This window comes from Actibacterium sp. MT2.3-13A (genome assembly GCF_018139985.1).
Classification (GTDB): Bacteria; Pseudomonadota; Alphaproteobacteria; order Rhodobacterales; family Rhodobacteraceae; genus JAGSOU01.
This window is the reverse complement of sequence record NZ_JAGSOU010000001.1, coordinates 335,074-390,999: the sequence shown is the minus strand read 5'-3', so window position 1 is coordinate 390,999 and position 55,926 is coordinate 335,074. Positions and strand designations below refer to the sequence as shown.

General features: G+C 68.4%; 54 protein-coding genes (2 of these 54 cut by a window edge). 22 read left to right on the top strand and 32 right to left on the bottom strand.

The genetic code is table 11. The features are described from left to right. The 7 genes from KCI33_RS01925 to KCI33_RS01895 form a co-directional block, all read right to left on the bottom strand. Positions 1–464: the 5' portion of an ABC transporter ATP-binding protein gene (locus KCI33_RS01925; protein ID WP_212523054.1), read on the bottom strand. The gene continues 361 nt to the left of window position 1, outside the view; only the first 464 of its 825 coding nucleotides appear in the window; it begins with the start codon at positions 462–464; its stop codon lies off the left edge, out of view. Positions 465–577: 113 nt separating this feature from the next. Continuing rightward, complete coding sequence (locus tag KCI33_RS01920) at positions 578–1,861, bottom strand: ABC transporter substrate-binding protein (protein WP_212523053.1); 1,284 nt, start codon at positions 1,859–1,861, stop codon at positions 578–580. Between the two features lie 79 nt (positions 1,862–1,940). After that, the gene (locus KCI33_RS01915; protein WP_212523052.1) at positions 1,941–3,017 is read right to left on the bottom strand and encodes a branched-chain amino acid ABC transporter permease; all 1,077 of its coding nucleotides are present in this window, start codon (positions 3,015–3,017) and stop codon (positions 1,941–1,943) included. Positions 3,018–3,075: 58 nt separating this feature from the next. Then, positions 3,076–3,258, bottom strand: coding sequence for a hypothetical protein (locus KCI33_RS01910; protein ID WP_212523051.1), 183 nt, complete (start codon positions 3,256–3,258; stop codon positions 3,076–3,078). Positions 3,259–3,376: 118 nt separating this feature from the next. Then, positions 3,377–4,372: a branched-chain amino acid ABC transporter permease gene (locus tag KCI33_RS01905; protein ID WP_212523050.1), complete on the bottom strand. Its 996-nt coding sequence runs from the start codon at positions 4,370–4,372 to the stop codon at positions 3,377–3,379. A 101-nt stretch (positions 4,373–4,473) separates the two neighbouring features. After that, entirely contained in the window at positions 4,474–5,292 is an 819-nt protein-coding gene (locus KCI33_RS01900; protein WP_212523049.1) for an ABC transporter ATP-binding protein, read from the bottom strand. Then, positions 5,289–7,262: a long-chain fatty acid--CoA ligase gene (locus KCI33_RS01895; RefSeq protein ID WP_249138838.1), complete on the bottom strand. Its 1,974-nt coding sequence runs from the start codon at positions 7,260–7,262 to the stop codon at positions 5,289–5,291. Before KCI33_RS01895 ends, KCI33_RS01900 begins: the two co-directional genes overlap by 4 nt. 200 nt (positions 7,263–7,462) lie before the next feature. On the opposite strand from KCI33_RS01895, the gene KCI33_RS01890 reads away from it, so the two are divergent. Further along, a complete protein-coding gene (locus tag KCI33_RS01890; RefSeq protein ID WP_249138837.1) occupies positions 7,463–9,388 on the top strand; it encodes a PAS-domain containing protein in 1,926 nt (641 codons plus the stop codon). Further along, entirely contained in the window at positions 9,385–10,086 is a 702-nt protein-coding gene (locus tag KCI33_RS01885) for a response regulator transcription factor (protein ID WP_212523047.1), read from the top strand. The genes KCI33_RS01890 and KCI33_RS01885 overlap by 4 nt, the downstream gene beginning before the upstream one ends. A 4-nt stretch (positions 10,087–10,090) precedes the next feature. On the opposite strand, the gene KCI33_RS01880 is transcribed toward KCI33_RS01885, so the two are convergent. Then, positions 10,091–11,284: a hydantoinase/carbamoylase family amidase gene (locus tag KCI33_RS01880; protein WP_212523046.1), complete on the bottom strand. Its 1,194-nt coding sequence runs from the start codon at positions 11,282–11,284 to the stop codon at positions 10,091–10,093. 123 nt (positions 11,285–11,407) lie between these two features. Between KCI33_RS01880 and KCI33_RS01875 the strand changes: the two genes are divergently transcribed. Continuing rightward, positions 11,408–12,469, top strand: coding sequence for a saccharopine dehydrogenase (locus tag KCI33_RS01875; RefSeq protein ID WP_212523045.1), 1,062 nt, complete (start codon positions 11,408–11,410; stop codon positions 12,467–12,469). A gap of 2 nt (positions 12,470–12,471) precedes the next feature. Further along, on the top strand, positions 12,472–13,614 hold the full coding sequence (locus KCI33_RS01870) for a saccharopine dehydrogenase family protein (protein ID WP_212523044.1): 1,143 nt from the start codon (positions 12,472–12,474) through the stop codon (positions 13,612–13,614). A gap of 3 nt (positions 13,615–13,617) precedes the next feature. On the opposite strand, the gene KCI33_RS01865 is transcribed toward KCI33_RS01870, so the two are convergent. The 5 genes from KCI33_RS01865 to KCI33_RS01845 all read right to left on the bottom strand — a co-directional run bounded on the left by KCI33_RS01865 (position 13,618) and on the right by KCI33_RS01845 (position 17,341). Next, the gene (locus tag KCI33_RS01865; RefSeq protein WP_212523043.1) at positions 13,618–13,935 is read right to left on the bottom strand and encodes a DUF3775 domain-containing protein; all 318 of its coding nucleotides are present in this window, start codon (positions 13,933–13,935) and stop codon (positions 13,618–13,620) included. A 61-nt stretch (positions 13,936–13,996) separates the two neighbouring features. Further along, on the bottom strand, positions 13,997–14,728 hold the full coding sequence (locus KCI33_RS01860; RefSeq protein WP_212523042.1) for an SDR family NAD(P)-dependent oxidoreductase: 732 nt from the start codon (positions 14,726–14,728) through the stop codon (positions 13,997–13,999). Beyond that, positions 14,725–15,288: a DUF3833 domain-containing protein gene (locus tag KCI33_RS01855; protein ID WP_212523041.1), complete on the bottom strand. Its 564-nt coding sequence runs from the start codon at positions 15,286–15,288 to the stop codon at positions 14,725–14,727. The genes KCI33_RS01860 and KCI33_RS01855 overlap by 4 nt, the downstream gene beginning before the upstream one ends. Then, complete coding sequence (locus tag KCI33_RS01850; protein WP_212523040.1) at positions 15,285–16,049, bottom strand: DUF1365 domain-containing protein; 765 nt, start codon at positions 16,047–16,049, stop codon at positions 15,285–15,287. The genes KCI33_RS01855 and KCI33_RS01850 overlap by 4 nt, the downstream gene beginning before the upstream one ends. Then, a complete protein-coding gene (locus KCI33_RS01845) occupies positions 16,046–17,341 on the bottom strand; it encodes an FAD-dependent oxidoreductase (protein ID WP_212523039.1) in 1,296 nt (431 codons plus the stop codon). Before KCI33_RS01845 ends, KCI33_RS01850 begins: the two co-directional genes overlap by 4 nt. Positions 17,342–17,568: 227 nt before the next feature. On the opposite strand from KCI33_RS01845, the gene KCI33_RS01840 reads away from it, so the two are divergent. Together KCI33_RS01840 and KCI33_RS01835 are read left to right on the top strand one after the other, a co-directional pair. After that, positions 17,569–18,105 (top strand): sigma-70 family RNA polymerase sigma factor, encoded by a 537-nt coding sequence (locus tag KCI33_RS01840; protein ID WP_249138836.1) that lies wholly within the window; start codon positions 17,569–17,571, stop codon positions 18,103–18,105. A gap of 5 nt (positions 18,106–18,110) precedes the next feature. Further along, entirely contained in the window at positions 18,111–18,758 is a 648-nt protein-coding gene (locus KCI33_RS01835) for a ChrR family anti-sigma-E factor (protein ID WP_212523037.1), read from the top strand. A gap of 18 nt (positions 18,759–18,776) precedes the next feature. Here KCI33_RS01835 and rmuC read toward each other — a convergent pair whose 3' ends face one another. The 9 genes from rmuC to KCI33_RS01790 all read right to left on the bottom strand — a co-directional run bounded on the left by rmuC (position 18,777) and on the right by KCI33_RS01790 (position 30,372). After that, a complete protein-coding gene (gene rmuC / locus KCI33_RS01830; RefSeq protein WP_212523036.1) occupies positions 18,777–19,949 on the bottom strand; it encodes a DNA recombination protein RmuC in 1,173 nt (390 codons plus the stop codon). Next, entirely contained in the window at positions 19,946–21,790 is a 1,845-nt protein-coding gene (gene mutL, locus KCI33_RS01825; RefSeq protein ID WP_212523035.1) for a DNA mismatch repair endonuclease MutL, read from the bottom strand. The genes rmuC and mutL overlap by 4 nt, the downstream gene beginning before the upstream one ends. Positions 21,791–21,833: 43 nt before the next feature. Beyond that, positions 21,834–23,147 carry a pitrilysin family protein gene (locus KCI33_RS01820; protein WP_212523034.1) on the bottom strand — a complete coding sequence of 438 codons (1,314 nt, stop codon included), beginning with the start codon at positions 23,145–23,147 and terminating at the stop codon, positions 21,834–21,836. Then, the gene (locus KCI33_RS01815; protein WP_212523033.1) at positions 23,144–24,487 is read right to left on the bottom strand and encodes a pitrilysin family protein; all 1,344 of its coding nucleotides are present in this window, start codon (positions 24,485–24,487) and stop codon (positions 23,144–23,146) included. The genes KCI33_RS01820 and KCI33_RS01815 overlap by 4 nt, the downstream gene beginning before the upstream one ends. Positions 24,488–24,574: 87 nt before the next feature. Beyond that, positions 24,575–25,120 (bottom strand): DUF3035 domain-containing protein, encoded by a 546-nt coding sequence (locus tag KCI33_RS01810; RefSeq protein WP_212523032.1) that lies wholly within the window; start codon positions 25,118–25,120, stop codon positions 24,575–24,577. A 53-nt stretch (positions 25,121–25,173) separates the two neighbouring features. After that, positions 25,174–25,644: a signal peptidase II gene (lspA, locus tag KCI33_RS01805; RefSeq protein WP_212523031.1), complete on the bottom strand. Its 471-nt coding sequence runs from the start codon at positions 25,642–25,644 to the stop codon at positions 25,174–25,176. Positions 25,645–25,651: 7 nt separating this feature from the next. Continuing rightward, on the bottom strand, positions 25,652–27,241 hold the full coding sequence (gene purH, locus KCI33_RS01800; protein ID WP_212523030.1) for a bifunctional phosphoribosylaminoimidazolecarboxamide formyltransferase/IMP cyclohydrolase: 1,590 nt from the start codon (positions 27,239–27,241) through the stop codon (positions 25,652–25,654). A 21-nt stretch (positions 27,242–27,262) separates the two neighbouring features. Continuing rightward, entirely contained in the window at positions 27,263–29,023 is a 1,761-nt protein-coding gene (locus KCI33_RS01795) for a heparinase II/III family protein (protein WP_249138835.1), read from the bottom strand. A gap of 65 nt (positions 29,024–29,088) precedes the next feature. Beyond that, complete coding sequence (locus KCI33_RS01790; RefSeq protein ID WP_212523029.1) at positions 29,089–30,372, bottom strand: transcription antitermination factor NusB; 1,284 nt, start codon at positions 30,370–30,372, stop codon at positions 29,089–29,091. Between the two features lie 71 nt (positions 30,373–30,443). Here KCI33_RS01790 and KCI33_RS01785 point away from each other — a divergent pair, with 71 nt between their 5' ends. Beyond that, on the top strand, positions 30,444–30,623 hold the full coding sequence (locus KCI33_RS01785) for a DUF1674 domain-containing protein (RefSeq protein ID WP_212523028.1): 180 nt from the start codon (positions 30,444–30,446) through the stop codon (positions 30,621–30,623). A 36-nt stretch (positions 30,624–30,659) separates the two neighbouring features. Here the strand turns inward: KCI33_RS01785 and dapB are convergent, their stop codons facing one another. Beyond that, complete coding sequence (gene dapB, locus KCI33_RS01780) at positions 30,660–31,469, bottom strand: 4-hydroxy-tetrahydrodipicolinate reductase (RefSeq protein ID WP_212523027.1); 810 nt, start codon at positions 31,467–31,469, stop codon at positions 30,660–30,662. 84 nt (positions 31,470–31,553) lie between these two features. Here dapB and rbfA point away from each other — a divergent pair, with 84 nt between their 5' ends. From rbfA to yghX, 11 genes are all read left to right on the top strand, one after another. Next, a complete protein-coding gene (rbfA, locus tag KCI33_RS01775) occupies positions 31,554–31,982 on the top strand; it encodes a 30S ribosome-binding factor RbfA (protein ID WP_212523026.1) in 429 nt (142 codons plus the stop codon). Beyond that, entirely contained in the window at positions 31,969–32,712 is a 744-nt protein-coding gene (locus tag KCI33_RS01770) for a phosphodiester glycosidase family protein (RefSeq protein WP_212523025.1), read from the top strand. Before rbfA ends, KCI33_RS01770 begins: the two co-directional genes overlap by 14 nt. 58 nt (positions 32,713–32,770) lie before the next feature. Continuing rightward, positions 32,771–33,676, top strand: a complete 906-nt coding sequence (truB, locus tag KCI33_RS01765) for a tRNA pseudouridine(55) synthase TruB (protein ID WP_212523024.1) — start codon at positions 32,771–32,773, stop codon at positions 33,674–33,676. A gap of 157 nt (positions 33,677–33,833) precedes the next feature. After that, positions 33,834–34,721 (top strand): DUF2189 domain-containing protein, encoded by an 888-nt coding sequence (locus KCI33_RS01760; protein WP_212523023.1) that lies wholly within the window; start codon positions 33,834–33,836, stop codon positions 34,719–34,721. A gap of 31 nt (positions 34,722–34,752) precedes the next feature. Then, the gene (locus KCI33_RS01755) at positions 34,753–35,259 is read left to right on the top strand and encodes a DUF1643 domain-containing protein (RefSeq protein WP_212523022.1); all 507 of its coding nucleotides are present in this window, start codon (positions 34,753–34,755) and stop codon (positions 35,257–35,259) included. A 42-nt stretch (positions 35,260–35,301) separates the two neighbouring features. Next, a complete protein-coding gene (locus KCI33_RS01750; protein ID WP_212523021.1) occupies positions 35,302–36,198 on the top strand; it encodes an alpha/beta hydrolase in 897 nt (298 codons plus the stop codon). Positions 36,199–36,338: 140 nt separating this feature from the next. Then, positions 36,339–37,367 carry a calcium-binding protein gene (locus KCI33_RS01745; protein ID WP_212523020.1) on the top strand — a complete coding sequence of 343 codons (1,029 nt, stop codon included), beginning with the start codon at positions 36,339–36,341 and terminating at the stop codon, positions 37,365–37,367. Between the two features lie 50 nt (positions 37,368–37,417). Further along, positions 37,418–37,726, top strand: coding sequence for a DUF5665 domain-containing protein (locus tag KCI33_RS01740; protein WP_249138834.1), 309 nt, complete (start codon positions 37,418–37,420; stop codon positions 37,724–37,726). Positions 37,727–37,858: 132 nt separating this feature from the next. Continuing rightward, positions 37,859–38,128 carry a 30S ribosomal protein S15 gene (rpsO, locus tag KCI33_RS01735; RefSeq protein ID WP_212523019.1) on the top strand — a complete coding sequence of 90 codons (270 nt, stop codon included), beginning with the start codon at positions 37,859–37,861 and terminating at the stop codon, positions 38,126–38,128. Between the two features lie 202 nt (positions 38,129–38,330). Continuing rightward, positions 38,331–40,469: a polyribonucleotide nucleotidyltransferase gene (pnp, locus tag KCI33_RS01730; RefSeq protein ID WP_212523018.1), complete on the top strand. Its 2,139-nt coding sequence runs from the start codon at positions 38,331–38,333 to the stop codon at positions 40,467–40,469. Between the two features lie 137 nt (positions 40,470–40,606). Continuing rightward, positions 40,607–41,494: a YghX family hydrolase gene (gene yghX, locus KCI33_RS01725; RefSeq protein WP_212523017.1), complete on the top strand. Its 888-nt coding sequence runs from the start codon at positions 40,607–40,609 to the stop codon at positions 41,492–41,494. Positions 41,495–41,549: 55 nt separating this feature from the next. On the opposite strand, the gene KCI33_RS01720 is transcribed toward yghX, so the two are convergent. Next, positions 41,550–42,203 carry a peroxiredoxin gene (locus KCI33_RS01720; protein ID WP_212523016.1) on the bottom strand — a complete coding sequence of 218 codons (654 nt, stop codon included), beginning with the start codon at positions 42,201–42,203 and terminating at the stop codon, positions 41,550–41,552. A 130-nt stretch (positions 42,204–42,333) separates the two neighbouring features. On the opposite strand from KCI33_RS01720, the gene KCI33_RS01715 reads away from it, so the two are divergent. After that, positions 42,334–43,773, top strand: coding sequence for an aldehyde dehydrogenase family protein (locus KCI33_RS01715; protein ID WP_212523015.1), 1,440 nt, complete (start codon positions 42,334–42,336; stop codon positions 43,771–43,773). Positions 43,774–43,806: 33 nt separating this feature from the next. On the opposite strand, the gene KCI33_RS01710 is transcribed toward KCI33_RS01715, so the two are convergent. The 3 genes from KCI33_RS01710 to KCI33_RS01700 all read right to left on the bottom strand — a co-directional run bounded on the left by KCI33_RS01710 (position 43,807) and on the right by KCI33_RS01700 (position 46,207). Then, positions 43,807–44,454: an RluA family pseudouridine synthase gene (locus KCI33_RS01710; protein ID WP_212523014.1), complete on the bottom strand. Its 648-nt coding sequence runs from the start codon at positions 44,452–44,454 to the stop codon at positions 43,807–43,809. 39 nt (positions 44,455–44,493) lie between these two features. After that, a complete protein-coding gene (locus KCI33_RS01705) occupies positions 44,494–44,955 on the bottom strand; it encodes a GAF domain-containing protein (RefSeq protein ID WP_212523013.1) in 462 nt (153 codons plus the stop codon). A gap of 79 nt (positions 44,956–45,034) precedes the next feature. Beyond that, positions 45,035–46,207, bottom strand: coding sequence for an acetyl-CoA C-acyltransferase (locus tag KCI33_RS01700; RefSeq protein WP_212523012.1), 1,173 nt, complete (start codon positions 46,205–46,207; stop codon positions 45,035–45,037). Positions 46,208–46,560: 353 nt separating this feature from the next. Here KCI33_RS01700 and KCI33_RS01695 point away from each other — a divergent pair, with 353 nt between their 5' ends. Beyond that, complete coding sequence (locus tag KCI33_RS01695) at positions 46,561–48,141, top strand: gamma-glutamyltransferase family protein (RefSeq protein WP_212523083.1); 1,581 nt, start codon at positions 46,561–46,563, stop codon at positions 48,139–48,141. A 25-nt stretch (positions 48,142–48,166) separates the two neighbouring features. On the opposite strand, the gene hspQ is transcribed toward KCI33_RS01695, so the two are convergent. Next, on the bottom strand, positions 48,167–48,493 hold the full coding sequence (gene hspQ, locus KCI33_RS01690; protein ID WP_212523011.1) for a heat shock protein HspQ: 327 nt from the start codon (positions 48,491–48,493) through the stop codon (positions 48,167–48,169). Positions 48,494–48,577: 84 nt separating this feature from the next. Here hspQ and KCI33_RS01685 point away from each other — a divergent pair, with 84 nt between their 5' ends. Both KCI33_RS01685 and KCI33_RS01680 read left to right on the top strand, forming a co-directional pair. Continuing rightward, positions 48,578–49,459 (top strand): AEC family transporter, encoded by an 882-nt coding sequence (locus tag KCI33_RS01685; RefSeq protein WP_212523010.1) that lies wholly within the window; start codon positions 48,578–48,580, stop codon positions 49,457–49,459. Between the two features lie 75 nt (positions 49,460–49,534). After that, positions 49,535–50,110, top strand: coding sequence for a transglycosylase SLT domain-containing protein (locus KCI33_RS01680; protein ID WP_212523009.1), 576 nt, complete (start codon positions 49,535–49,537; stop codon positions 50,108–50,110). Positions 50,111–50,117: 7 nt separating this feature from the next. Here KCI33_RS01680 and KCI33_RS01675 read toward each other — a convergent pair whose 3' ends face one another. From KCI33_RS01675 to KCI33_RS01660, 4 genes are all read right to left on the bottom strand, one after another. Next, on the bottom strand, positions 50,118–50,726 hold the full coding sequence (locus KCI33_RS01675) for an outer membrane lipoprotein carrier protein LolA (protein WP_212523008.1): 609 nt from the start codon (positions 50,724–50,726) through the stop codon (positions 50,118–50,120). Positions 50,727–50,792: 66 nt separating this feature from the next. Then, complete coding sequence (locus KCI33_RS01670; protein ID WP_212523007.1) at positions 50,793–53,603, bottom strand: DNA translocase FtsK; 2,811 nt, start codon at positions 53,601–53,603, stop codon at positions 50,793–50,795. A gap of 13 nt (positions 53,604–53,616) precedes the next feature. Next, complete coding sequence (locus KCI33_RS01665) at positions 53,617–54,798, bottom strand: aminotransferase class I/II-fold pyridoxal phosphate-dependent enzyme (protein ID WP_212523006.1); 1,182 nt, start codon at positions 54,796–54,798, stop codon at positions 53,617–53,619. A gap of 130 nt (positions 54,799–54,928) precedes the next feature. After that, a protein-coding gene (locus KCI33_RS01660; protein ID WP_212523005.1) for an amidase family protein crosses the window boundary here: on the bottom strand, positions 54,929–55,926 show its 3' portion. Its footprint extends 334 nt past the window's final position; only the last 998 of its 1,332 coding nucleotides appear in the window; its start codon lies off the right edge, out of view; its stop codon occupies positions 54,929–54,931.

Sequence of the window (55,926 nt, the reverse complement as noted above, 5' to 3'; positions counted from 1 at the left end):
CCGCCCGAGGTATAGCCCGCCTGGCTCTTGCGCCGCTCCTTCAGCCGCGGGAAATAGGTGTAGACCATCTCCAGGTCGGCCTCGATGGCGGCCTTGCCATCGGTGCGCGTATAGGCGCCGGTCAGCAGGTTCTCCTCGACGGTCAGGTGCTCGAAGCAATGCCGCCCTTCCATCACCTGGATCACGCCGCGCTTCACCAGCTCGGAGGGCGCCTCGTCCTGCACCCGCTCGCCGCGATAGAGGATCGAGCCCTTGGTCACCTCGCCGCGCTCGCTGCGCAGCAGGTTGGAGATCGCCTTCAGCGTGGTCGTCTTGCCCGCGCCGTTGCCCCCCAGAAGCGCCGTGATCCCGCCCCGCGGCACACGCAGGCTCACGCCCTTCAGCACGAGGATCACATGGTTGTAGATCACCTCGATATTGTTGACCTCCAAGAGGGTCTCGTCCCGGGGTTCCGCATCAAACATGCCCTGTCACCTTCTCCTAGGCGTGGAGGGGCCGGCGCGCGCGCCCCCTTCTTCTTGGCAGAAATACTCATGGCTCCCCGGCCGCCGCCTGCGCCGCGGCCGGGGAAGGTGGCTCAGTTGCAGCCGGGGGTGATGCCGGCTTCCTTCGCGTAGGCCATCGAGTCCTCCTCGACGAGCGGCTGGATGACCTCCTGATCCGACTGCATGTAGTCGGTGATCAGCTTCCATTCGCCGGCCTTGGCATCCCACTGGGCCACGGCCGCATAGCCATCGCCGCCGTGGTTCTGGCAGCTCACCTTGAACTCGGGGCCGAAGCCGGGCAGGCCGAGTGCCTCCATCTTGGCATTGGTGATCTCGAGATTCTCCATGCCGGCCCGCAGCTGCTCGCGCGTGATCTGGCTGGTCCCCGCCATCTCCTGCGCGGTCTTGATCGCCTCGGCCGCCAGCATCGCGGCATACATGCCGCGGTTATAGAGCGCGGTGCCAAGCTGGTCGCCGGCGCCTGCCGCCTTGCCGGCATCGACCACATATTTCCGCAGATCGTCGTAAAGCGGGTAATCGTCGCCGAGGTTGTGGAAGGTCAGCGCCTTGTAGCCGTCGGCCGCCGCGCCCGCCGGTTTCACGTCATTCTCGGACCCCGACCACCAGATGCCGATGAAGTGATCCATCGGGTAACGGATGTTCACCGCTTCCTGGATCGCGACCTGGTTCATGACGCCCCAGCCCCACATGATGACGTAGTCGGGGCGCTCGCGGCGGATCTGCAGCCACTGGCTCTTCTGTTCCTGGCCGGGGTGGTCCACCGGCAGCAGGCTCAGCTGGTAGCCGTGCTTCTTGGCCAGCTCCTCCAGCGTGCGGATCGGCTCCTTACCGTAGGCGGAGTTGTGATAGACCAGCGCGATCTTCTTGCCGCTGATGTCGCCGCCCTCCTGGTCAAGGATATGCTTGATCGCGACCGAGGCGCCGTCCCAGTAGTTGGCCGGGTAGTTGAAGACCCAGCGGAACACCTCGCCGTTCTTGGCCGAGGTGCGGCCGTAGCCCAGCGTGTGCAGCGGAATGCCGTCCGCCGTCACCTTGGGGATCAGCTGATAGGTGATGCCGGTCGACAGCGGCTCATAGATCAGGGTGCTGTCGCTCTTGGTCGATTCGTAGCACTCAACACCCTTTTCGGTGTTGTAGCCGGTCTCGCATTCCGTGATCCGAACCAGTTCGCCGCCGATGCCGCCGTCACGTTCGTTCAGCAGCCGGAAATAGTCCTGATAGCCGTCGGCGAAGGGGATGCCGTTCGCCGCGTAGGGCCCCGTGCGGTAGCTGAGCGAGGGCACCACGAGCTCCGCGAGGGCGGGACCTGCCGCCATCACGGCGCTCAGCGCCAGGGTTGCCAGTGTCTTCTTCATCGGGTGTCTCCTCCCATGGTTTGTCCGATGTGCCGGGTTGGCCCGGTCGTTTGGTGAATGTTGAGGCCGCCGCCCGCCGCTAGTGCGGGAAGGGCCACAGCCTGAGTTTCTCCTTGCCGACGCGCCACAGCTGCGCCAACCCGTGCGGCTCGACGATCAGGAAGACCACGATCAGCGCACCGACGATCATCAGCTCGACATGCGCCGCCAGGTCGGTGGCCCAGCCGAGCCCCCCCACCAGCAGGTTCTTCAGGAACACCGGCAGCAGCACCAGGAAGGCCGCGCCCGCCAGCGAGCCGAAGATCGACCCCAGCCCGCCGATGATGATCATGAACAGCACCAGGAACGATTTCTGGATGCCGAAGGCCTCGCCCACCTCGACCGCGCCGAGATAGACCGAGAAGAACAGCGCCCCCGCGATGCCGACGAAGAAGGAGGACACGGCAAAGGCGGTCAGCTTCGCCTTCAGCGGGTTCACCCCGATGATCTCGGCGGCGATGTCCATGTCGCGGATCGCCATCCAGCTGCGCCCCACCGTGCCGCGCGTCAGGTTGCGCGCCACCCAGGCCACCGCGAACAGGAACACCAGGCAGATCATGTATTGCGCCCAGGCCTCGGTGTTGGGGCCGGTCACCGGCACGCCGAGGACGGTGCGCTCGGCCGCGTTGATCTGGCCAGAGGCCGAGTAGTTGTAGAACCACGGCACCTTGTTGAAGAGCCACACCAGGAAGAACTGCGCCGCCAGCGTCGCCACCGCCAGGTAGAAGCCCTTGATCCTCAGCGACGGCAAACCGAACAGCACGCCCACGCCGGCGGTGATCAGGCCCGCGCCCAGAACGTGAAAGACGATGTTGATGTCCGGGAAGGCGGTCATCAGCTTGTAGCAGGCATAGGCGCCCACCGCCATGAACCCGCCGGTGCCGAGCGAGACCTGCCCGCAATAGCCGGTCAGGATGTTCAGCCCGATCGCCGCAATGGCGTAGATCAGGAACGGCACGAGCACCGAGCTCGCCCAGTAGTCGTTGACGACAAGGGGGATCACCCCGAAGGCCACTGCCAGCACGACATAATAGCGCCAGCGGTCGAACTTGATCGGAAAGGTCTGGCTGTCGTCCGCATAGGACGTTTTGAAATCGCCGGCCTCACGGTAGAACATCAGCGCATCCCCTCTTGTTGCGGGCAGAAGCGCCCGGCAGGGGATGCGCCGATGTCGGTCAGCAGCCCCGTTTGATCCTGATCCAGGCGAAGCTGCCCATCGCGGCGCCCGCGGCCGCCAGCAGCACATCGGCCACCTGCAGCATCGGCGGCTCGGCGGCCGGCGCGCTCAGCGCCATCCAGCCGAAGACCAATGCGGCGGCCCACCCGATGGTGAACATGATCGAACAAGTTTTCATCATGGCCAGGATCCCTCCCCGATCCTTGCGCGGCCCCGATGGGCCGGGTTTGCTTTCCGGTCGCTCTGCCGGGGGCTCCCTTCCCCGCGGCAATGCGACGCATCCGATCAAACCCCATCATTCACACTCGCTCAATGATTTTTTCGCCGAACAGCCCCTGCGGGCGGAAGACCAGGAACAGCAGCGCCAGCACATAGGCGAACCAGTTCTCTGTCGCGCCTCCCACCATCGGGCCGATGGTAAACTCGAACAGCTTCTCGCCGACCCCGATGATCAGCCCGCCGACGATCGCCCCGGGGATCGAGGTGAAGCCGCCCAGCATCAGCACCGGCAGCGCCTTCAGCGCGATCAGGCTCAGCGAGAATTGCACCCCCGACTTCGCGCCCCACATGATGCCCGCGACCAGCGCCACGAAACCCGCGATCGACCAGACCAGCACCCAGATGAAGCGCAGGCTGATGCCCACCGACAGCGCCGCCTGATGGTCGTCGGCCACCGCGCGCAGCGCCCGGCCCTGTTTCGAATACTGGCTGAACAGCGTCAGTGAGATCACCAGCACCGCCGCGACCACCGCGGCCACCATGTCCAGCTTGTCGATGAAAAACCCGTAGAAGCCCTCGCCGCCCAGCCAGGCGGTGTTGTCCTCGACCCAGGCGCTCGCGCCCTGCGGCAGGCCGACATCCAGCGTCTTGATGTCCGAGCCCCACATGATGTCGCCGAAGCCTTCCATGAAATAGGCCAGGCCGATGGTCGCCATGAACAGGATGATCGGCTCCTGGTTGACCAGGTATTTCAGGATGAACCGCTCAATCACGATGGCCAGCAGCACCATCACCCCGATGGTCAGCACGATCGCCACGATGGCCGGCAGCTCCCACCCGAAATGGTGCACGTCGGTGCCGAAAACCGCGTTGATCAGGTGGGAAAAGGGGATCTGCCCCTGCTGCAGCCCCACCAGGGTCAGCGCCGCGAACAGTGCCAGCACGCCCTGGGCGTAGTTGAAGATGCCGGAGGCCTTGAAGATCAGCACGAAGCCCAGCGCCACCAGCGCATAGAGCACGCCGGCCATCAGGCCGTTGATCATCACCTCCATGGCATAGAGAATCTGGTCAGGCATGCGGGCCTCCCTCGTTGACGGTTGCGCGGGCGGCGGCTGCCGGTCCCATGCGGGTCATATGGAATTCATATGCGGGTGATATCGTCGGGATCCGTGTCAGATCAGTCATGGCTGACCCCCAGATAGGCGTCGATGACATCCTGGTTGTTGCGCACCTCGTCGGGCGTGCCATCACCAATCTTCTTGCCGTAATCCATCACCACCACCCGGTCGGAGAGGTCCATCACCACGCCCATGTCATGCTCGATCAGCGCGATGGTGGTGCCGAACTCGTCGTTCACGTCGAGGATGAAGCGCGACATGTCCTCCTTCTCCTCCACGTTCATGCCGGCCATCGGCTCGTCCAGCAGCAGCAGCTTGGGCTCGGCGGCCAGCGCCCGGCCCAGTTCCACCCGCTTCTGCAAGCCGTAGGGCAGGCGCCCGACGGGGGTCTTGCGGATGTGCTGGATTTCGAGGAAGTCGATGATCTTCTCGACCTTTTCGCGGTGCTCGTCCTCTTCGCGCTGGGCGCGGCCCCACCACAGCGCCTGCGCGGCCATGCCGGTCTTCATCATCGTCATGCGGCCGGTCATGATGTTGTCCAGCGTGCTCATCCCCTTGAACAGGGCGATGTTCTGGAAGGTGCGCGCGATGCCCTGCTGGGCGACCTGGTAGGGCTTCATCTGCGGGCGCCTCTCGCCGCGGAACCAGACCTCGCCCTCGGTGGGGATGTAGAAGCCCGAGATCACGTTCAGCATCGAGGATTTGCCGGCGCCGTTCGGCCCGATGATGGCGCGGATCTCGCCCTCGCGGATGTCGAAGCTGATGTCCTTGATCGCCACCACGCCGCCGAAGCGCAGGGTGATGTTCTTCATCTCCATCAGCGTGCCGCCGATCTTGCGGCCATCGGCGGTGGTGTAGCCTTGGCTCATGTCGTTCATTCCGCGGCCATCCTTCTGTGACGGGGCTCCTGCACGGCGGCGTCGCGCAGCTCCAGCGTCGCCTTGATCGACCCCTTGCGCCCGTCCTCGTAGGTCACCTCGGTCTCGGTCGAGATCCGGGTCGAACCGTCGTAGAGCGCGGCGATCAGATCGTGGAATTTCTCCTCGATGATCTTGCGGCGGACCTTGCGGGTGCGGGTCAGCTCGCCATCATCGGCGTCCAGCTCCTTGTGCAGCACCAGGAAGCGGTGGATCTGGCAGCCCGAGAGCATCTCGTCCTCGGCCACGGATCTGTTGACCTCCTCCACATGCTCCTGGATCGTGTCCAGCACGCGCGGGTGGCCGGCCAGCTCCTGGTAGGATGCATAGGCGATGTTGTTGCGCTCGGCCCAGTTGCCGACAGCGGTGAGGTCGATGTTGATGAAGGCGGTGCACATCTCGCGGCCGTTTCCGAAGACCACGGCCTCCAGGATGTCGGGATAGAATTTCAGCTTGTTCTCGACATATTTCGGCGCGAACAGGCTGCCATCGGCCATCTTGCCCACATCCTTGGCGCGGTCGATGATCCGCAGATGCCCGGTGTCGGGCTCGAAGAAGCCCGCGTCGCCAGTGGCCACCCAGCCCTCGGCATCCTTGGTCGAGGCGGTGCTCTCGGCGTTCTTATAATACTCGACGAACACGCCCGGCGAACGGTAGTAGACCTCGCCGTTCTCGCCGATCTTCACTTCGACGCCGGGGCTCGGCACGCCCACAGTGTCCGAGCGCACCTCGTGATCGGGCTGCTGGGTGATGAAAACGCTGGCCTCGGTCTGGCCGTAGAGCTGTTTGAGGTTGATCCCCAGCCCGCGGTAGAAATCGAAGATCTCGGGCCCGATCGCCTCGCCCGCGGTGTAGGCCACGCGGACGCGGCTGAGGCCCAGCGTGTTCTTAAGCGGGCCATAGACGAAAAGATTGCCCAGCGCGTAGCGGAGCTTGTCGATCGCGGCCACGGGCTTGCCGTCGAGGATCGCCGGGCCGACCTCCTGGGCGAGCTTCATGTAACGGTCGAACATCCGCTTCTTCAGCGGACTGGCATCCTCCATGCGGATCATGACGTTGGTCAGCATGGTCTCGAAGATGCGCGGGGGGGCGAAATAGTAGGTCGGGCCGATCTCGCGCAGATCGGTCATCATCGTCTCCGGCGATTCCGGGCAGTTCACGCAGAACCCGGTCCACATCGCTTGCCCGATCGAAAAGATGAAATCGCCCACCCAGGCCATCGGCAGATAGGCCAGCACCTCGTCGCTGTGTTTCAGGTGGTCGAACTCGGAGGAGTTCTTGGAGGTTTCGATGATGTTGCGGTTCGACAGCACCACGCCCTTGGGTTTGCCGGTGGTGCCCGAGGTGTAGAGCATCACGCAGGTGCTGTCATAGTCCAGCTCGGAAATCCGCCTGTCCAGCTCGCCGTCGAAGCGGGTATGGCCGGCGCGGCCCTCGGCCTGGACGTCGTGCAGCCAGTGCAGGTGCGAATGGTCGTATTTCCGCATCCCGCGCTTGTCGTTGTACATGACATGCTCGATCGAGTGCACCCGGTCCTGCACCTCGATCACCTTGTCGACCTGCTCCTGGTCGCCGCAGACGACGAAACGCGCGCCGCAATGCTCCAGCACATAGGCCATCTCTTCGGCGACCGCGTCCTGGTAGAGCGGGACGGGAATGGCGCCGCACATCTGCGCCGCGACCATCGCCCAGTAATGGGCGGGCCGGTTGCGGCCGATGATGGCGACGTAATCGCCACGCGCCATGCCCAGCGCGAGGAAGCCCTCGGCCATGGCGCGGATTTCCTCGGCGACCTCGATCCAGGTCCAGCTCTGCCAGATCCCGAATTCCTTTTCTCGGTAGGCGGGGCTTGCGCCGTGAACTCTCGCATTCCGCGCCAAGAGCGCGGGAATCGAGCACAGCTCGCCCGTGGGCGCTGTCTCTGATACCAAGTTTTCTCCTCCCTGCGTCGGTTTGCCCGACGACGCCGTTAGTTTTTTTCGATTCTGGCGCCCACATAGCGTGACCATTTCTCAGTGACGGTCAAATTTTTCCTGACTTTTTCTCAATCCTTACGAATCCTTACAGGGCCGGCAGCCTCTTTCCCGCCCGCCCCGCCGGTGCTAGCCCTTTGGGGGAGGGAGGATCGCGGATGCCATCGCCGGACAAAGACCGCGCCCGCATGACCGAGGCCGGGCTGAACCTGATCCAGCAGGCGCTGTCGATCTATGACAGCGATCTGCGGCTCGCGGTCTGCAACCGCCCCTTCCGTGACATGTTCAACCTACCGCAACACCTCGTCTCGCCCGGGGCGGGGTTCGAGGACACGATCCGATACCTGGTGAATTGCGGCGAATATGGCCCGGTGGAGGACGCCGAGGGTTTCGTCGCCGACCGCGTGCGCCAGGCCCGCGCCTTCGAGCCGCATTACATGGAGCGCACCCGCGCCAACGGCCGCACCATCTCGGTCGAGGGCAGCCCGCTGCCGCAGGGCGGCTGGGTCACCGTCTATACCGACATCACCGCGATCAAGCGGCAGGAGAGGCTGCTGCGCGCCCGCTCGGAGGAGTTGTCGGACCAGCTTCTCGCCCATGCCGAGCAGCTGGCCCAGACCAACCGCGAACTTGCCGCCACCAACGCCGCGCTGGAGGAGGCCAAGCGCCAGCTGACGGAGATGGAGGCGCGCACCCGCCTGGTCACCGAGATGATGCCGGCCCATATCGCCCATGTCGGGCCCGACGGGCACTACACCTATTCCAACCGGCGGCTGACCTCGGTCATGCCCACGCGGCCCTCCGACATCCACGGGCTGCATATCCGCGACGCGCTGGGCACGGAGGCCTATGGCAAGATCAAGCCGCATCTCGATGCCGCGATGGCAGGCAAGGCCAGCATCTTCGAGTTCGGGCACGAGGAAACCGGCCGGCGCATCCGCGCCGCCTTCACCCCCGACCCGGCCCCGGGCGGCGGGATCAACGGCGTCTACATCCTGTCGATGGACGTGACCAAGGAGACCCAGGCCCGCGCCGCCCTCGCCCAGACCGCCAAGCGCGAGCTGGCGGCGCAGCTGACCTCGGGCCTTGCCCATGATTTCGCGAACCTGCTGACCATCATCCTCGGCCTGCAGAGCCGGCTGTCGCGCATCGTGCCCCCCGGCGAGGCCGGCGAGCTGATCGCGGCCACCCAGGCGGCGGCGCATCGCGGCGGGGCGCTTCTGGACCGGATCGCCTCGATCTCCGGCCACCGCGAATTGCGCCCCGAGCCCACCGACCTGCGCGCCTTCCTGTCCGGCCTGCACGTCCTGGCCGAGCCCTCGCTGCCCGAGGGCGTGACGCTGGAGTTGCGGGTGGGGGATTTCCCCGGACCGCTGATGCTGGACGCCGGGGGCTTGCAGGATTCGCTGCTGAACCTGATCTTCAACGCCCGTGACGCGATCGGACCGGGCCCCGGACGGATCACGCTCAGCGCCGAGGCTCAGGGCGACACCTGGGTGGAGCTGCGCGTCGCCGACACCGGCCCCGGCTTTTCCGAAACCGCGCTGGAACACGCGCTCGACCCGTTCTTCACCACAAAGGGGGAGGAGGGCTCGGGGCTGGGCCTGTCGATGGTCTACGACCTGACCAAGCTGTCGGGGGGGCGGGTGAGCCTGGCCAATACCGGCGCCGGCGCCGAGGTCACGCTGCGCCTGCCGCTGCGCCGCGCCGAGGCCGCCGCCGCGCCCCAGCTCGTCCTGCTGGTCGAGGATTCGCCCGACCTGCGCGAGACCGTGCGCGAGATGCTGACCCGGCTGGGCCACAACGTGATCGAGGCCGCGAGCGCCGACGAGGCCGAGGCGCTGGCCGCCCTGCCCGGCATCGGGCTGATCCTGTCGGACATCAACCTCGGCGGTGAACGCAGCGGGCACGACCTGCTGGAGGCGCTCCGCGCCAGGGGGCACCCGGCGGCGATGCGGCTGATGACCTCGCTGCCGCCCGGCGACGCGCGCCGCCGCGCCGCCGCCGCACGTTTCCCGCTGATCTCCAAACCCTTCACCGAGGCCGCGCTGGCCGGGTTCCTGAACACGGAGGCCGCCGCATGAGTGCGCCCATGATCGCCATCCTCGACGACGAGCCGCAGATCCGCCAAATGCTGTCCGAGGCGCTGGGCGAGGCTGGCTTCCGCACCGCCACCTTCGCCCGCGCCACCGAATTCGAGGCCGCGCTGTCGCGCATGGCGCCCGATGTCTGCCTCGTCGATCTCGGCCTGCCCGACCGCGACGGGCTGGCGCTGGTGCACCGGCTGGCGCTGGAATCGGGGGCGGCGATCATCATCATCTCGGGGCGCGCGCAGGTGCAGGACCGGGTGACGGGGCTGGAACTGGGCGCCGACGACTACATCATCAAGCCCTTCGACCCGGCCGAGGTGGTGGCCCGCGTCCGCGCCCGCCTGCGCAAGGGGCGCGAGGCGCCGCATGCGGCCTTGACCGCCCGGTTCAACGGCTGGGCCGCGCATTTCGACCGCTATGTGCTGGAATCGCCCGACGGGCGCGAGGTGCCGTTCTCGCATGCCGAGGGCGAGGTGCTGCGGCTGTTCCTCGACAGCCCGAAGCGCCTGATCTCACGCCAGCAGATGCAGGAGAGCCTCGGCGGCGTCGCCGGCGAAAGCTTTGACCGGGCGATGGATGTGCGCATCTCGCGGCTGCGCACCAAGCTGGACGAGGATCCGAAGAACCCGCGCCTGATCAAGACGATCTACGGCGCGGGATATATCTTTCTCGGTGACGTGAGCTGGTCCTGACCGCTCAGCCCAGCCGCGCCACCGCCTCGGCCAGAACCTTCACCCCGGCCACCAAATCGGCCTCGGCGGTGTCCTCGTCGAAATTGTGGCTGATGCCGTTGATCGAAGGCACGAACAGCATCGCCGCGGGCAGGCGCGCGGAGACGTTGGTGGCGTCGTGCAGCGCGCCCGACTGTATGTGGCGCCAGCGCCCCGGCGCCAGCGCTTCTGCGGCCTCGGTCAGCGCCGATTGCAGGCGCGCGTCCATCTGCACCGGCTCCAGCCCCAGCATCGGGCCGTAGCTGAGCGTCAGGCCGCGCTCCCCGGCCACGGCCTGGGCGGTGTCGCGGATGATCTCTTCCATCCGCGCCAGCCTCGCGGCCTCGCCATCGCGCCACTGCATCGAAAAGGTCGCCCGCCCCGGCACGATGGACGAGGCGTTGGGATAGAGGCTGACATGGCCGATGGTCCAGACCGTCTGCGGCGTGACCACATCGGCCAGCCGGGCGTTCAGCCGCTCAGAGAAGGCGCAGAGCCCCTGGAAGGCGTCGCGCCGCACCGCCATCGGCGTGGTGCCGGCGTGGTTGTGCTGGCCTTCGAAGGTAACCCGCATGTCGCGGATGCCGACGATGTTGCTGACCACGCCCACGGCCTCACCCGCGTCGTCCAGCACCGGGCCCTGCTCGATATGCATCTCGATGAAGCCGGTGAAACGCTCGGGCGGGATGAAATCGCCGGTCACCATACCGGCCATCCGCGCCCGCGCCTCGGCAAAACTTGTGCCCGCGGAATCGGTCAGCTTGTCCGCCTCGGCGAGCGGCAGCCCCCCGGCCCAGACATTGGAGCCGGTGGTCACGCCGAACCGTCCCTCCTCGTCCTGGAACGACACCACCGACACCGCCGGACCGCCCGCCGCGCGCGCGGCGCGCGCGACCTCGAGCGCGGCGATCACGCCCAGCGCGCCGTCGAGCCATCCGCCCTCGGGCTGGCTGTCGGAATGCGAGCCGAGCAGCAGGCTCGGCCCCTCGGCGAGGCCGAAGAGGTTGCCCACCGGGTCCACATGCGGGGTCAGGCCGGCCTCTTCCATGCGGTCTGCCAGCCAGCGCCGCGCCGCGATGTCGGGCTCGGAATAGGCGGGGCGCACCACGCCCCTTCCCTGCGCGCCAAAGCGGCGCAGCGCGTGCAGATCGGCGAGAAAACGGTCGGGATCTGGGGTCATGGCGCGGCCTTTCCTGTTGTTTCCCAAGCGATAGCGCCCGGCGCGACGCGGCTCAATCCCCTGTCCGCATTGGCAAGCGGGCGGTGAATGGCCTAGGACTGGGGCAGGCTGCAGGAGACACGCATGACACATCTCTGGGTCCGGGCAGAGCAGCGCCCGCACGAGGAACGCGTGGGGCTGACCCCCGAAGGCGCGAAGGCGCTGATCGGCAAGGGCATCCGGGTCAGCGTCGAGGACAGCGCGGCGCGCGCGATCCCGATCGGCGGCTACGCCGAGGCGGGCTGCGAGATCGTGGCCGAGAATTCCTGGCCCGAGGCGCCCGGTGACGCGATCATCTTCGGGCTGAAGGAACTGCCGGCCGACGGCACGCCGCTCAGTCACCGCCACATCATGTTCGGCCATGCCTTCAAGGGGCAGCATTCGGGCAAGGCGCTGTTGCAGCGGTTCAAGGCCGGCGGCGGCGCAATCTACGACCTCGAATATCTGGTGGACGAGGCCGGGCGCCGCGTGGCGGCCTTCGGCTATTGGGCGGGCTACGCGGGGGCTGCTGTCACGCTGAAGGCCTGGGCGGCCCAAGGCCGCGGCGAGACCTGCGGCCCGGTGGGCGTCTACGCGGGCAAGGAGGATCTGCTGGAGGATCTGGCGGGCGAACTGGCCCCCATCGGCCGACGGCCCGATGCCATCGTGATCGGCGCGCTGGGGCGGGTCGGCACCGGCGCGGCCGACCTCTGCGCGGCGTTGGGGATCGAGGTGACCAAATGGGACATGGCCGAGACCGCCCATGGCGGCCCCTTCCCAGAGATCCTCGACCACGACCTGTTCTTCAACTGCATCCTCGCGCGGCCCGGCACGCCAGTCTTCGTGCCGCGCGCGGCGCGGGTGGCCAGGCGCCGGCTGACCGCGATCGGCGACATCGCCTGCGACCCCGACAGCGACTACAACCCGGTCCCGGTCTATGACCGCGCCACCAGCTGGGAGGCGCCTGTGGTCCGCGCGCATGACGACCCGCCGCTCGACGTTATGGCGATCGACAACCTGCCGTCGCTGCTGCCGGTGGAAAGCTCTCGGGACTACGCCGCGCAACTGCTGCCCGCGCTGATGACGCTGGACGCGCTGAACCACGGCGTCTGGGGCCGCGCCAAGGCGGAATTCGACCGGCATATTCGGAACACAGAGGGAGGATGAGGATGACGATTCACTGGTGCGGCACCGGCCTTTCGGCCATTCCCGGCCTGCGGCGGCTGATCGAGGCGGGCCATGAGGTAACGGTCTGGAACCGGACGGCGGAGAAGGCGCAGCAGGCCGTGGGCGACCTGACCGACCGCATCCGCGCCTTTGACATCGACGCTCTGGAGGCCGATCTGCAAAAGGGTGACGTCATCGTCTCCATGCTGCCCGCGGACTGGCACGTTCCGCTGGCGAAACTCGCCATCGCGAAGGGCGCGCATTTCGTCTCGTCGAGCTACATCGCGCCGGAGATGCGGGCACTCGACAGCGCGGCGCGCGGGGCCGGCGTGGCGCTGGTCAACGAGGTCGGGCTCGATCCCGGGATCGACCATGTGATGGCGCATTGGCTGATGGCCGATTACCGCGACTCGGGCGCGCATCATCCAGACAACGAGTTCGAATTCATCTCATACTGCGGCGGGGTGCCGAAGATCCCCAACGCCTTCCGCTACAAGTTCAGCTGGTCGCCGCTGGGCGTGCTCAAGGCGCTGCGCTCCCCCTCGCGGTCGATCCGCGGCTTCACCGAACTGGAGGTCGCCCGGCCTTGGGACGCGCTGCGGAGCTATATCGCGCCGCTGCCCCAGCCCGAGAGCTTCGAGGTCTATCCGAACCGCGACTCGCTCCCCTTCATGGCGGAATACGGGTTCGCGCCGGGCTGGCGCGTGCGCGAATTCGTACGCGGAACGTTGCGCCTCAACGGCTGGGCCGAGGCATGGGCGAACGTGTTCGACGAGATCGAGACGCTGGAGGGCGCGGCCGGCGAGGCGCGGCTGAAGGAGATGTCGGACCAGTTCTGGGCCGAGAATGCCTATGACGAGGGCGAACCCGACCGCGTGGTCCTCTGCGTCGCGCTGAAGGTCAGCCGCGCGGGCCAGCCAGTCTATCACAAGACCTATGTCATGGACGCCTGGGGCGATGCGCGCGGCACGGCGATGGCGCGGCTGGTCTCGGTGCCGGTGTCGCTGGCCGTCGAGGCGGTGCTGAACCGCGAGATCCGCCCCGGCGTCAGCGCCGCGCCCAGCGACCCGAAACTGGTCGCCCGCTGGATGGAGACAGTGGACAGGCTGGCCCAGCACCTGCAGGTGGTGGACCACCTGGCCTGAGGCTCAGAGGAACTCCTCTTCCTCGTCGGTGGGGGAGATCCCCAGCTTTTCCATCCCGTCCTCGAGGTAGTCGCTGAACAGCGGCATCCCCAGCAGGTAATCCTCGGTTGGGGTGATGGCCTCGGCGCGGGCGGTGGCCAGCGCCTCTTCCCAGTCCTCGGGATCGTAGGTTTCGCGCCCGATCCAGGTCAGGGCGACGAGGCTGGCCTTCTCATCCTCGTTCAGCCCGGCGATGAAGGCACGCAGCTCGGCCTCGCCCACGCTTTGCTCGCGGGCCTGAAAGATGATGTGCACGACTTTCCTGGGGCTGATCTCAAGCATGGTTGGCCTCCCGTCCTAACTCCGTCCGTTGTCCCCCTTTCGGCGGGCGGAGACAAGAGGCTTAGGCGAAGATCCGGTAATAGAGCCAGTCCGGCAGGAACCGTCCCAGCCGGAACGCCCAGGCGAAGGGCGCGGGGAAGCTGCGGGCGAAACCGCCCGCGCCCATGTGCTCGAAGATCACCTGCGCCGCCGCGTCAGGCTCCATGAGAAAGGGCATGGCGAAATCGTTCTTGTCGGTCAGCCGGGTGCGGACGAAGCCGGGATTGACCAGTTGCACCTCGACGCCGGTCTCCCGCAGATCGGCATGAAGCCCCTCGGCCATGGCCATCACGCCCGCCTTGGAGGCGGCGTAGCCGGTGGCACCGGGCAATCCGCGAAAGCCCGACAGGCTGCCCACGATCACGACATGGCCGGCGTCGCGCGCGGCGAAGCCGGGCACCACCGCGCCCAGCACCCGCGCGGTGCCGGTGAAATTCACGTCGCACATCGCCTCCACCTGGTCGGCGCGCCAGTCCCGCGCCGCCATCGGCCAGTAGAGGCCCGCCAGGATCACCACCCCGTCGATCTGGCCCGCCGCTTCGCGCGCGGCACGCACCGAGGTGCTGTCGGAGACATCCACCGGCACCACCGCCGCCCGGCCCGGCAGGGCATCGGCCAGCGCCCTGAGCCTCTCGGCACCCCGCGCGCTCAGCACCAGATCGACGCCGGCACGGCTCATCTTTGCGGCCAGCGCCCGGCCCAGCCCCTCGGAGGCGCCGACCAGCCAGTAGCGTTTCCCCGCCCAGTCCCTCACGCGGCCTCCTTGCGGCGCATTGTGGCGACCAGCTCGGCCACCTTGATCCCGTATTTGCGGAACTGGCTGCGGTTGATGATCACGCCGGTCTCGGTCAGATACATCCAGTCCACCGCATCCAGCACATGACCGCCGGCATCCTCGGGCAGGCGGAGGCGGTAGCGCAGCCGCACCGCCGCGCCCGCCTGCCGGCCCCTCCCGGCGCCCAGAACATCGGGCGCCTCGGCCCGGATGGCGCCGTCGTTGCCCAGCGTCAGCACCCAGCGGCGCGACTGGATGGCGCCGCTGTCATAGCGCAACACTTCGGTCATGGTGCCCACATTGCCCTGCCAGCTGGCCTCCATATCCGCCACGAAGCGCGACGTGACACGACCCGTGGGGCCGTAGATCACCCCCTCGCACAGGAGCGGGCCCGAAAGATGCTCGCGCAGGTCGAAACGCGGGGCGGTGGCGGCGTAATCCTCGGGCCGCTGGGCGGCGAAGCCCCACAGCCGCTGGCGCAGGATCAGGGCCAGCAGGACCGCGGCCATCCCGGCCAGGAAGATCAGAGCATTGGTCATCGGGTCACCTCTTCCGCGGGCGGCGGCGTATGGGCGCGGTAACGCGCGCCCTTCAGGGCCAGCCGGAACGCCTGCCAGTGGATCAGCCCCAGCACCCGGACCGCGCCGAGGGGGCGGCGCAGGCAAGCCCCGAGGATGCCGCGGTTGGTCAACGGTTTCCGAGGGCCGGTCAGCGTGGCGCAAAGCCCCTCCGCGCCGTCGGAAAAATCGATCCAGATGCCAAGCTTTTCCGCCCCGATGTCGAAGCGGAAACTGTAGCCGCCCGCGATCGGCTGGAAGGGCGAGACATGGAACACCTTGCGCGCGGCCAGCCGGTCGCAGGGTGTGATCGGGCGCTGGTCGGGATGGGCGCAGAGGTAATTGTGCCGGTCGCCGAAGGTGTTGTTCACCTCGGCGATCACCGCGCGCAGGCTGCCGTCCGCAGCGAAGCACAGCCAGAAGCTGACCGGGTTGAATTCCATCCCCAGCACCCGCGGCTGGGTCAACAGGCGCACCGGCCCGTCGGCCTTGTCAAGCCCGTGCTCGGCCAGCAGCGCACGCACCCAGGCCGCGCCGCGCCCCGCACCGCGCGGGCCGCCGTGGTCGCGGTCGAACACGGCAAACAGGTTGCGTCCGTTGCGCGAGAACAGGCGCGGGGCACGCGGGGCCGCCTCCTCGGCATCGAGCAGAACGTAATCCACGCCGTAGCGGAAGGCATGGCGCACCGCGCCGCGCCGCCCGTGAAAGGTGACACCGCGAATATGCTCGACTGCGCCGCTCATGCCGCCGCCGCCCGGTCCTGCAGGCGCGTCATCGCCTCGGCCACCTCCACCGCGCTTGCAAACCCGTCCTCGTGAAAACCGTTTCGCATCCAGGCGCCGCAGAACCAGGTGCCCCGCACCCCGTTCATCGCCCGGATCTTCTGCTGCGCGGCCAGGGCGGCGCGGTCGTAGACCGGGTGGCGGAAGGTGACGCTGTCATAGATCAGCTGCTCCCGGATCGGCCGCGCGCTGTTGAGGGTCACGAACATCGGATCGTCCCGCGGGATCGGCTGGAGCGAGTTCATCCAGTAGGTCAGGTCGATCCGGTCGGAGCCCTTGCCGCGCTCCTCGGTATAGACCCAGCTTGCCCAGGCGGCGCGGCGGCGGGGCATCAGCGAGCTATCGGCATGCAGCACGGCCTCGTTCGGCTGGTAGCGTATGGCCGAAAGCGCCGCGCGCTCCTGCGGCGAGGCGTCGGCCAGCAGCGCCAGCGTGTCGTCGGAATGGGTGGCGAAGACCACCTCGTCGAATGCCTCCCACGCGCCGCCCGCGGCCTTGACCTCAACGCCGGCGGCGGGGCGGCGCACCGCGTCCACCGCCGCGCCGAGGCGCAGCTCCACCCCCTGCGCGGTCAGGGCCGTCTGCAGCCTGCGCACATATTCGACCGAGCCGCCCTTCACCGTATACCACTGGTGCTGACCGGTATGGCTGAGCAGCGCGTGGTTGTCGAAGAACTGCACAAGCGCGCGGGCGGGGAAATCCATGATCCGCGCGCAGGGCGTGGACCAGATCGCCCCCGACAGCGGCAGGATGTAGCGGTCGCGGAACCACGCGCCGGTGCCCAGCCGCTCCAGCAGCCCGGCGATGGTCAGTTCCGGGTCGCGCGCGGTCTCCAGCGCGCGCGCGTTGAAACGCAGCACGTCGCGCAGCATCCCCATGAATCGCGGATTGGCGAGGTTGCGCTTCTGCGCGAAGACAGCGCGCAGGTTGCGCAGCCCGTATTCGAACCGCCCACCATCGAGCGACGCACCGAAGCTCATGTCGCTTTCGACCACCGGCACCTCCAGCTCGTCGAACAGCGCGCTCAGATGCGGGTAGTTGGCACGGTTGAACACGATGAAGCCGGTATCGACGGCCCGGTCGCCGCGCTTGCCCGCCAGCACCGTGCGCGCGTGCCCGCCCAGCCGCGGCGCCGCCTCGAACAGCACGACGCGGTGCCGTCGGCCCAGCAGCCGCGCGGCGGCCATGCCGGAGATGCCGCCGCCGATCACGGCGACGCGCCGGGGCGCGGGGGTGGGGTGGTCGAAGGGCATGGGCGGGCTCCTGCTGGGTGGTTCGCGTTGCCCCGTGTTACGGCCGGGCCGGGCGCGCGGATCAGAGAAAAAGCTTTGATCCGATCGCACCCGGCGCGCGTAAGCTTGTCATGTTGACCGACACTGGCCTCGCCGAGATTTTGGATGCGCCCCCGCCCGCGCGCCCCTATGCTGTTCCCCGCCGGGCACGGGCCCGGCGCGGCGGCAAGGGGACGGAAACCTACGCGATGTCGGCTGACAGGGATTGGATTGAGCTGGTCGGGAGAATCCGCGACCACCGCGATCAGGAGGCGTTTCGCGCCCTGTTCACCCATTTCGCGCCGCGGGTGAAGGCCTTTCTCATAAAATCCGGCGCCCGCCCCGACACGGCCGAGGAATGCGCGCAGGACGTGATGGCGACGCTGTGGCACAAGGCGCATCTCTTCGATCCCACCCGCGCAAGCGTGGCGACCTGGGTCTTCACCATCGCGCGCAACCGCCGGATCGACCTGCTGAGAAAGGAACGCCGCCCCGAGCCCGAGGATCTGCCCTGGGGCCCCGAGCCGGAGCTGAACCCGGCCGAGGCGTTGGGCCTGCAACAGGAGAGCGCGCAACTCGCCGCGGCCCTGTCCGCCCTGCCCGAGAAACAGCGCCACCTGATCGAGAAAGCCTATTTCGGAGAACTCAGCCACAGCGAGATCGCCGCCGAAACCGGCCTGCCGCTGGGCACCATCAAGTCGCGCATCAGGTTGGCGCTCGACCGCCTGCGCCATGCAATGAAATGACTGCCATGACCAAGATCACGCATCACCTGACCGACGCCCTGCTGATGGGCTATGCCGCGGGCGCGCTCCCCGAGGCGTTCAACCTGGTGATCGCCGCGCATGTCTCGCTCTGCGACGAATGCCGGGCGCGGCTGGGCAGTTTCGAGGCGCTGGGCGGTGCGGTGCTGGAGGACGCGGACGCCGAGGCGGCGCTGGCCGACGACAGTTTCGCGGCGACCCTTGCGCGCATCGCGGCCCGGCCCGCCGAGGCACCGGGGCCCGCGCCCAAGCCGGGCCTGTTCCCCACCCCGCTGCAGGATTATGTCGGTGGAGACCTGGCGGCGGTGAAATGGCGCGGCTTCGGCACCGGGGTGCGGCAGGCGATCCTGCCCACCTCGTCCGCGGCCACGGTGCGGCTGCTGTGCATCCCGGGCGGCGTGGCGGTGCCCGATCACGGCCACAGGGGGCTGGAGCTGACGCTGGTCCTGCAGGGCGCATTCCGCGACGAGGACGGGCGCTTCGGCCCCGGCGATGTCGAGGTCGCGGGCGAAGAGATGGAACATACCCCCGTGGCCGAGGCGGGCGAGGATTGCATCTGCCTAGCCGCCACCGACGCGCCGCTGCGGTTCAAGTCGCTGCTGCCGCGGCTGGCGCAGCCCTTCCTGCGGATTTGACCGGCCGCTCCACGGGGCTCACACCTTCGGCGAGTTGAGCGGCACCACGCGCTCTGCGGTATCGGGCGCCAGTTCCTCGAAATCGAAATTGTCCAGCCGCTGGGCCCGGCGCCCGGCCTTTTCCGCCGAGATCTTGATCTCGGAGATGTCCTTCGACGCCTGGTGGAAATGCTTGTCGAGGTTTTCAACCCGCGTGCCCAGCCGGTCAACATCGGCGTAAAGCAGCGCCAGCTCCTTGCGGATGGCGCCGGCCTGCGCGCGCATGCGGGCGTCCTTGAGGATCGCGCGCATGGTGTTCAGCGTGGCCATGCAGGTGGTGGGCGACACGATCCAGACCCGCGCGGCAAAGCCTTCGCGCACCAGTTCGGGGAAATTGGCGTGCAGTTCGGCATAGACGGCCTCGGACGGCAGGAACATCAGCGCGCCGTCGGCGGTCTCTCCCTCGATGATGTAGCGATCGGAAATCGCCTTGATATGACCCCGGACCGAAGTGCGCAGCATCCGCGCCGCCTCGTTCAGCTCGGCTTGCGTCGATGCCCGGCGCAGCGCCTCGTAGGCCTCCAGCGGGAACTTGCTGTCCACCACGATCGGCCCCGGCGGGTTCGGCAGGTGGATCAGGCAATCCGCCCGCCGCCCGTTCGACAGCGTGGCCTGCAGCGCGTAGCTGTCCGAGGGCAGCGCCTTGGACACGATGTCGTTGAGCTGGATCTCGCCGAAGGCGCCGCGGGTCTGCTTGTTGGACAGGATGTCCTGCAGGCTGAGCACGTCGCCCGAGAGCTTCTCGATATTGGCCTGGGCCTTGTCGATGGTCTGCAGCCTCTGCTGCAGCTCGCCGAGCGACTGCGCCGTCCGCCGGGCCGAGCCGTGCAGGTTCTGGTTCATCTGCTCGGTCACCTGCTGCAGGCGGCTTTCCATCAGCTTCAGCATGTTGGCCTGGCTGGCGGCCTGCGCCTCGGAGACATGGGTCAGGCCCCCTGACAGCTGCTGCTGCCCATCCGAGAGCATCTGCACCCGCTGGCCGAGCTGGTTCATCTGGTAGATCAGCGGCTCGGCCGCGGCGGCCGAGCGGCCGGCGCGGTTGAGGGTGACGACCAGCAGGATCACCACCAGCAGGAACGCCCCCACCGCCAAAAGCGCGGCCAGCACCAGTGGATCGTTCAGCGAATAGCTCTGCCCGGAAATCTCGTTCATGTGCGCCCGAACAGCCTTTCGATATCGGAGAGTTTCAGCTCCACATAGGTGGGCCGACCGTGGTTGCACTGCCCGGAATGCGGCGTCGCCTCCATCTCGCGCAGGAGCGCGTTCATCTCGTCCGCGCGCATCCGGCGCCCGGAGCGGATGGAGCCGTGGCAGGCGACGCGGCTCAGGATCGCCTCGATCTTTTCCTGCACGATCTGGCTGTCGCCGAGATCGTCCAACTCGTCGAGGATGTCGCGCAGCAACGCGCCGGCGTTGATCTCGCCCAGGATGGCGGGCGTCTCGCGCACCGCCACCGCGCCGCCGCCGAAGGGCTCCAGCGCCAGCCCGAGGCGGGCGAGGTTGTCGGCATGTTCCATCAGCCGGGCGCAGTCGCCCTCCGACAGATCCACGATTTCGGGGATCAGCAGGGCCTGGCTGGCGACGCCGTTCTCGGCCATCTGGCGCTTGAGCCTTTCGTAGACCAGCCGCTCATGCGCGGCATGCTGGTCTACGATGACGATGCCATCGGCGGTCTGGGCGATGATGTAGTTCTCATGCACCTGCGCGCGGGCGGCGCCCAGCGGCAGGTCGTCGGCGGCCATGTCCACCGCCTCCTCGACCCGGGCCGAGGGCGCGGCGGCCTCGGCGAAGCCGGGGGCCTGCACGGGCATCAGAGGCGCCTGCGCCCTGTAGCCGGAGGCGAGCGCGCCGGGCGAGGGCCGGTCCATCTGGTAGACGCGGGCCGCGCCCCCAGGCTCGGGCCGGAAGGCGCCCAGCGTGGCGCCGGCCACGGTGGTCGAGGCGCGGTGCCCGGCCCCGGCCAGCGCGTGGCGCAGGGCCGAGACGATCAGCCCGCGCGCCAGCCCCGGATCGCGGAACCGCACCTCGGCCTTGGCCGGGTGAACGTTCACGTCCACCAGATGCGGGTCGCATTCGAGAAACAGCACCGCGGCCGGGTGCCGGTCGCGGCTGAGGAAATCGGCGTAGGCCCCGCGCAGCGCGCCGATCAGCATCTTGTCCTTCACCGGGCGGCCGTTGACGAACAGGTATTGCGCCACCGAGGAGCCGCGCGAATAGGTGGGCAGGGCGGCGTAGCCGGTCAGGCTCAGCCCCTCGCGGGTGGCGTCGATGGGCAGGGCGTTCTCGGCGAAATCGGCGCCGAGAATGCGCGCGAGCCGCCCGTGCAGCGCGTCGAACAAATCGCCGGTCTCGGCATCGGCGCGGAAGGCGACGCGCCCCTCGCCCCCGCCCGAGACATCGCGCAGGGTGAAGCTGACGAAAGGCTCGGCCATCGCCAGCCGCTTGATGACATCGGCGATGGCCTGCGTCTCGGCGCGGTCGGAACGCAGGAATTTCAGCCGCGCGGGGGTGGCGTAGAACAGATCGCGCAGTTCGACCACGGTGCCCCGGCTCAGGGCCGCCGGCTTCACCGCGCTCATCTGCCCGCCGGCCACGGTGATCTGCGCGGCCTCGGCCCCGGCGCGCGAGGTGATGGTCAGCCGCCCCACCGCGCCCAGCGACGGCAGCGCCTCGCCCCGAAAACCGAAGGTATGGATGTCCAGCAGGTCGGAGCCGTCAATCTTGGACGTGGCGTGGCGCGACAGCGCCAGCGGCAGATCCTCGCCCGCCATGCCGTGCCCGTCGTCGCGCACCCGGATCAGCGTCTTGCCGCCATCGGCGAACGCGACCTCGATCCGCCGCGCGCCCGCGTCCAGCGCGTTCTCCACCAGCTCCTTGACCGCGGAGGCCGGGCGTTCGACCACCTCGCCGGCGGCGATGCGGTTGATCGCGGCCTCGTCGAGCTGCCGGATTACCGGCCGATCTGCGCTTATGTTGGGGCTGGGCGTGTTCATCCTACTAGGATTAGCACGCCCGATCCCGATTCGAACAGGGGGGCTAGTGGGTGCTCTCCAGCCCCGCGGGCCGTCCCACCACCACGAAATGCAACCCGTCGGGGTTCAGCAATTCGCCCGCCACGCGACGGATATCCTCCAGCGTCACGGCCTCGATCATCGCATTGCGGGTCCTGACGTAATCCGGCGACAGGCCGTCCAGTTGCATCCCCGTCAGGATGCGCGCGATCGGGCCGTTGCCGTCGAAGCGCAGCGGATAGGCGCCGGTGAGATAGGTCTTGACCGCCGCCAGCTCCTCCTCGGTCAGGCCCTCGGTCGCGGCCTTTTGCCATTCGGCCCGGATCACCTCGATCGCCTCGGCCACGCGGTCGTTGGCCGAGGCCACCTGCCCCAGCATCAGCGCCGCGTGGTCCATCGGGTAGATATAGGAATAGACGCCGTAGGTCAGGCCGCGCTTCTCGCGCACCTCGGTCATCAGCCGCGAGGTGAAGCCACCCGCGCCCAACACCTCGTTCAGCACATAGGCGGTGATGAAATCCGGGTCGTCGCGCTTCAGCCCCTCATGGCCGAACACCGCCACCGCCTGCGGCGTGTCGAAGGGCACCACGGTCACCCCGCCCTTGAGCGCGAACTCCGCCTGCGGCGGCATCGGCGCGCCGGTCTCGGGCAGGCCCTCGAACAGGCCGTCGAGCAGCGCGCCCAGCTCCCCGGCGGTGATGTCGCCCACCGCGGAGACGATCAGCCGGTCGCGCGCCATGACGCGGGCCTTGGCCTCCACCAGATCGTCGCGGGTAAGCGCCGCCACGCTGTCCGGCGTGCCGTTGAGCGAGCTGCCATAGGGATGGTCGCCGAAGGCCAGCCGGTCGAAGGTCCGCGCGGCGATGGTGTCGGGATCCTTTTCATCCGATCGGATGATCGACAGGACCTGGCCGCGCACCCGCTCGATCGCGTCGGCGTCGAAGCGCGGCTCGTGCAGGGCGAGGCGCAGCAGCGCCATCACCTGATCGCGGTTCTCGGTCAGGGCGCGGACCGAGACCGACAGCATGTCGGCGCCCACGTCGAAGCCGATATCGGCGGCCAGCCCGTCGCGGGCGGCGGCGAAGGCGCGGGCATCCATGTCGCCGGCGCCCTCTTCCAGCAGCCCAGTCATCAGGTTGATCGCGCCGCGCTTGCCCGGCGCGTCGAGGCTGGCCCCGCCGCGGAAACGGATCTCCAGCGCCAGCATCGGGATCTCGTGGCTTTCGACCAGCCAGGCGTCGATGCCGCCGGGCGAGGTGACCTCCTGGATCTCCACCTCCGCACGCAGCGGCAGCGCCATCGCGAGGGTCAGGATCAGGGCGTGGGCGAGACGGATCATTGGGTGATCTCCTGCGGGGCTTCGCGCATCAGCCAGCCGGTGACGGCGCGGTCGCGGTCGAACAGGCGGCGGGCGGCGGCCATCACGTCCTCGGGGGTGACCTGTTGCAGGATCTCGGGCCAGCCCTGCACGTCCTCGATGCTCATGCCCACGGCCAGCGCCTCGCCATAGCGTTGCGCAAGGCCCTGGATGTTGTCGCGGGCGTAGATGTCGGCGGCGCGGCGCTGCATCTTGAGGCTGGCGAAAAGCTCCTCGTCCACGCCCTGCGCCATGAATTCGGCCAGCGCCGCGTCCAGCGCGTCCTCGGCCTGTTGCAGGCTGACGCCCTCGGCCGGGGCGACGACGAGGCCGAAGGTCGTGTCGTCCAGCGACAGCCCGTCATAGAAGGCCGACGTGAACAGCGCGGTCTGGCTCTCGAAGGTCAGCTTGGTGCCGAGGAACGACGTCGCCCCCTCGCCGCCCAACAGCTCCGCCAGGTAGCTCAGCGCCGCCGCCTCGCGCTGGTCACCGGGGTCGCGCTCGGGCGCGAGGTAGGTCCGCATCACATAGGGCTGCGCCACCCGCGGATCGGCAAAGGCGAGGCGGCGCTCGGCCCGCTGCGGCGGTTCCTGCGGGCGGGCGCGGGGCGCCAGATCGGGGTTGGCCGGGATCGGCCCGTAGTGTTTTTCGGCCAACGCGCGCACCTCGTCGGGGTCCACGTCGCCCGCGACCACGAGGATGGCGTTGTTTGGCGCGTAGAAGGTCCGGTAAAAGCCCAACGCATTCTCGCGCGACAGCAGCTCGATCTCGTGCTTCCAGCCGATGATCGGCACGCCGTAGGGGTGGTTCATGTATTGCGCCGCGCGCCGCTCCTCGCCGAACAGCGCGCCGGCGCTGTTCTCTGTGCGCTGGTTGCGCTCCTCCAGGATCACGCCACGCTCGGTGCTCACATCCTCCTCGGACAGGCGCAGGCCGGTCATGCGATCGGCCTCCATCTCCATCATCAGGTCCAGCCGGTCGGCGGCGACGCGCTGGAAATAGGCGGTGTAATCCCAGGAGGTGAAGGCGTTGTCCGACCCGCCATTGGCCTCCACCAGCTCCGAAAACCTGCCGGCGGGAAACGCCTCCGTCCCCTTGAACATCAGGTGCTCCAGGAAATGCGCGATGCCGGAGTGGCCGGCGGGCTCGTCCGCGGCGCCGACGCGGTACCAGACCATGTGCACGGCGACCGGCGCGCGGTGATCCTCGATCACCACCACCTCCATGCCGTTATCGAGGGTAAAGCTGGTGACCTCATCGGCCCGGGCCGGCAGGGCGGCGGCAAGGGCAAGGATCAGGCACAGGCCAAGACGGCGCAGCATGGGCGGTCCTCCGTGAGACAGGCTTGGCCTGAAGCTACGCCAAAGTGGCGCGGGTTCAACCCGGGGTTACGCGGATGTGAGCGGGACTCAGTTGTCCTCGGCGGTTACGCCCTCGGGCGGCGCGCCCACGGTGCGCGCCCCGGCGCGGCGCCAGCGCCACAGCTCGGCATGCTGGTCGAGCGACTGCTTGCGATAGGCCTTGTAGTAGACGTTGACGTTGAACCAGCGCTCCAGCAGGCGGCCATCGTTGCGGCGGCGGAACTCCAGGTCCTCGGCGGCCAGCGTCTGGCGGATGCCCGAGGCCACGCCGAAGCGCGCGGCATGGGCGATCAGCCCGCCATCGGCGCGCGGCGCGCCGCTCGCGGTCAGACGGGCGGGGTTGCCGCCCAGAGCAGCCACGGCATCCTCATGCGGGGTCGGGTCCACCCGGTTCGAGCCACCCGGCGTCGGCTCGGGCAGCGCGGCCAGATCCTTGGGGATCTCCACCGGCTTGTTGGGCAGGATCAGGAACTCGTCCGGCGTGCGCTTGCTGGCACGGATGTTCATCAGCTCGGGCTCTTTGCCGCGCGAGCAGGCCGACAGGCCCAGCCCCGCCACCATCGAGATCACAATCAGCACGCGCGCGGACCGCATTCACGCCTCCCTAGCCCAGTCCCCGCCCTCTTTAACGCAAGGTGCGGGGCGCGTCACGGGGTCTTCTTCCCGCCGGTGAAGGCGATCAGCCCGATCGCGCCGACGAAGATCGCGATATCGGCCACGTTGAAGGAAAACGGGTTGTCGATGCCGCAGCAGGACATGTTGAGGAAATCCGCGACCGCGCCCCAGACGATCCGGTCCAGCGCATTGCCCAGCGCACCGCCCACCAGCAGCCCGGCCGAGATCTGCGCCAGCGGGCGGGCGCCCTCGCGCCGCACCCACCAGACGACCCAGAGGCTGATCGCGGCCGCGACCGCCACCAGAACCCAGCGCATGATCTCGGCGCCGTTCGACAGCAGGCCGAAATTCACGCCCCGGTTCCACGCCATGCGAAAGTTCAGCAGCGGCGGCAGCACCTCGATCGCGCCGCGTTCGCGCAGGCCGAGCCCGTAGACCACGGCCCATTTGCTGGCCTGGTCGAGCACGAAGACCGCGAAGGCCCAGGATGCCAGCCGCCGCATGACGGGTTCAGTGCCGGAAATGGCGCATGCCGGTGAAGACCATCGCCAGACCCGCCTCGTCGGCCGCCGCGATGACCTCGTCGTCACGCATCGAGCCGCCGGGCTGGATCACGCAGGTCGCGCCCGCCGCCGCCGCCTCGAGCAGCCCGTCGGGGAAGGGGAAGAACGCGTCCGAGGCCACCGCCGAGCCGATGGTCAGCGGCTGGGGCAGGCCCAGCGCCTCGGCCATGCGCTCGGCCTTCTTGGCGGCGATCATCGCCGAATCGACCCGGCTCATCTGGCCCGCGCCGACGCCCACGGTGGCGCCGTCCTTGACATAGACGATGGCGTTGGACTTGACGTGCTTGGCCACCTTCCAGGCGAACAGCAGGTCGCGCATCTGCTTCTCGGTCGGGGCCTTCCTGGTCACCACCTTCAGATCGTCGAGCCCGACGAAGCCGTTGTCCTTGTCCTGCACCAGCAGCCCGCCCGCGACCTGTCGCACGGTCAGACCGCCGGCCGTCACGTCGGGCAGCGCCTCGGTGGTCAGCAGGCGCAGGTTCTTCTTCTTGGCAAAAATACTCTTTGCCTCCTCCGATGCGCCGGGCGCGATCACAACTTCGGTGAAGATATTGGTGATCTCCTCGGCGGTTTCGGCCTCCAGCGGCTGGTTGAAGGCGACGATGCCCCCAAAGGCCGAGGTGCGGTCGCAGTCGAAGGCCGCCTTGTAGGCCTCAAGCTGCGTCGCGCCACGCGCCACGCCGCAGGGGTTGGCGTGCTTGATGATGGCGCAGGCCGCGGCATCCGCCGGGTCGAACTCCGCCACCAGCTCGAACGCGGCGTCGGTGTCGTTGATGTTGTTGTAGGACAGCTCCTTGCCCTGATGCTGCACGGCGGTCGCCACGCCCGGGCGGTTCGTGCCGTCGACGTAGAAGGCCGCCTTCTGGTGCGGGTTCTCGCCATAGCGCAGGGTCTGGGCCAGAGTGCCCGCAAAGGCGCGGCGGCGCGGCGCGGGCTCGTCCAGCGCGCGGGCCATCCAGGCCGACACGGCCGCGTCATAGGCGGCGGTGCGCGAATAGGCGGTCAGGGCGAGGGCCTGGCGGAAGGCATAGCTGGTCTCGCCACCATTGGCCTCCAGCTCGGCCAGCAGGGCGTCGTAATCCTGCACGTCCACGACCACGTTGACGAAGGCGTGGTTCTTGGCCGCGGCGCGGATCATCGCGGGCCCGCCGATGTCGATGTTCTCGATGCAGGTGTCGTAGTCGGCGCCCTTGGCCACGGTCGCCTCGAACGGGTAGAGGTTGACCACCAGCAGGTCGATCGGGCCGATGCCGTGCTCGGCCATCGCGGCGGCGTGGGCGGGGTTGTCGCGCAGCGCCAGCAGGCCGCCATGCACCATCGGGTGCAGCGTCTTGACCCGGCCGTCCATCATCTCGGGGAAGCCGGTCACCTCGGCCACGTCGCGCACGTCGAGGCCGGCCTCGCGCAGCGCCTGCGCGGTGCCGCCGGTCGACAGCAACTCGACCCCACGGGCGGCCAGGGCAGTGCCCAGTTCCACCAGCCCGGTCTTGTCGGAAACGGAAAGCAGCGCGCGGCGCAGCGGCACGAGATCGGTCATTTTCTCATCCTGTCTTATCGCTCAGCCCGGCATGCCGGGCTCTTCATCCATCACGAGATCGCGCAGCCCTTGCGGGGTTTCCTGCGCTTTTGCAAGGGTCCAGTTGACCTGTGCGGCATAATCCACCACCCGCGACGACAACACGATCTGCTTGGTGGCGCGCGGTTTCAACCGGCCTTTTTCTAGGTAGACGCTGGGTTCGAGATGCAGCTGGGCATGGCCGTCGTGGCGGAACACCCAGATCTCGCCGGACTTGAGCGCCAGCGAGACGGCGGCCCCGCCCATGTCGATCTCGGCATCGACATCAGGGTAGAGGTGGAAGCGCACCGCATAGGGGATCCCCTGCAGCCGCACCCGGTCCATCGCCCGGTCGAAGGCCGTCCGGTCGTCATCGGAAAACGCCCCCAGCGTGTCCTCGCCGCGCAGCGACCGCCCGTCGAAGCTGAGGTCGAGCCGGCGCGCATGGATCAGCCCGTGGGTGCGGGCGTAGCCGTCGTGCCAGGCCGTGAGGCTACAGCCCTCCTGCCCGGCGCTCTGCTGCACGCCGACCTCGCGCGGGGCCTCGACCAGCAGCTCGCGCTGCTGCGCGCCGGTCAACCGCCGGGCCCCCAGCCGGGACGAGGAATAGCCCTCGATCGCCAGCGTCGAATGGCTCTGCGTGGCGCGGCCGGCGCGCCGCCAGTCCTCGCCGAAACTCACGCCCGAGCCGCAATTGACCACCACCGGCCGGCGCCCGGAGGTCAGTTCGAAGGCCAGGGTCGAGGCATGGGCGTTCTGCGAAACCGGCGCCGCCGGCGGGGCCGAGGCATCGACGATCACGCTGGTGCGCCCGGCCGACAGCCGCGCGTAGCCCATGGCGAGCCCGGTGTTGGCCGTGGCCCGCACCCCCGAGGCCGCCAGCGCCTGATCGAGCCGCCCCTCGATCCCGCGCCCGCCGCCGTGAAAGCGCGCAAGCCCGCCGTCGGCGTGGCGCAGGGCACGCAGGGTGGGGGCGATGCGCTCGATCGCGCGGATGTGATCCTTGGCCGAGACCCGCCCCGCGTCCGACAGCACCGAGGCCGCCCAGGTCAGCAGGGTGAACACCTCCAGCAGTTCCTCGGGGTTGCGGGTGGGAATACCGCCCTCGGCGCCGATCTGCTGGCGGCATTCGCGGGCCAGCGCGCGGGTGGCCGGGGCGACGTGGCGGTCCATGCCCTCCAGCGTCAGCCCGGCATAGATCAGCCCGGTCAGCGCCTCGAAGCGCGGCAGGCCGGGGGCGGCGGCCGCCCAGCGGCGGCTGAGAAAGATCGTCTGCTGCCCGAGCGAACGGAAATACGCCTCCGATCCCGCCTTGTCCTGCGCCGCCAGCAGGAACAGCGCGTGGTTGATCCAGCGGATCATGCGCCGGCCGGTCAGATCGGGCGACCAGCCGGGACCGCGGCCGCTGCCGTGGCGCGCGATCCAGCCCATCGTCCAGTCCTGCGCGCGGCTGCGCGCGGCGTGATCGCCCACCGCGGCGAGATCGTCGAGCCAGGTGAATCCGTGCAGCGCGTCCTCGAAGGCCGGCGCGGGCATGGGCAGATCCCAGATCGCGGTGCCCGGCGCCTCGACCAGGTAGCCGGCGAAGAGGAAATTGCCCGCGATCAGCTGCTTGCCGCGGGCGAAGCTGCCGATGGTGCGCGGCTCGGGCTGCGAGACGAAGCCGGTCGCGGGGCGCGCCAGCGTGCTGAGCCGCGCATGCAGCCGGTTCATCCAGCGGCCGCGCCGGGCGTGCCAGCTTTGCTGTCGGGAGGCGCCTGCCATGTGTCGGGTCTGCTCTCGCGCGGGGTCTGCCTTGGACGCGACCATACCGCCGGGTCCGCCCGGTGTCAGCCCGTTTTGCGCAGCGCGAAGATGTAGAACCCGTCCATGCCGCCGCGCGCGGCCCAGAAATCCGGGCGCAGGCGCAGCCCGCCAAGATCGTCGCGCCAGCCCGCCTCGATGCCGGGGCGGTCCAGCGCGTCGATGTCGACGGCGATGTCGCCGTGCCGTTCCAGCACCGATTTCAGCTGCTCCTCGCCCTCCTCGGGCAGCAGCGAGCAGGTGCAGAACACCAGCCGCCCGCCGGGTTTCAGCAGGCCCAGCGCGTGGTCCAGCATCTGCGCCTGAAGGGCAAAGAGCGGCTTGATCTCCTTGCCCGACTTGGCGAAGGGCAGGTCGGGATGGCGGCGGATGGTGCCGGTGGCCGAGCAGGGCGCGTCCAGCAGGATCGCGTCGAAGGGCGCGGGCTGCCAGCTCAGCAGGTCGGCGGCGACGACCTCGGCGGTCAGCCCGGTGCGGGCGAGGTTTTCCTCCAGCCGCTTCAGCCGGGGCCTGGAGATGTCGAGCGCCGTCACCTCGGCGCCCGCGGCGGCCAGCTGCATGGTCTTGCCGCCCGGCGCGGCGCAGAGATCGGCGATGCGTTCGCCCTTCCGCGGGGCGAGGATGCGCGCGGGCAGGGCGGCAGCGGCGTCCTGCACCCACCATGCGCCCTCCGCATAGCCCGGCAGGGCCGAGACCTGCGCCGATGCCGCGACCCGGACCGAGCCGGTGGGCAGGGCCACGCCCCCCACCCGCGCGGCCAGCGCCTCGGCGTCGCCGTCCCTCGGCGTCAGGTCCAGCGGCGCGCCGGCCGCATGAGCGGCCTCCAGCGCCAGCACGCCGGCGCGGCCCAGCCTGCTTTCCAGCCGCCCGCGCAGCCAGCCGGGCATGCGGGCGGGCGGCAGCGCCTCCCACTCCGCGCGCGGCATCTCGCCCACCTTGCGCAGCACCGCGTTGGCGAGCCCCGCCAGCGGCCCGGTCTGAGGGTGCAGCCGCAGCAGATCGACGGCGGCGTTCACCACGCCGTGCGGCGCCGCGCCCTCCTCCAGCATCTCGACCACCGCGAGGCGCAGCACGAGGCGCACGTCCTCCGGCGGGTGCTTGCGCAGCAGCGGCTTGAGCACGGCGTCGGCGCGGCCGGCATGGCGCAGCGTCGACAGCGCCAGCCGCTGCGCGCGGGCGCGGCCCGAGGGCTCCAGCCCGGCCAGCGGACCGTCCTCGCCTGTCAGTTCGGCCATCGGGCGATGCTCTTCCAGCACCTCGTGCAGCAGCTGCACCGCCGCCAGCCGAACCGGGTCTACCTTCTGCGCCATCTGGGATCCCAACCTTGCCGAACCATCCGCCTGCCGTATATCAAGGCCGCATTCCGCACAAGGACAGCCCCATGAGCGACGAGCCCCGCAAAGACCTGCCCCCCGCCGCCCAGCGCGCCCTCGCCGAGGCCGAGGAGCGTCGGAAGAAGGCAAAAGAGCTGGAGCTGCCGACCGAGCTGGGCGGCCGCGACGGGCCCGAACCGGTGCGCTACGGCGACTGGGAGAAGAAGGGCATCGCCGTCGATTTCTGAGCGCCGCGCAGGACGGATGCCCCGCGCCCGGATCGCTCAGAGCCCCAGCACGTCCACCATGTCGTATTCGCCCGGGTGCATGTCCTGCCCCCAGAGCGCGGCGCGCAGCGCGCCGCGGGCGAAGACACGCCGGTCGGTGGCGATATGGCGCAGCACGATGCGCTCGCCATCGGCGGCGAAAATCACGTCGTGCTCGCCCACGATATCGCCGCCGCGGATCGCGGAAAACCCGATGTGGCCGCGCTCGCGTGCGCCGGTGATGCCGTCGCGGCCGCGGTCCGAAACCTCGTCGAGGCGCACGCCGCGCCCCTCGGCAGCGGCCTCGCCCAGCATCAGTGCGGTCCCCGACGGTGCGTCCACCTTGTGGCGGTGATGCGCCTCGACCACCTCGATGTCGTAATCGGCGTCCAGCGCCTCGGCCACCTTGCGCGTCAGCTGCACCAGCAGGTTGACGCCGAGGCTCATGTTGCCGGCGCGCACCACGACCGCGTGGCGGGCGGCGGCTTTGATCTTCGCCAGGTCGTCGGGCATCAGGCCGGTGGTGCCGATGACATGCACCGCGCGCGCCTGCGCGGCGATCTCGGCGAATTGCACGGTGGCGGCCGGCGCGGTGAAGTCGATCACCGCCTGCGCGCGGGCCATCGCCTCCAGCGGGTCGTCGGTGATCCGCACGCCCAGATCGCCCTCGCCCAGCAGGCTGCCCACGTCGCGGCCCAGCATCTCGTGGCCGGGGCGCTCCACCGCGCCGACCAGGCGGGCCTTGCCGCTTTCCAGCACCGTGCGCATCAGCATCTGGCCCATCCGGCCCGAGGCGCCCGTGATTACAATGCCCGGCAGTTCGCTCATCGCTCTCTCCATTTCCCGCGTGCCTTCCCTCTAGCCGAACAGGCCGCGCTTGGCAAAGCCCGCGCCATCGCCTAGATGCGTGGCATGGCAAAGAACAAGTTTCAACACGGGCCCGGGCCCACGCAGCGCCAGCTCCGCGTCGGCGAGCTGATCCGCCGCACCCTGTCGGAGGTGCTGGCGCGCGGCGACGTGCACGACCCCGAGCTCAACCGCATGTCGATCACCGTGGGCGAGGTGCGGACCTCGCCCGACCTCAAGGTCGCCACGGCCTATGTGCTCCCGCTCGGCGGGGCGCATGCCGAGGAGGCGCTGGCCGCGCTGCGCCGCAACCGCGCCGAGCTGCGCCGGGTGGTGGCCAAGAAGATGGCGCTGAAATTCGCGCCCGAGATCCGCTTCGCGATCGACGAGACATTCGACCAGATGGACGAGACCCGCCGCCTGTTCGCGCAGGAGTCGGTGCGCCGCGACATCGAGGGCGAGATCGAGGCCGGCGAGGGGGATGACGAGGCTTAGGCATATCGCCACGGCCGTTCTGCTGCTGGCGGCGGGGCCGGCGGTGGCGGCCGATTGCGCGCCGCTGCGCCACGACCGGCTGGAATACACCGTCTGCATCGTCGATCCCGCCGGCGAGGACCTGCGCCTGTTCCGTGCCATGCCCGACGGCACCGTGCTGGGCACCTTCGACCGGGTGAACGTGCTGCTGGCCGAAGAGGGGCGGGAACTGGCGCTGGCGATGAATGCCGGCATGTTCCACCCCGACCGCAGCCCGGTCGGCCTCTATGTCGAAAACGGAGAGGAGCAGCACCGCGCCGTCGCCAGCGCCGGCCCCGGCAATTTCGGCCTGCTGCCCAACGGCATCCTGTGCCTGGGCAGGGACCGCGCCGCGGTGATCGAGACCCGCGCCTATCTCGCCGCCCCGCCCGCCTGCGACTACGCCACGCAATCGGGGCCGATGCTGGTGATCGGCGGCGAGCTGCACCCGGCCTTCCTGCCCGACGGCACGTCGCGCTTCATCCGCAACGGGGTGGGCGTGCGCCCGGACGGCGCGCTGGTGCTGGCGATCTCGGAAGAGCCGGTCACCTTCCACGAATTCGCCCGCCTGTTCCGCGACGCGCTGGGCACGCCCGACGCGCTCTATCTCGACGGCAAGGTCTCGCGCCTCTACGTTCCCGCGCTGGGGCGGCACGATATCGGCCTGCCGCTGGGGCCGATCCTGGGCGTCGTGGAACCGCAGACCCGTTGACGCGGCGCCCGCGCTTCGCTAGCAGGGCCGCCTTACGCAAGACCGCAGGAGACACCCATTGGGACGCAGCCGCAAGGGACGCGACATTTCCGGCTGGCTGGTGGTGGACAAGCCCGCCGGCCTGACCTCGACCGCCGTGGTCAACAAGGTGCGCTGGGCGCTGGGGGCCAAGAAGGCCGGCCATGCCGGCACGCTCGACCCCGAGGCGACCGGCGTTCTGGCCGTGGCGCTGGGCGAGGCGACCAAGACCGTGCCCTATATCACCGACGCGCTGAAGGCCTACCGCTTCACCGTGCGGCTGGGCCAGGCCACCAACACCGACGATGCCGAGGGCGAGGTGATCGCGGAAAGCGACGCGCGCCCCGGCGATGACGAGATCCGCGCCGCCCTGCCGCAATTCGTGGGCGACATCCTGCAGGTGCCGCCGAAATTCTCGGCGGTGAAGATCGACGGTCAGCGCGCCTACAAACTGGCGCGCGAGGACGAGGAGTTCGAGATCGCCGCGCGGCCGCTCTATGTCGAGAGCCTTGAGATGATCGCGCGCCCCGATGCCGATCATGTCACGCTGGAGATGGTCTGCGGCAAGGGCGGCTATGTCCGCGCGATCGCCCGAGACCTGGGCGAGGCGCTGGGCTGCCACGGCCATGTGCGCGAGCTGCGCCGCATCTGGTCGGGCCCCTTCGACGCCGAGGACGGCGTGAGCATGGCGCTGATCGAGGAACTGGCCAGGACGCCCGAACTCGACGACTACATCCGCCCGCTCGAAGAGGGGCTTGCCGACCTGCCCGAACTGCGCTGCACCCCCGAGGGCGCGGCGCGGCTACGCAACGGCAACCCCGGCATGGTGCTGACCTCGGATGTCGAATACGGCGACGAGGCGTGGGCCTCGTTCGAGGGCAAGGCGGTGGCCGTGGGCATCTACCGCGCCGGCGAGTTGCACCCCAGCCGGGTGTTCAACCAGTAGGCGCGGGCGGGCCTCTCGCGGTTGTGTGCGCGATTTCGCCCGATTTGTGATATCCTGGCTTGGCAAGGCGTTCCGCGTTTCTGCCGCGCCACCCCGTTTGACCCGTGAGTCGCCGGCGAAACGCCGGGGAACCTGCGGTCGAAATGGGGAGGAAGCCATGGTCGCGACAATAGGAAACCCGATGTCCTGGAGCGGCAGGATCGCCAATGCTCTGGGCATTCACCTGTGGCACGCCACGCGCCGGGTCCGCAGCGCCGGAGACACCGCGCCGCCCGGGGTCCGGACGCTGGAGATGTCGGATCTGCGCGACTCGCTGCGCAAGGGGGTCGAGGATTTCGCCGCGATGCGCAGCGACGTGATCGCCATCTGCGCCCTCTACCCCGCGATCGGCGCGCTGATGAGCTGGGTCGCCTTCCACGCCAACCTGCTGCCGCATCTGTTCCCGCTCGCCTCCGGCTTCGCGCTGCTGGGGCCGGTGGCGGCGCTGGGGCTCTACGAGATGAGCCGGCGGCGGGAAAGCGACGGCCACGCGGGGTGGAACGACGCCTTCGCGGTGCTCAGATCCCCCGCGCTGGGACCGATCCTGGTGCTTTCCGCCTATCTGCTGGCGCTTTTCGTCCTCTGGATCCTCGCGGCATACCTGATCTACGCGCGCACCCTGGGGCCGGAGGCGCCCGCCTCGGCCACGGCCTTCGTCGGCGCGGTCCTGACCACGCCCGAGGGCTACGCGATGATGGCGATCGGCCTGCCGGTCGGTTTCCTCTTCGCGTTGGTGGCACTTGTCATCAGCGTGGTCTCCTTCCCGCTGCTGCTGGACCGCGACGTCGGGCTGCCGGTGGCGGTTGCGACCTCGGTCCGGGTGGCGCGCAAGAACCCCGGGGTGATCGCCGTCTGGGGCGCGATTGTCGCGGCGCTGCTGGCGCTGGGGTCGATCCCGCTGTTCCTGGGGCTGATCGTGGTGATGCCGGTGCTGGGCCATGCCACATGGCATCTCTACCGCCACGCGGTCGTGGCGCCCGGAGAGGGTGAGGCCGCGCAGGGTTGAACATTCGCCGGGGGCGCGTCACAACGCGGGCATGATCACGCGCACCCACCAGAAGGGCGATGCCGCCTCCACAGCAGTCTACTCGGATTGCGAGGCCTATCGCTACACCCTGACCCGGACATGGGAGCCCGAGGGCCGCCGCGCGCTGTTCGTGATGCTCAACCCCTCGACCGCGACCGAGGTGCAGAACGACCCCACGGTGGAGCGCTGCGAACGGCGCGCCCGCGCCCTGGGGTTTGGCGCGTTCCGGGTGACCAACATCTTCGCCTTCCGCGCCACCGACCCGCGGGTGATGCGCGCGGCGGATGACCCGGTGGGCCCCGCGAACGACGCCGCCATCGCCGAGAGCGCGCCCTGGGCCGACCAGATCATCTGCGCCTGGGGCACCCACGGCGAACACCTGAGCCGCGGCCCGGCGGTCGAGGCCTTGCTGCGGGCCACCGGCCGGCCGCTCTGGCATCTCGGACTGTCCAAGGCGGGGCATCCGAAACATCCCCTCTATATCGCCTATTCCCAGCAGCCCGAGCGCTGGACCTGATCGCGGCGTCCGCCTAGGCTGCGCGCAGCAAGGGAGGGCATCATGGCATCGGGCATTCCGGGCTTCACGCAATCGCGCATCGCGACCAACGGCATCCACCTGTCGGTGCATCAGGGCGGACAGGGCGCGCCGCTGATCCTGCTGCACGGCTATCCGCAGAACCACATGTGCTGGCACCGCGTGGCGCCGGCGCTGGCCGAGCATTTCCACGTCATCGTGCCCGACCTGCGCGGCTATGGCGACAGCGACGCGCCGCCCGATGACGACGACCACACCGCCTATTCCAAGCGCGAGATGGCGCGCGACATCGTCGGGCTGATGGACGCGCTGGGGATCGACCGCGCCGCGATCCTCGGCCATGACCGGGGGGCGCGGGTGACCTACCGGCTGGCGCTGGACCACCCGAACCGCGTCAGCCGGCTCGGCATCATCGAGATCGTCCCCACCGGCGATTTCTGGGCCGCCTGGAACGCCGATCTGGCGATGAAGGCCTATCACTGGACCTTCCTTGCCCAGCCCGCGCCGATGCCCGAGACCCTGATCGGCGCCGATCCGGTCTACTATGTCGAACACACGTTGCGCAGCTGGACCATGAAGAAATCGCTCGACGCCTTCGCCGCGGAGGCGCTGGAGGCCTATCGCCGGCAGGCCCGCGACCCGGCCCGCATCCACGCCATGTGCGCCGATTACCGCGCGGGCGCCAGCATCGACCGGCAGCTCGACGAGGCCGACCGCGCCGCCGGGCGCACCCTGCCCTGCGCGATGAAGTTCCTCTGGGCCGAGACCGGCTTTCCCGCGCGCACCGGACGCCCCGCCGCGCTCTGGGCGGACTGGGCGCCCGAGCTGGAAGGCGCCTCCTGCCTCAGCGGCCATTTCGCGATGGAGGAAAACCCCGAGGCGGTGCTGGACTGCTTCCTGCCCTGGTTCCGGGCCGGGTAGTCCGGCGCGGCCGGAAGGGCCGTTAACCATGGGCCGCGATCGCGCTGTGCGGAGCCTGAGTCGCGGGGTATTATGTTGCCTAAGGCACGTAGCGCCCCGTCCCGTCGGACGGGCTTCAATGGGGTGATGTTATGCTGGGTATGGCTGGATTTCTAGGGCTGCTGATGATCGGAGCGTCCGTCGATATCAGCGCGCTGTTCGGGGAACGTCTCGATTCCGATCCCGAAGACGACGACAGTAGCGAAAACCACATCCACCAGAACGAATTCGCGGGCAGCGGGTTCCTGGATCTGGATATCGGGTCCGATGGCACGGACGACGGGACCGACACGAGCGAGATGCGCGATGACGCCGACAAGGACGGCCCGGACACCGGCGTGTTCTTCGGCGCCTGGGGAAACGATGTCCTGCATGGCGCGCAGGACAACGACGCGCTGAACGGCTCTGGCGGCAACGACCTGATCGACGGCGCCGAGGGCGACGACACCCTGTTCGGCGGCGACGGCGATGACGAGCTCAACGGCGACCTGGGCGACGACACGCTGATGGGCGGCCGCGGCAATGACGAGTTGTTCGGCCATTCCGGCAACGACTGGATGAAGGGGGATGAGGGCAGCGACTGGATGATCGGCGGCGAGGGCTCGGACAACATGGACGGCGGCGCCGGCGGAGACCGCCTCATGGGCGGTCCGGGCGACGACATGATCAGCGGCGGCACCGGGCAGGATGTCCTCAACGGCAGCGAGGGCAACGACGTGCTCTATGGCGTCTCGAACGCCCGCGACGCGTCCGAGATCGTGGACGATGTCATGCCTGATTTCCTGAACGGCAGCGTGGGCAGCGATCAGCTGATCCTGGGCGCGCAGGACAACGCGAATGGCGGGCCCGGGGCCGATACCTTCATCACGGGCGACTGGATCGCCGGACACGGCCCCGCCGTGATCGACGATTTCGATGCGGTCGAGGATCAATTGGTCGTGGTCTATGACGACCACGCGCATCCCGCCCCCACGCTCGGCCTGCGCGCCGACACCAACGATCCTGACACCATGATCCTGACCCTCGACGGGCAGGCGGTGGCGGAACTGTTGGATCCGGCCGGCCTCGATCTGGGGCAGATCTCCCTGCTGCCGGCCAGCGGGATGAGCCTTCCGCTGACGGCGGCCTGACGGACGGGCTTGGCGCCGCGGCGCCCAGCCCCTAGGGTCGGGCATGACAGATGCCTGACCCGAGCGCCACCATGCCCGACCGCCCCGAAGACCCGACAACCGACCTGACCGAAGAACTGCGCGCCCTGCGAACCGAGGTCGCGCGGCTGAACAGGCACCGCTTCGTCCGCGTCCAGAATTCCACCCTGCGGATGATGCACCAGGCCTTCCTGCGCGGGCTGGCCATGGGGCTGGGCACGGTGGTGGGCGCGACGGTGCTGGTCTCGCTGATCGTGTATTTCCTGTCGCAGATCGACTTTATCCCGATCGTCGGCGAATGGGCCAAGCAGATCGCCGCGGAAATCCAGGCCGGGCAGTAGCCCCTTTCCTTTGGCGTCAAAATCAACTATACGCGCGCATCCGACCGGTCTTTTCCGGCGGCAATTTCTCCAAGGGCCCTGCTGGACGACATCCCGGCTTGTGCCATCACCCTTTCAGACAAGGAGACCACGATGTCGATCACGGCTGAAGAAAAGGCGCGCGTCGTCAAGGAATTCGCAACCAAGGAAGGCGACACCGGTTCGCCGGAAGTTCAGGTTGCCATCCTGACCTCGCGGATCAACACGCTGACCGAGCACTTCAAGACCCACAAGAAGGACAACCATTCCCGCCGTGGGCTGCTGAAGCTGGTGGCGCAGCGCCGCAAGCTGCTGGACTACCTCAAGGGCAAGGAGGAGGCGCGCTACACCGACCTCATCCAGCGCCTCGGTATCCGCCGCTAAGAATTAAGGCCGCGCCTCCGTCTCGGGGGCGCGTTCTTTTTGGGCTATCCTGCCGGAGTGGCAGCACTGGCCGGACGTCCGTGACCTTCCCCACCGGGCCTTATGGGGCGGGCTGGCTGGACCAAGATCAAGGCCACGGGGCATGCGGCCCCGTACGCAATCGGGGAAGCGGGAGGGTCCCGCCCCCAACATAGGAAACGAGATGTTTAACGTTACGACGAAATCGATGCAGTGGGGCGACGAGACCCTCACCCTGGAAACCGGCAAGGTCGCCCGCCAGGCCGATGGCACCGTCATCGCCACGCTGGGCGAGACCTCGGTCATGGCCAACGTGACCTTCGCCAAGGAGCCGAAGCCCGGGCAGGACTTCTTCCCGCTGACGGTCCATTACCAAGAGAAATACTACGCCGCCGGCAAGATCCCGGGCGGCTTCTTCAAGCGCGAGGCGCGCCCGTCGGAAAAGGAAACGCTGACCGCGCGCCTGATCGACCGTCCGATCCGCCCGCTGTTCGTCCCCGGCTTCAAGCACGAAGTGCTGGTGATGTGCACCGTGCTCAGCCACGACCTGGTCAACGACCCCGACATCGTGGCGATGATCGCCGCCTCGGCCGCGCTGACCATTTCGGGCGCGCCCTTCATGGGCCCGATCGCGGGGGCCCGCGTCGGCTTCTCGAACGGCGAATATGTGCTGAACCCCTCGGTCGACGACATGGACAACCTGCGCAACAACCCCGAGCAGCGGCTCGACCTGGTTGTGGCAGGCACCAAGGACGCCGTGATGATGGTCGAATCCGAGGCCTACGAGCTGTCGGAAGACGAGATGCTGGGCGCCGTGACCTTCGCGCATGAGCAGATCCAGCCGGTCATCGACCTGATCATCAGCCTCGCCGAAGAGGCCGCCAAGGATCCGTTCGACTTCACCCCGCCGGATTATTCGGCCCTCTACGAGAAGGTGAAGGCCGCCGGCGAAGAGCAGATGCGCGCCGCCTTTGCCATCAAGGACAAGCAGGAGCGCACCAACGCCATCGCGGCGGCCCGCGAGGCGGTGAAGGCCACCCTGTCCGAAGAAGAACTGGCGGATATCAACCTCGGCTCCGCCTTCAAGAAGCTGGAAAGCAGCATTCTGCGCGGCGACATCATCGCCGGCGGGGCCCGCATCGACGGCCGCGACAAGACGACCGTGCGCCCGATCGCTTCGGAAGCGGGCATCCTGCCCCGCACCCACGGCTCTGCGCTGTTCACCCGCGGCGAGACCCAAGCGCTGGTCGTGACCACGCTGGGCACCGGCGAGGATGAGCAGATCGTCGACGCGCTGCACGCCACGTCGCGCTCGAACTTCCTGCTGCACTACAACTTCCCGCCCTACTCGGTCGGCGAAGTCGGCCGCGTCGGCGCCCCGGGCCGTCGCGAGATCGGCCACGGCAAGCTGGCCTGGCGCGCGCTGCAGGCGGTTCTGCCGCCGGCGACCGAATTCCCCTACACCATCCGCCTGGTGTCGGAGATCACCGAATCGAACGGCTCGTCCTCGATGGCCTCCGTCTGCGGCGGTTCGCTGTCGATGATGGATGCGGGCGTTCCGCTGAAGGCGCCGGTCGCGGGCGTCGCCATGGGTCTGATCCTCGAAGAGGACGGCCGCTACGCGGTGCTGACCGATATCCTGGGCGACGAGGACCACCTCGGCGACATGGACTTCAAGGTCGCGGGCACCGAGAACGGCATCACCTCGCTGCAGATGGACATCAAGGTCGCGGGCATTACGCCCGAGATCATGAAGCAGGCGCTCGCGCAGGCCAAGGACGGCCGGATGCACATCCTGGGCGAAATGTCCAAGGCCCTGTCCGAAGGCCGCGCCGAGTTCTCGGCCCATGCCCCGCGCATCGAGACCATGACCGTGCCCACCGACAAGATCCGTGAAGTGATCGGCTCGGGCGGCAAGGTGATCCGCGAGATCGTCGAGGTTTCCGGCGCCAAGGTCGACATCAACGATGACGGCGTGATCAAGATCGCCTCGTCCAGCGCCGAAGCCATCCAGAAGGCCCACGACATGATCTATTCGATCGTGGCCGAGCCCGAGGAAGGCAAGGTCTACAAGGGCAAGGTCGTGAAGATCGTCGATTTCGGCGCCTTCGTGAACTTCTTCGGCAAGCGCGACGGCCTGGTCCATGTCAGCCAGATCGAGAACCGCCGCCTGAACCATCCTTCGGACGTCCTGAAGGAAGGCCAGGAAGTGTGGGTCAAGCTGCTGGGCTTCGACGATCGCGGCAAGGTCCGCCTGTCGATGAAGGTCGTCGATCAGGAGACCGGCGAAGAGATGGCGAAAGAGGACAAAGCCGAGGAGTGATCCCCGCCTGACCTCGGAAACGTAAGAAAGGGCCCCGGTGATATCTCACCGGGGCCTTTTTCATTTCCCGCATTCGCCGGAACGAAAGACCGGCCTATCCTCTGCGATGGGAGATCAGCATCTCAGGGAGAGCCACCATGCAACGCAAGAAGGCCAGCGATTTCGACCCCCGTCTTCTGGAACTCTATGACGGCTATGTTCACGGCAAGATGAGTAAGCGCGCGTTCCTGACCAGCGCCACCCGCTACGCCGCCGCCGGCGTCACCGCGGCGGCGCTTCTGGACAGTCTGCAGCCGAATTACGCCCTCGCCCAGCAGGTCGCCCCCGACGACCCGGCGATCGAGACCATGATCGCGGAATATGACAGCCCCAAGGGCAACGGCAGGATCAAGGGCCTGATGGCGCGGCCCGCTGGCGCCACCGGCAAGCTGCCTGCGGTTCTGGTGGTCCACGAGAACCGCGGGTTGAACCCTTATATCGAGGACGTGGTGCGCCGCCTGGCCAAGGCCGGCTATCTCGCCTTCGGCCCTGACGGGCTGACCCCGCTGGGCGGCTATCCCGGCAACGACGACGACGGGCGCGCCATGCAGAAGGAGCTCGACCCGGCCAGGCTGATGGAGGATTTCTTCGCCGGCTTCGAGTTTCTGGCCGGCCACGACGGCTCGACCGGCAAGGTCGGCGCGGTGGGCTTCTGCTATGGCGGCGGCGTGTGCAACGCGCTGGCGGTGGCCTATCCGAACCTGGCCGCCACGGTGCCCTTCTACGGCCGTCAGCCCGCCGCCGAGGACGTGCCCGCGATCCGGGTACCGCTGCTTTTGCACTACGCCGAACTGGACGATCGGATCAACGCCGGCTGGCCCGCCTACGAGGCCGCGCTGAAGGCCAATGGCAAGACCTACGAGGCCCATGTCTATCCCGGCGTGAACCACGGCTTCCACAACGACACCACGCCCCGCTACGACGAGGCTGCCGCGACCCTCGCCTGGGAGAGGACCCTGGCACATTGCGCGAAATACCTGTCGTGACAACGAAAAAGGCCCCGGGAAACCCCGGGGCCCCTGCAATCCGTTGCGGCGCGCCTTACGACGGCTGCTTGGTGGTGCGCAGGTAGGGCAGCACCACGTTCACCTCGCCGAATTTCTTTTTCGCCTCGTCGGTGGACAGCGACAGGGCCACGATCACGTCGTCGCCGGGGCGCCAGTTGGCCGGAGTGGCGATCGGAACGCCCTGGGCTGCCCGGATGGCATCCAGCGCGCGCAGGATCTCGTCGAAGTTGCGGCCCACCGACATCGGGTAGATCAGCATCAGCTCGATCTTCTTCTGCGGGTTGATGATGAAGGTGGTGCGCACGGTGGCGGTGTCCGCCGCGGTGCGGCCGTCAGGCAGCACGGCTTCTGCCGGCAGCATGTCGTAGAGCTTGGCCACCGTCAGGTCGGGGTCCGCGATGATCGGGAAGGTCATCGGGTTGCCGCCGAAGGCCTCGACATCGGCTTTCCACTTCAGATGGTCCTCGACGTCATCGACCGAGACGCCGATCACCTTGGTGTTGCGCTTCGCGAATTCCTCGCTCAGCGCGGCGGCGGCGGCGAACTCGGTGGTGCAGACGGGGGTGAAGTCCTTGGGGTGCGAAAAAAGGATGGCGTAGCTGTCGCCGATCCAATCGTGGAAATCGATCTTGCCTTCGGTGGTGTCCGCCGAGAAATTCGGCGCGATATCGTTAATGCGCAAAGCCATACGAATGTCCTTTCGTGGATTAGCCAATTCGCCCCACTCTGCTTAGATAAGATCCAAACGGAAATCCACCAGTCTGCGGTTGCCCCCCGGAGCACCGGGTGACAGAGTGTCGGAAATTCAGGAGGTCGGCATGATCGAAAAGCGCCAGCTCTATATCAACGGGACCTGGGTGGACCCTAAAATATCGAATGATTTCAACGTTATCAACCCCGCGAACGAAGAGCCCTGCGCGGTGATTTCGCTGGGTGCGCAAGCCGATACCGACGCCGCCGTGGCCGCAGCGCGCGGCGCCTTCGACAGCTTCGCCCATACCGACAAGGCCGAGCGTCTGGCGCTGATCGAGAAGATCCTCGAGGTCTACAACCGCCGCGCCGACGAGATGGCCGAGGCGATCAGCCTTGAGATGGGCGCGCCCATCGATCTGGCGCGCAACTCGCAGGTTGGCGCAGGCAGCTGGCACATCCAGAACTTCATCACCGCGCTGAAGGGGTTCGAATTCGAACGCCCCTTGGGCGATCACGCCCCCAACGACCGGATCATCCATGAGCCGGTGGGCGTGGTGGGCATGATCACGCCCTGGAACTGGCCGATGAACCAGGTCACCCTCAAGGTGATCCCGGCGCTGGCCGTGGGCTGCACCATGGTGCTTAAGCCCTCGGAAATCGCGCCTCTGTCCTCGCTGCTCTTCGCCGAGATCCTGGACGAGGCCGGGGTGCCCGCGGGCGTGTTCAACCTCGTCAACGGCGATGGCGCAGGCGTGGGCAGCCAGCTGACCGGGCACCCGGACGTGGACATGATCAGCTTCACCGGATCGACCCGCGCCGGCATCGCGATCTCGAAAAACGCCGCCGACACGCTGAAGCCCGTGCATCTGGAACTGGGCGGCAAGGGCGCCAACATCATCTTCGCCGATGCCGACGAAAAGGCGGTGAAGCGCGGCGCGCTGCACTGCTTCCAGAACTCGGGCCAGTCCTGCAACGCGCCGACCCGGATGCTGGTGCAGCGCGCGATCTACGCCGACGCGGTGGAGATCGCCCGTGCCACGGCCGAGGCGCAGGCCGTGGGCCTGCCCAGCGAACCCGGCCGCCACATCGGCCCGGTGGTCTCGGAGATGCAGTTCGAAAAGATCCAGGGGCTTATCCAGAAGGGCATCGACGAGGGCGCGCGGCTGGTCGCGGGCGGCCCGGGCCGGCCCGAGGGCTTCAACCGCGGCTATTTCGTGCGTCCCACGGTCTTTGCCGATGTGTCGAACGACATGACCATCGCCCGCGAAGAGATCTTTGGCCCGGTGCTGTCGATCATCCCGTTCGAGGACGAGGCCGACGCGCTGCGGATCGCCAACGACACCGATTATGGCCTGACCAACTACGTCCAGAGCCAGGACGGCGCGCGCTGCAACCGGCTGGCGCGGCGCCTGCGCTCGGGCATGGTGGAGATGAACGGCAAGAGCCGCAGCGCCGGCAGCCCCTTCGGCGGCATGAAGAAATCCGGCAACGGGCGCGAAGGCGGCGTCTGGGGGCTGGAGGATTTCTGCGAGGTCAAGGCCGTCAGCGGCTGGACCGCCGAGTAAGACCGAAACGGCCGCCTTCGGGCGGCCGTTTCCCTAGAAGGGGCATTTCGCCGAGAAGTTCATCCCCACCCCGCCATCGGGGTGGCGCAGCCGCAGGCTCTCGGCATGCAGCATCAGGCGGGGCGCATCGAGGGCCTCGCCCTCCGCGTAGAACGGATCGCCCAGGATCGGGTGGCCGATCTCGCGCATGTGCACCCTGAGCTGGTGGCTGCGCCCGGTTTTCGGATAGAGCCGCACGCGGGTCGCGGTTTCCTCGTATTTCACCACGCGCCAGTCGGTCAGCGCCGGCTTGCCCATCTCGAAATCGACTTTCTGTCGGGGCCGGTTGGGCCAGTCCACGATCAGCGGCAGATCGACGGTGCCGGTCTTGTCCGCCACCCGGCCCCAGACGCGGGCGACATAGGTCTTCTTCACCTGCCGCTTCTCGAATTGCAGGCCAAGGTGGCGCTGCGCGTGGGGCGTGAGCGCGAAGACCATGACGCCCGAGGTGTCGCGGTCGAGACGGTGCACCAGCAGCGCCTCGGGGAAGGCCGCCTGCACGCGCGAAAGCAGGCAATCGGCCAGATGCTCGCCACGCCCCGGCACGGACAACAGCCCAGAGGGCTTGTCCACGAGAAGGATCTCGTGGTCCTGGTGCAGGATCGCCAGCGGTGTATCGGGGGGGGAATAGATGCCGTTCATCCGGGGCGCCTAGCGGCTTTGGCCCCGGACGGCAAGGGTTCAGCCGGGCAGGGCCCCGAAGACCCGGCGCAGAATCGCCGACAGACCCTCGGCGTCCCGCTGGGTGAAGGCGCCGGGCTGGTCGCTGTCGATGTCGAGCACCCCGATAAGATCGCCCGCCCCGTTCCAGACCGGCAGCACGATCTCGGACCGGGTGGAGGAGGCGCAGGCGATATGACCGGGGAAGGCGTCGACATCGGGCACCAGCTGGATCTCGCCGGTGCGGGCGGCGGCGCCGCAGACGCCGCGCGCGAAGGGGATCACCAGGCACCCGTGCCCGCCCTGATAGGGGCCGATCTTGAGGGTCTCGTTGCCCACGTTGCGGTAGAACCCCGTCCAGTCGAAGCGGTCGTCGGCGTGGTGGATCTCGCAGGCGAGGGTGGCCATCAGGGCGACCGCGTCGGTTTCGCCCTCCGTCAGCGCGGCGATGGTCTTGGAGAGTTCGTCGTAATCTGCCCGCATGTCGGTGCCCCTGTGACATGGAGGACCGGGGGCTGTCTGCCCCCGGACCCCCGAGGATATTTATGGCCAGAAGAAAAGGTCAGGGGCGTTCGATGGCGATGGCGGTGCCCTCGCCGCCGCCGATGCAGATCGCCGCGACGCCGCGTTTCAGCCCGCGCTTTTCCAGCGCGTTGAGAAGCGTCACGATGATGCGCGCGCCCGAGGCGCCGATCGGGTGGCCCAGCGCGCAGGCGCCGCCGTTGACGTTCATCCTGTCGCGCGGAATGCCCATCTCGTGCATGAAGGCCATGGGGACGACGGCGAAGGCCTCGTTCACCTCCCACAGGTCGACATCCTCTTTCGACCAGCCGAGACGGTCGAGCAGTTTCTGCGCCGCCGGGACCGGGGCGGTGGTGAACCAGCCCGGCGCCTGGGCGTGGGAGGCGTGGCCCATGATGCGGGCGCGGATGGGCAGGTCGCGCGCGCGCGCCTCGGCCTCGGTGGCGAGCACGAGCGCGGCGGCACCGTCGGAGATCGAGGAGGAATTGGCCGGCGTCACCGTGCCGTCCTTGCGAAAGGCCGGTTTGAGATGCGGGATCTTCTCGGGGCGCGCCTTGCCGGGCTGTTCGTCCTCGGCGATGGTGACCTCGCCCTTGCGGGTGGCGAGTGTCACGGGCGTGATCTCGCCCTCGAAGGCGCCGGATTTCTGGGCCGCGAGCGCATTCGACAGCGAGGTGAGCGCGTAGTCGTCCTGCGCCTCGCGCGTAAACTGGAAAGTCTCGGCGCAATCCTCGGCGAAGGTGCCCATCAGGCGGCCCTTGTCATAGGCATCCTCAAGCCCGTCGAGGAACATGTGGTCGATCACCTGGCCGTGGCCGAGGCGAGCGCCGCCGCGCATCTTGGGCAGCAGGTAGGGGGCGTTGGTCATGCTTTCCATGCCGCCCGCGCAGAGCAGCGCGTTGCGCCCCAGCGCCAGCTGGTCATGGGCCAGCATCACCGTCTTCATGCCCGAGCCGCACATCTTGTTGACGGTGGTGGCCGGGACCTCTTCGCCGAGGCCCGCCTTGAAGCCCGCCTGCCGCGCCGGCGCCTGGCCGATGCCGGCGGGCAGGACGCAGCCCATCAGCAGCTCCTCGACCGTTTCGACGCCCGCGCCCGCCAGCGCGGCCCGGATTGCCGCGCCGCCCAGCGTGGGCGCGTCCGCCTCGGCGAAATCGCCCTGGAACCCCGCCATGGGGGTGCGGGCCGCGCCGCAGATCACCACCTTTTCCATGTCATTCTCCTTCAACTCCCTGCCCGGCGGGTGCCGGACCGCCAGGGTCGGCGTCCAGCCCCATGCCAGGGGTCGCCGGCGACACTGGCACGGATCCGCGCCAGGAGAAAAGGGGGAACCGCATCGGCGCGTGGCCGGGGATCTTTGCCACAAAGGCGCCGCAATGCCTCCACAACTCGGCCGGAATAGGTTGGCAGGGTTGGAGACGTAGCTGCATATGGCTTCCCTCGGCGCTGCGTCAACAGCCCCCACCCAGTGCGTGGCGTCGAGGTACTCTCCCCCTCCACATCGCTTGTGATTGCATTCCCCCGAACTCGGCCTATTGTTGCGCCCGCAACACGAGCGAGGGGATGATGCGCGATTTTCACCTGCCCGGCCGATCGCCGGTTTTTGCACAGAATGGCCTGTGCGCAACGTCGCATCCGCTGGCCGCCAAAGTGGCCGTGGAGATGCTGGAAAAAGGCGGCAACGCGGTGGATGCCGCCATTGCCGGCGCGGTGGTCCTGGGGATCTGCGAACCGCAGATGACCGGGATCGGCGGCGACTGTTTCGTCCTGGTCAAGCCCGCGGGCGGCGAGGAAGTGATCGCGCTGAACGGCTCGGGCCGGGCGCCGGCGGGCCTGTCGGCCGAGGCGCTGCGCGCCGAGGGCCACGCGACCATGCCGCTGGGCCATGCCCATGCGGTGACCGTGCCCGGCGCGATCGACGCCTTCTGCCGGCTGTCGCAGGACCATGGCCGCGCCGGGATCGCCGCGAGCCTGGCGCCGGCCATCCGCTACGCCGAAGAGGGCGTGCCGGTGGCGCCGCGGACCGCCTTCGACTGGGCCGAGGCCGAGCAGCGCCTGCAGGGCGCCGCGCGCGACTATTACCTGCTGGACGGCAAGGCGCCCGCGCCCGGCCAGGTGTTCCGCGCCCCCGGCCAGGCCGAGGTGCTGCGCCGCATCGCCGATCAGGGCCGTGCAGGTTTCTACGAGGGCGAGGTGGCCGAGGACATGGTCAGCTCGCTGCGCGCGTTGGGGGGCACGCATACCCTGGAGGATTTCGCCGCCACCGAGTGCACCTACACCACCCCGATCAGCGGAACCTACAAGGAAATCGAACTGGTCGAGCATCCGCCCAACGGCCACGGCGCCACGGCGATCCTGATGGCCAATATCCTGAGCCATTTCGACCTGGCCGCGATGGAGCCCTTCGGCGCCCAGCGCGCCCATATCGAGGCCGAAGCGGCGAAGCTGGCCTATGACACGCGCAACCGCATCATCGCCGATGCCGATTACACGACCCGGCTCGCGCACATGCTGGCGCCGGAGACGGCGGCGAAGCTGGCGGCGCTGATCGACCCCGCGCGCGCCATGGCCGACCCGCACAAGCTGTCGGAGGCGGTGCACAAGGACACGATCTATATCACCGTGGTCGACAAGGACCGCATGGTGGTGTCGCTGATCTACTCGGTCTTCCACAGCTTCGGCTCGGGGCTGGCGACGGACAAGTTCGGGATCAACTTCCAGAACCGCGGCGCGGGCTTCACGCTGGAGGCGGGCCACCCGAACGAGGCCGCCGGCGGCAAGCGCCCGATGCATACCATCATCCCCGGCATGCTGAAGAAGAACGGCAAGGTCATCATGCCCTTCGGCGTGATGGGCGGTGCCTATCAGCCCAACGGTCACGCGCGTTTCCTGACCAACGTGGTGGATTTCGGAATGCACCCGCAGGCCGCGATCGACGCGCCGCGCTCCTTCTCGGACGCGGGCGACATGAAGGTCGAGCGTGGCTATTCCGACAAGGTGCGCGCCGAACTGGCCGAAATGGGCCACAAGGTGTCGATCCCCGGCGCTCCGATCGGCGGCGCGCAGGCCATCCTCATCGACCACGAGAGTGGCGTCCTGCAGGGCGCATCGGATCCGCGCAAGGACGGTTGCGCGCTGGGCTACTAAGCCCGGCGCCAGCCGCCGCGGCGGCTCAGTTCAGCTGGAATTGCAGAGGGTAGTGGCCATCTTCGAACTCGCCGAACAGGTCTTCGAGGTCGGGATGGTCCACCGGCTCGCCGGTCTCGTCGGGCAGAAGGTTCTGCTCGGAAACATAGGCGACGTAGTAGCTCTGATCGTTCTCGGCCAGCAGGTGGTAAAACGGCTGGTCCTTGGACGGGCGGCTGTCCTCGGGAATCGCGCGATACCATTCCTCGGTGTTGGAGAACATCGCGTCGACGTCGAAAACCACCCCCCGGAAGGGATGCTTCCGGTGGCGGACGATCTGCCCGAGATGAAATTTCGCGTGCGACTTCAGCATGTCATTGCGCCCCTCAACGTCCTTTACTACTCCTTCGCGCGGGCCGATGTCCATCCGCGCGCCCGAAATTAAGGGAAACAATCTGTGAACCTTGTTCTGACAGTTCTGGAGATCGTGGCCCCGGTGTTCCTGCTGGCCGTGATCGGCTACGCATGGGTCAAGCTGGGCTTCGAATACCGGGTGGAGTTCGTCACACGGCTGGCGATGACCCTGTCGGTGCCCTGCCTGATTTTCACCGCGCTGATGCAGACCGAGATCGACCCGCAGGCCCTGACCACCCTGTCGCTGGCCGCGGTCGCGGCCTATGCGGTGGTGACGGCGCTGTGCCTGGCGGTGGTGGCGCTGGCGCGGCTTGAGATCCGCACCTACCTGGCGCCGATCATTTTCGGCAATACCGGCAACATGGGCCTGCCGCTGGCGCTGTTCGCCTTCGGCGAGGCGGGGCTGGGCTATGCCGTGGTCGTCTTCGCGGTGATGGCGATTTATTCTTTCACCATAGGGGTTTGGCTGGTCTCAGGTGGCGGTTCGATCCTCAAGGCGGTCAAGGAGCCGCTGGTCGGCGCGACGCTGCTGGGCGGGCTGTTCCTGTGGCAGGGCTGGGAAACGCCGCCCTTCCTGACCAACACGCTGAAGCTGATCGGCCAGATGGCGATCCCGGTGATGCTGATCACGCTGGGCGTCGCGGTGGCGCGGATGCATCCGGGGCGGCTGGGCCGCGCGGTGTGGCTGTCCGTCGTCAAGGTTGTGCTGTGCATCGCGGCCGGCGTGGCCGTGGGCCGCTGGTTCGACCTCGATCCGGTGCCCTTCGCGGTGCTGGTTCTGCAGGTCTCGACCCCGGTGGCCGTCACCTCCTACCTGCTGGCCGAGAAATACGGCGCCGAGTCCGATGCCGTCGCGGGCCTCGTGGTGGTCTCCACCCTGCTGTCGGTCGCGACCATCCCCCTCACTCTCGCATTTCTGATCTGAACCCGCGCCGGAGTGCCTTTCGCCGGCGGCACCGATTCGCTATGATCGGGCAAAACAAAAGAATGCGAGGGGCAGATGAGCAGAGTTCTTCTCGTGATGCTTGCGCTCGTGCTGGCGGGCTGCGGCGGCGGTGACAGGACACCGCCACGCAACCTCGACAACGCGTGCAGCATCGTCGACCAGCGCCCGAAATACCTGCGGGCCATGCGCAAGACCGAGCGCCGCTGGGGCGTGCCGGTGCACGTCCAGATGGCCGTCATCCATCAGGAGAGCAAGTTCGACGGCAACGCCCGCACGCCGCTGCGCTTCGCGCTGGGGGTGATACCGATGGGCCGGCAATCCTCGGCCTACGGCTACAGCCAGGCGCTGGACGGCACCTGGGACGAATACCGCCGCGCCACCGGCAACCGCCGGGCCAAGCGGGACGATATCCGTGACGCCACCGATTTCATGGGGTGGTACATGACCCAGACGCGCCAGAAGAACGGCGTGTCGCTGGGCGACGCGCGCAACCAGTATCTCGCCTATCACGAGGGTCACTCGGGCTTTGCCCGGGGCAGCCACCGCGGCAAGGCCTGGCTGATGCGGGTGGCCGACCAGGTGGCCAGTCGCGCAGCGCTCTACGACCAGCAGCTCAGGCGCTGCCGCTGATCCTCCGCTAATCGTTCAAGCCGCGCGCCTGGACCTCGAGGACGATGTTGAACAGGCGCGGGGACAGATCGACCCCCAGGGCCATGTCGCCGAGCACCACGGTGGTCTGCGCGCCGTCCTCGCCGGTGATGATCCATTGCCGCAGCTGCACCGGCGCGCCGGTGAACACCAGAGAGATGGTGCCGTATTCCGGGTGCTCGGGGTCCTGCGCGACGACGGTGGTGGCCGCGCCCTCGCTGCTGTGGCCCACCACCATCTCGGCGCGCGCCAGATCGACCTCGCTCTCCAAGATCAGGTTCAGCGGCGTGCGCTTCAGCGGGTATTGCTCGGGCGGCTGGTTCGACTTGGCGTCGAAGATCGCCACCTGCCCGCCGCCGGCCATCACCAGGCTGTCGTCGGGCGCGTCATATTCGAAACGCACCCGGCCGGGCCGCTTGATATAAAGCTGTCCGGTCGAGGTCGAGCCATCGGCGTTGATCTGGGTGAACGCGGCCTGCGCGGTGGTGAAGCTGTTCAGATAGCCCGAGATCTGGTCGAGCGGGATCTTCTCGGCCCAGCCGGGCAGGAGCGTGGCGGCCCAGAACGCGGGCGCAAGGATCAGGTGCAGTGCTTTCATGTTCCCAATCTAATCCTTCGCGCCCGAGGTTTCACCGGGGAAACGCTCACGAAACGGTGCGCGGGCCTAATGTTGCTCAGGCACCAGGATCTCGCGCTTGCCGACATGGTTGGAGGCCGAGACCACGCCCTCCTCCTCCATCTGCTCGACCAGCCGCGCGGCCTTGTTGTAGCCGATGGCCAGCTTGCGCTGGATATAGGAGGTGGAGCATTTGCGGTCCTTCAGCACGATCGCCACGGCCTGATCGTACAGCGCGTCGTCTGAATTGGTGTTGCCGCCGAGGCCCAGAACCGCGTCGATATCGCTTTCCTTCTCCTCGTCGGGGCCGTCCACGACGCCGCCGACGTAATCGGGCGGGCCGTAGGCCTTGAGGAAATTCACGATCTCCTCGACCTCCTCGTCGCTGACGAAGGGGCCGTGCACGCGGGTGATGCGGCTGCCCCCGGCCATGTAGAGCATGTCGCCCATGCCCAGCAGCTGCTCGGCGCCCTGCTCGCCCAGGATGGTGCGGCTGTCGATCTTGGAGGTCACCTGGAACGAGATCCGGGTCGGGAAGTTCGCCTTGATCGTGCCGGTGATGACATCGACCGAGGGGCGCTGCGTGGCCATGATCAGGTGGATGCCGCTCGCCCGCGCCATCTGCGCGAGGCGCTGGATGCAGGCCTCGATCTCCTTGCCGGCGACCATCATCAGGTCGGCCATCTCGTCGACGATGACGACGATATAGGGCAGGGTCCTGGGCTGGAATTCCTCGGTCTCGAAGATCGGATCGCCGGTTTCGTCGTCGAAACCCGTCTGGACGGTGCGCGAGAACATCTCGCCCTTGGCCAGCGCGTCGCGCACCCGGCCGTTGTAGCCCTCGATATTCCGCACGCCCATCTTGGACATCCGGCGATAGCGGTCCTCCATCTCGCCGACGACCCATTTCAGGGCCACCACGGCCTTTTTCGGGTCGGTGACGACAGGGCTCAGCAGGTGCGGGATGCCGTCATAGACGCTGAGTTCCAGCATCTTGGGGTCGATCATGATCAGGCGGCATTCCTCGGGCGTCAGCTTGTAGAGCAGCGACAGGATCATGGTGTTGATCGCCACCGACTTGCCCGAGCCGGTTGTGCCCGCGATCAGCAGGTGGGGCATCTTGGCAAGGTTCGCCACCACCGCGTCGCCGCCGATATCCTTGCCCAGCGCCAAGGGCAGGCTCTGGTTGCCGTCGCCGAAATCGCGAGAGGCGAGGATCTCGCGCAGCACCACCTTTTCGCGGTTCTCGTTCGGCAGCTCGATGCCGATCACGCTGCGCCCCGGCACGGTCGAGACCCGGGCCGACAGCGCCGACATGCTGCGCGCAATGTCGTCGGCCAGGCCGATCACGCGGGATGCCTTCAGGCCCGGCGCGGGCTCCAGCTCATACATCGTGACCACCGGGCCGGGGCGGACCGAGACGATCTCGCCCTTCACGCCGTAATCGTCGAGCACATTCTCCAGCATCCGCGCGTTTTCCTCCAACGCCTCGTCGGAGAGGTGGTGTCGCTCGATGCTGACCGGGCTGGTCAGCAGCGACAGCGGCGGATGCTCATAGCCGGACTCCGCGCCGGCGTCGTCGAACTGCAGCGCCGGCTGCGCCTCGGCACGGGCCTGGCGCGAGGGCTGGACGGGTTTCTTGACCGGGTGCTGCACCACCTTGCGCGGCTCGGCCACGGGCGGGACGTAGGCCTGCATCGGCGCGGCGAGCGCCGGCTGCGCATCGGGATCGAAGATGTTTTCCATCTCGTCGGCGGGCCCCGCGGCGGGCATCGTCATCTGTCCGGCGGTCAGCGGCGGCTCGACCGGCGCGGCCCTGCGCGGAGTGGTGTCGAGCAGCAGCGGCTGCGGGCCGCGGGCACGCGCGACGGGCGGCTCGGCGCGCCGGACCTGCAGGTTCTGCTGCTGGCGCGCGCGCGACTTGATCACGTCGGCGATCTTGGCCTTGATGCGGTCCTCCGACACCTGCGGGAGCGGCCCCTGCGGGATGAACTCGGGCTCGACCAGTTCCGGCTCCGGGTCCGGGGCGCGCTTGATCAGGGCGGGCATGCGCGACAGTAGGCCGGTCCTCGTGCGCGGCTCGGGCGCGGCCAGGGGGGCGGGGGTGTATTCCGCCGCGTCGAAGGGATCCCCGTCGTCGATCACCGCATCGCGGCGGGTCCCGCGGCGCGCCTGCCATGCCAGCGCGGCGCCCTGCACCGCGCCGGTGGCGCCGCGGCCCAGCAGGGTCATCAGGCGGCCATAGGCCATGATCATGCCCACCAGAAGGAAGCGCCCGGTGAGGCGCAGCTCGCGCCCGTCGAAGCCCAGCACGAACAGCGCCATCGCCACCAGCGCCACGCCGGAGAGGAACGCCATCAGCTTCAGCCCCGGCGCCGCACCCATCGGCAGGATGTTCAGGATCGCGGCCAGCACCGTGTCGCCGAACAGCCCGCCCAGGCCGAAGCTGTGCGTCCACGCCTCGGAGGGCACCAAGGTCGAGGCATAGACCGAGCCCAGCGCGATCGCGATCGGGGCGAAGATCAGCCGGCCCAGCGCGCGCTCCTCGCCCCGGTGCAGCACGAAGCGCAGGCCCCAGCCCGTCAGGCAGACCGCCAGACCCCAGCTGCCCAACCCGGCGATGATGTATAGCGGCGCCGCGATCATCGCGCCGGTGCGCCCCAGCAGGTTGGCCGCGGGCTCGTCTGTGGCCGACAGCCAGCTCGGATCCTCGGGCACATAGGAGCCCAGCATCATCGCCACCAGAACGCCCAGCGCGATCAGGCCGAGGCCCAGCAATTCCTTGCCGCGCCGCTCGATCACGGCCTGCATGTTGGAATCGAAAAGCGGGTCGCGCTGCTTCATCTGATACGATGCCATCTGCTTCTGTCCCTTACCCGTAGAGGCAGTCGCGAAGCATGATCAGCCCGCGCTGCATTTCTCGTTTTGGGGCCACCATGGCGACCCGGATAAAGCCCGCGCCCGGATTGTAGCCGTCCACCTCGCGCGCGAGATAGGCGCCGGGCAGCACGCGCACACCGGTTTCCTGCCAAAGCTTCAGCGCGGCGGCCTCGCCATCCGCGACCGGCAGCCACAGGAAAAACCCCGCCTGCGGCGGCACATAACCCGGCAACCCGGCGAATATCTCGTCCGCGATCTCGAATTTCTCGCGGTAAAGCGCGCGGTTCTCCTCGACATGCGCCTCGTCGGACCAGACCCTTTCGGACGCGCATTGCAGCGGCAAAGGCAGCGGCGCGCCGGCATAGTTGCGCAGCTGTTTCACCCGCGCGATGCTGTGCGGCCCGCCCGCCACGAAGCCCGAGCGCAGCCCCGGCAGGTTCGAGCGTTTCGACAGCGAATGGAAGATCACCACCCGCTCGGGATCGGCGCCCATGTCCTGCGCCACCTGCAGCGCCCCCACGGGCGCCGCGCCGCGGTAGATCTCGGCATAGCATTCATCCGCGAAGATCTGGAAATCGTGCTTCTCGGCCAGCCCGATCAGGTCGCGCCAATAGCCTTCTGAGGCCACCGCGCCTTGCGGGTTCGAGGGCGAGCAGAGATAGGCAATCGCCACCCGGTCCAGCAGATCCGCCTCCAGCGCGCCGTAATCGGGCAGGAAGCCGGTCTCGGGCCCGGCTGGAACATAGACCGGCTCTGCCCCCACGGCCAGCGCGGCCACCGCGTAGACCTGGTAGAACGGGTTCGGCATCAGGATCACGGCGCGCGCGCCGCGCACCTGTTCGGGGCAGAGCGCGAGGGCCGCGTTGAACAGCCCCTCGCGCGTGCCGTTCAGCGCCATCACCTGGGTGTCGGGATCGGTCGTCACGCCGAAGCGGCGCGCGATCCAGCCGGAGATCGCGGCGCGCAGTTCCGGCGAGCCCTCGTTGGGCGGGTATTTCCCGAAGCCTTCGGCATTCTCGGCGATGATCCCGGCCACCCAGGACGGGAAGGCGTGCTTGGGCTCGCCGATGGTCATGTGCATGACCTCGCCCCCCGGCGCGTGCACGTCGAGAAGGCTCCGCAGCCGCGGAAACGCATATTCTGGCAGGTTCGAAAACCGCTCGGGGAACGTCATGGGGACCGTTCTATGTCTGCCTCAGGGATCGGGGTCATTGCGCCCCGTTTCCCTCACCATAGCCTCAGTTTCCGGGACGGTCCAGAAAAAGGCCGCGAATCCCGGCCCTTGGCCCGCCCGATTGTGGCATTTACGCCAGCGCCGCCTCGGCCGCAGCACCCAGCCTGAGCAGGCGTTCCTCGCTCATCGGCGGGGTCAGGAACATGATCCCGCAGGAGGGCACCCCGGTGGGTAGCGTCAGCCCCGCCAGACCCATCAGGTTGCCGATGCGGGTGTTGCGCAGCGCCAGCAGGTTCTCGGTGACGTAATAGTCCTGATCGCTCATCAGCCGGTCCGCCTGCGGCGGCAGGATCGGGGCGGTGGGCGCGATCACCGCGTCATAGGGGGCGGTCTTTTCCAGATAGGCGGCGCGCAGCGCGTCCAGCCGCAGCCAGGCCGCGACGTAATCGGCGCCCGAGAACGCCCCGCCCGAGCGGAAACGTTCGAGGATCTGCGGGAACATCTTCTCCGGCGCGGCCTCGATCACGTCCTGCCAGGTGCCATAGGCCTCGGTGGAAAAGAGGACCGGGGAAAGGCCGATCGCCTCGTCCACCTCCGGCAGGTCGCCATGTTCGACCACGGCGCCTGCGGCCTGCAGGCGCTGCACGGCGCTCTCGAACCCGGCGCGGGGGGCGTCGCGCACGTCATCGTGGGCATATTTGCGCAGCACCAGCAGGCGCTTGCCCTTCAGGCTGGCACCGCGCAGGTCCGCCGGCTTGCCGCCCTCGAGCGCGGCCAGCATCAGCGCCGCATCCTCGACCGAGCGGCACAGCGGCCCCACCGTGTCGAATTTCGCCGCCAACGGCACCACGCCCGCGCAGGACACCCGCCCCGGCGTGGTCTTCAGCCCCACGAGGTCGTTCCAGGCCGAGGGGATGCGGACCGAGCCGCCGGTGTCCGAGCCGATCCCGCAGGCCGCCAGCCCGAAGGCGACCGAGGCCGCAGCGCCCGAGGACGATCCCCCCGGCACCGCGCCCGCATCGTTGATGCAGGGCGGGGTTTCGGTCACCGGATTCAGGCCGAGGCCGGAAAAGGCGAGTTCCGACATATGCGTCTTGCCCAGGCACACGAGCCCCGCGGCGGTGGCGT

Bases quoted from the DNA above. Each gene is read 5' to 3' on its own strand.
- KCI33_RS01670 (WP_212523007.1), bottom strand. From the start codon at position 53,603: ATGGCATCGTATCAGATGAAGCAGCGCGACCCGCTTTTCGATTCCAAC.
- KCI33_RS01900 (WP_212523049.1), bottom strand. From the start codon at position 5,292: ATGAACGACATGAGCCAAGGCTACACCACCGCCGATGGCCGCAAGATC.
- pnp (WP_212523018.1), top strand. From the start codon at position 38,331: ATGTTTAACGTTACGACGAAATCGATGCAGTGGGGCGACGAGACCCTC.
- KCI33_RS01680 (WP_212523009.1), top strand. From the start codon at position 49,535: ATGAGCAGAGTTCTTCTCGTGATGCTTGCGCTCGTGCTGGCGGGCTGC.
- KCI33_RS01795 (WP_249138835.1), bottom strand. From the start codon at position 29,023: ATGGCAGGCGCCTCCCGACAGCAAAGCTGGCACGCCCGGCGCGGCCGC.
- KCI33_RS01880 (WP_212523046.1), bottom strand. From the start codon at position 11,284: ATGACCCCAGATCCCGACCGTTTTCTCGCCGATCTGCACGCGCTGCGC.
- KCI33_RS01890 (WP_249138837.1), top strand. From the start codon at position 7,463: ATGCCATCGCCGGACAAAGACCGCGCCCGCATGACCGAGGCCGGGCTG.
- KCI33_RS01705 (WP_212523013.1), bottom strand. From the start codon at position 44,955: ATGCGGGCAGATTACGACGAACTCTCCAAGACCATCGCCGCGCTGACG.
- rbfA (WP_212523026.1), top strand. From the start codon at position 31,554: ATGGCAAAGAACAAGTTTCAACACGGGCCCGGGCCCACGCAGCGCCAG.
- KCI33_RS01850 (WP_212523040.1), bottom strand. From the start codon at position 16,049: ATGAGCGGCGCAGTCGAGCATATTCGCGGTGTCACCTTTCACGGGCGG.
- KCI33_RS01720 (WP_212523016.1), bottom strand. From the start codon at position 42,203: ATGGCTTTGCGCATTAACGATATCGCGCCGAATTTCTCGGCGGACACC.
- KCI33_RS01845 (WP_212523039.1), bottom strand. From the start codon at position 17,341: ATGCCCTTCGACCACCCCACCCCCGCGCCCCGGCGCGTCGCCGTGATC.
- KCI33_RS01865 (WP_212523043.1), bottom strand. From the start codon at position 13,935: ATGCTTGAGATCAGCCCCAGGAAAGTCGTGCACATCATCTTTCAGGCC.
- KCI33_RS01750 (WP_212523021.1), top strand. From the start codon at position 35,302: ATGGCATCGGGCATTCCGGGCTTCACGCAATCGCGCATCGCGACCAAC.
- rpsO (WP_212523019.1), top strand. From the start codon at position 37,859: ATGTCGATCACGGCTGAAGAAAAGGCGCGCGTCGTCAAGGAATTCGCA.
- yghX (WP_212523017.1), top strand. From the start codon at position 40,607: ATGCAACGCAAGAAGGCCAGCGATTTCGACCCCCGTCTTCTGGAACTC.
- KCI33_RS01815 (WP_212523033.1), bottom strand. From the start codon at position 24,487: ATGCTGCGCCGTCTTGGCCTGTGCCTGATCCTTGCCCTTGCCGCCGCC.
- KCI33_RS01675 (WP_212523008.1), bottom strand. From the start codon at position 50,726: ATGAAAGCACTGCACCTGATCCTTGCGCCCGCGTTCTGGGCCGCCACG.
- KCI33_RS01760 (WP_212523023.1), top strand. From the start codon at position 33,834: ATGGTCGCGACAATAGGAAACCCGATGTCCTGGAGCGGCAGGATCGCC.
- dapB (WP_212523027.1), bottom strand. From the start codon at position 31,469: ATGAGCGAACTGCCGGGCATTGTAATCACGGGCGCCTCGGGCCGGATG.
- KCI33_RS01785 (WP_212523028.1), top strand. From the start codon at position 30,444: ATGAGCGACGAGCCCCGCAAAGACCTGCCCCCCGCCGCCCAGCGCGCC.
- KCI33_RS01885 (WP_212523047.1), top strand. From the start codon at position 9,385: ATGAGTGCGCCCATGATCGCCATCCTCGACGACGAGCCGCAGATCCGC.
- KCI33_RS01740 (WP_249138834.1), top strand. From the start codon at position 37,418: ATGCCTGACCCGAGCGCCACCATGCCCGACCGCCCCGAAGACCCGACA.
- KCI33_RS01870 (WP_212523044.1), top strand. From the start codon at position 12,472: ATGACGATTCACTGGTGCGGCACCGGCCTTTCGGCCATTCCCGGCCTG.
- KCI33_RS01790 (WP_212523029.1), bottom strand. From the start codon at position 30,372: ATGGCGCAGAAGGTAGACCCGGTTCGGCTGGCGGCGGTGCAGCTGCTG.
- KCI33_RS01920 (WP_212523053.1), bottom strand. From the start codon at position 1,861: ATGAAGAAGACACTGGCAACCCTGGCGCTGAGCGCCGTGATGGCGGCA.
- KCI33_RS01770 (WP_212523025.1), top strand. From the start codon at position 31,969: ATGACGAGGCTTAGGCATATCGCCACGGCCGTTCTGCTGCTGGCGGCG.
- KCI33_RS01875 (WP_212523045.1), top strand. From the start codon at position 11,408: ATGACACATCTCTGGGTCCGGGCAGAGCAGCGCCCGCACGAGGAACGC.
- KCI33_RS01905 (WP_212523050.1), bottom strand. From the start codon at position 4,372: ATGCCTGACCAGATTCTCTATGCCATGGAGGTGATGATCAACGGCCTG.
- KCI33_RS01840 (WP_249138836.1), top strand. From the start codon at position 17,569: ATGTCGGCTGACAGGGATTGGATTGAGCTGGTCGGGAGAATCCGCGAC.
- KCI33_RS01855 (WP_212523041.1), bottom strand. From the start codon at position 15,288: ATGACCAATGCTCTGATCTTCCTGGCCGGGATGGCCGCGGTCCTGCTG.
- purH (WP_212523030.1), bottom strand. From the start codon at position 27,241: ATGACCGATCTCGTGCCGCTGCGCCGCGCGCTGCTTTCCGTTTCCGAC.
- mutL (WP_212523035.1), bottom strand. From the start codon at position 21,790: ATGAACACGCCCAGCCCCAACATAAGCGCAGATCGGCCGGTAATCCGG.
- KCI33_RS01710 (WP_212523014.1), bottom strand. From the start codon at position 44,454: ATGAACGGCATCTATTCCCCCCCCGATACACCGCTGGCGATCCTGCAC.
- KCI33_RS01810 (WP_212523032.1), bottom strand. From the start codon at position 25,120: ATGCGGTCCGCGCGCGTGCTGATTGTGATCTCGATGGTGGCGGGGCTG.
- lspA (WP_212523031.1), bottom strand. From the start codon at position 25,644: ATGCGGCGGCTGGCATCCTGGGCCTTCGCGGTCTTCGTGCTCGACCAG.
- hspQ (WP_212523011.1), bottom strand. From the start codon at position 48,493: ATGCTGAAGTCGCACGCGAAATTTCATCTCGGGCAGATCGTCCGCCAC.
- KCI33_RS01695 (WP_212523083.1), top strand. From the start codon at position 46,561: ATGCGCGATTTTCACCTGCCCGGCCGATCGCCGGTTTTTGCACAGAAT.
- KCI33_RS01700 (WP_212523012.1), bottom strand. From the start codon at position 46,207: ATGGAAAAGGTGGTGATCTGCGGCGCGGCCCGCACCCCCATGGCGGGG.
- KCI33_RS01915 (WP_212523052.1), bottom strand. From the start codon at position 3,017: ATGTTCTACCGTGAGGCCGGCGATTTCAAAACGTCCTATGCGGACGAC.
- KCI33_RS01665 (WP_212523006.1), bottom strand. From the start codon at position 54,798: ATGACGTTCCCCGAGCGGTTTTCGAACCTGCCAGAATATGCGTTTCCG.
- rmuC (WP_212523036.1), bottom strand. From the start codon at position 19,949: ATGAACGAGATTTCCGGGCAGAGCTATTCGCTGAACGATCCACTGGTG.
- KCI33_RS01745 (WP_212523020.1), top strand. From the start codon at position 36,339: ATGGCTGGATTTCTAGGGCTGCTGATGATCGGAGCGTCCGTCGATATC.
- KCI33_RS01910 (WP_212523051.1), bottom strand. From the start codon at position 3,258: ATGATGAAAACTTGTTCGATCATGTTCACCATCGGGTGGGCCGCCGCA.
- KCI33_RS01820 (WP_212523034.1), bottom strand. From the start codon at position 23,147: ATGATCCGTCTCGCCCACGCCCTGATCCTGACCCTCGCGATGGCGCTG.
- KCI33_RS01715 (WP_212523015.1), top strand. From the start codon at position 42,334: ATGATCGAAAAGCGCCAGCTCTATATCAACGGGACCTGGGTGGACCCT.
- KCI33_RS01835 (WP_212523037.1), top strand. From the start codon at position 18,111: ATGACCAAGATCACGCATCACCTGACCGACGCCCTGCTGATGGGCTAT.
- KCI33_RS01755 (WP_212523022.1), top strand. From the start codon at position 34,753: ATGATCACGCGCACCCACCAGAAGGGCGATGCCGCCTCCACAGCAGTC.